At 38.9% G+C, this 57671-nt stretch carries 52 protein-coding genes (2 of these 52 cut by a window edge); 28 read left to right on the top strand and 24 right to left on the bottom strand.

Features of this window, described 5'->3' with window-relative positions; genetic code table 11:
• Positions 1–534, bottom strand: partial view of a molecular chaperone DnaK gene (gene dnaK / locus H5115_RS01535; RefSeq protein ID WP_002959064.1) — the start only. It extends 1383 nt beyond the left edge of the window; 534 of the gene's 1917 nt are visible here — the first part of the coding sequence; its start codon is at positions 532–534; its stop codon lies off the left edge, out of view.
• Between the two features lie 241 nt (positions 535–775).
• Here dnaK and H5115_RS01540 point away from each other — a divergent pair, with 241 nt between their 5' ends.
• Positions 776–1591 (top strand): thioesterase family protein, encoded by an 816-nt coding sequence (locus tag H5115_RS01540; RefSeq protein ID WP_182753267.1) that lies wholly within the window; start codon positions 776–778, stop codon positions 1589–1591.
• Here the strand turns inward: H5115_RS01540 and H5115_RS01545 are convergent.
• Positions 1580–2329, bottom strand: a complete 750-nt coding sequence (locus H5115_RS01545) for an ABC transporter substrate-binding protein (RefSeq protein WP_182753268.1) — start codon at positions 2327–2329, stop codon at positions 1580–1582. The two genes, H5115_RS01540 and H5115_RS01545, sit on opposite strands and share 12 nt — an antisense overlap.
• A 164-nt stretch (positions 2330–2493) precedes the next feature.
• On the opposite strand from H5115_RS01545, the gene H5115_RS01550 reads away from it, so the two are divergent.
• Genes H5115_RS01550 through H5115_RS01560 form a run of 3 tightly spaced genes read left to right on the top strand, consistent with a single transcriptional unit; the run spans position 2494 to position 5920 of the window.
• Positions 2494–3660 carry a paraquat-inducible protein A gene (locus tag H5115_RS01550; RefSeq protein ID WP_259396303.1) on the top strand — a complete coding sequence of 389 codons (1167 nt, stop codon included), beginning with the start codon at positions 2494–2496 and terminating at the stop codon, positions 3658–3660.
• Positions 3657–5312: an intermembrane transport protein PqiB gene (gene pqiB, locus H5115_RS01555; RefSeq protein WP_002959056.1), complete on the top strand. Its 1656-nt coding sequence runs from the start codon at positions 3657–3659 to the stop codon at positions 5310–5312. The genes H5115_RS01550 and pqiB overlap by 4 nt, the downstream gene beginning before the upstream one ends.
• Positions 5312–5920 carry a PqiC family protein gene (locus H5115_RS01560; protein WP_182753270.1) on the top strand — a complete coding sequence of 203 codons (609 nt, stop codon included), beginning with the start codon at positions 5312–5314 and terminating at the stop codon, positions 5918–5920. Before pqiB ends, H5115_RS01560 begins: the two co-directional genes overlap by 1 nt.
• Here the strand turns inward: H5115_RS01560 and H5115_RS01565 are convergent.
• Together H5115_RS01565 and H5115_RS01570 are read right to left on the bottom strand one after the other, a co-directional pair.
• Positions 5917–6258, bottom strand: coding sequence for a GNAT family N-acetyltransferase (locus tag H5115_RS01565; protein WP_310736084.1), 342 nt, complete (start codon positions 6256–6258; stop codon positions 5917–5919). The genes H5115_RS01560 and H5115_RS01565 overlap by 4 nt on opposite strands.
• Positions 6259–6459: 201 nt before the next feature.
• Positions 6460–6687 carry a hypothetical protein gene (locus tag H5115_RS01570; protein WP_370626123.1) on the bottom strand — a complete coding sequence of 76 codons (228 nt, stop codon included), beginning with the start codon at positions 6685–6687 and terminating at the stop codon, positions 6460–6462.
• Between the two features lie 323 nt (positions 6688–7010).
• Here H5115_RS01570 and H5115_RS01575 point away from each other — a divergent pair, with 323 nt between their 5' ends.
• A complete protein-coding gene (locus H5115_RS01575; protein ID WP_182753272.1) occupies positions 7011–8393 on the top strand; it encodes a Na+/H+ antiporter NhaC family protein in 1383 nt (460 codons plus the stop codon).
• Positions 8394–8463: 70 nt separating this feature from the next.
• Here H5115_RS01575 and H5115_RS01580 read toward each other — a convergent pair whose 3' ends face one another.
• Positions 8464–11346 (bottom strand): insulinase family protein, encoded by a 2883-nt coding sequence (locus H5115_RS01580; protein ID WP_182753274.1) that lies wholly within the window; start codon positions 11344–11346, stop codon positions 8464–8466.
• 239 nt (positions 11347–11585) lie between these two features.
• Between H5115_RS01580 and H5115_RS01585 the strand changes: the two genes are divergently transcribed.
• Positions 11586–12002 (top strand): MAPEG family protein, encoded by a 417-nt coding sequence (locus H5115_RS01585; protein WP_182753276.1) that lies wholly within the window; start codon positions 11586–11588, stop codon positions 12000–12002.
• Between the two features lie 67 nt (positions 12003–12069).
• Here H5115_RS01585 and H5115_RS01590 read toward each other — a convergent pair whose 3' ends face one another.
• Positions 12070–12819, bottom strand: coding sequence for a peptidylprolyl isomerase (locus H5115_RS01590; RefSeq protein WP_182753278.1), 750 nt, complete (start codon positions 12817–12819; stop codon positions 12070–12072).
• A gap of 250 nt (positions 12820–13069) precedes the next feature.
• Here H5115_RS01590 and H5115_RS01595 point away from each other — a divergent pair, with 250 nt between their 5' ends.
• Positions 13070–13255, top strand: a complete 186-nt coding sequence (locus H5115_RS01595) for a hypothetical protein (protein WP_024594581.1) — start codon at positions 13070–13072, stop codon at positions 13253–13255.
• An 87-nt stretch (positions 13256–13342) separates the two neighbouring features.
• Positions 13343–14974, top strand: a complete 1632-nt coding sequence (ushA, locus tag H5115_RS01600) for a bifunctional UDP-sugar hydrolase/5'-nucleotidase UshA (RefSeq protein WP_182753280.1) — start codon at positions 13343–13345, stop codon at positions 14972–14974.
• A gap of 29 nt (positions 14975–15003) precedes the next feature.
• On the opposite strand, the gene H5115_RS01605 is transcribed toward ushA, so the two are convergent.
• Both H5115_RS01605 and H5115_RS01610 read right to left on the bottom strand, forming a co-directional pair.
• A complete protein-coding gene (locus H5115_RS01605) occupies positions 15004–15948 on the bottom strand; it encodes a hypothetical protein (RefSeq protein WP_182753282.1) in 945 nt (314 codons plus the stop codon).
• Positions 15941–16807, bottom strand: a complete 867-nt coding sequence (locus tag H5115_RS01610; RefSeq protein WP_182753284.1) for a hypothetical protein — start codon at positions 16805–16807, stop codon at positions 15941–15943. The genes H5115_RS01605 and H5115_RS01610 overlap by 8 nt, the downstream gene beginning before the upstream one ends.
• A gap of 251 nt (positions 16808–17058) precedes the next feature.
• Here H5115_RS01610 and H5115_RS01615 point away from each other — a divergent pair, with 251 nt between their 5' ends.
• The 3 genes from H5115_RS01615 to H5115_RS01625 all read left to right on the top strand — a co-directional run bounded on the left by H5115_RS01615 (position 17059) and on the right by H5115_RS01625 (position 24598).
• Complete coding sequence (locus H5115_RS01615) at positions 17059–17913, top strand: S1/P1 nuclease (protein ID WP_182671135.1); 855 nt, start codon at positions 17059–17061, stop codon at positions 17911–17913.
• A 43-nt stretch (positions 17914–17956) separates the two neighbouring features.
• Complete coding sequence (locus tag H5115_RS01620) at positions 17957–21139, top strand: TonB-dependent receptor (RefSeq protein WP_165742534.1); 3183 nt, start codon at positions 17957–17959, stop codon at positions 21137–21139.
• 336 nt (positions 21140–21475) lie between these two features.
• On the top strand, positions 21476–24598 hold the full coding sequence (locus H5115_RS01625) for a TonB-dependent receptor (RefSeq protein WP_182753286.1): 3123 nt from the start codon (positions 21476–21478) through the stop codon (positions 24596–24598).
• 52 nt (positions 24599–24650) lie between these two features.
• Here the strand turns inward: H5115_RS01625 and H5115_RS01630 are convergent, their stop codons facing one another.
• Positions 24651–25082 (bottom strand): MarR family winged helix-turn-helix transcriptional regulator, encoded by a 432-nt coding sequence (locus H5115_RS01630; RefSeq protein ID WP_182671132.1) that lies wholly within the window; start codon positions 25080–25082, stop codon positions 24651–24653.
• Positions 25083–25232: 150 nt separating this feature from the next.
• On the opposite strand from H5115_RS01630, the gene hmgA reads away from it, so the two are divergent.
• Both hmgA and maiA read left to right on the top strand, forming a co-directional pair.
• On the top strand, positions 25233–26534 hold the full coding sequence (hmgA, locus tag H5115_RS01635; RefSeq protein ID WP_182753288.1) for a homogentisate 1,2-dioxygenase: 1302 nt from the start codon (positions 25233–25235) through the stop codon (positions 26532–26534).
• A gap of 2 nt (positions 26535–26536) precedes the next feature.
• Complete coding sequence (gene maiA, locus H5115_RS01640; protein ID WP_182753290.1) at positions 26537–27166, top strand: maleylacetoacetate isomerase; 630 nt, start codon at positions 26537–26539, stop codon at positions 27164–27166.
• An 11-nt stretch (positions 27167–27177) separates the two neighbouring features.
• Here maiA and H5115_RS01645 read toward each other — a convergent pair whose 3' ends face one another.
• Positions 27178–27411: a TIGR02647 family protein gene (locus H5115_RS01645; RefSeq protein ID WP_007375551.1), complete on the bottom strand. Its 234-nt coding sequence runs from the start codon at positions 27409–27411 to the stop codon at positions 27178–27180.
• A 126-nt stretch (positions 27412–27537) separates the two neighbouring features.
• On the opposite strand from H5115_RS01645, the gene H5115_RS01650 reads away from it, so the two are divergent.
• Both H5115_RS01650 and H5115_RS01655 read left to right on the top strand, forming a co-directional pair.
• Positions 27538–27840, top strand: coding sequence for a DUF1496 domain-containing protein (locus H5115_RS01650; protein WP_002959040.1), 303 nt, complete (start codon positions 27538–27540; stop codon positions 27838–27840).
• Between the two features lie 54 nt (positions 27841–27894).
• Positions 27895–28203 carry a VF530 family DNA-binding protein gene (locus H5115_RS01655; protein WP_024591820.1) on the top strand — a complete coding sequence of 103 codons (309 nt, stop codon included), beginning with the start codon at positions 27895–27897 and terminating at the stop codon, positions 28201–28203.
• A gap of 51 nt (positions 28204–28254) precedes the next feature.
• On the opposite strand, the gene H5115_RS01660 is transcribed toward H5115_RS01655, so the two are convergent.
• The gene (locus H5115_RS01660) at positions 28255–29874 is read right to left on the bottom strand and encodes a diacylglycerol kinase family protein (protein ID WP_182753291.1); all 1620 of its coding nucleotides are present in this window, start codon (positions 29872–29874) and stop codon (positions 28255–28257) included.
• A 348-nt stretch (positions 29875–30222) separates the two neighbouring features.
• Between H5115_RS01660 and H5115_RS01665 the strand changes: the two genes are divergently transcribed.
• From H5115_RS01665 to H5115_RS01690, 6 genes are all read left to right on the top strand, one after another.
• Positions 30223–30747 (top strand): sigma-70 family RNA polymerase sigma factor, encoded by a 525-nt coding sequence (locus H5115_RS01665; RefSeq protein WP_007582398.1) that lies wholly within the window; start codon positions 30223–30225, stop codon positions 30745–30747.
• Positions 30744–31427, top strand: coding sequence for an anti-sigma factor domain-containing protein (locus H5115_RS01670; protein ID WP_182753293.1), 684 nt, complete (start codon positions 30744–30746; stop codon positions 31425–31427). Before H5115_RS01665 ends, H5115_RS01670 begins: the two co-directional genes overlap by 4 nt.
• A gap of 157 nt (positions 31428–31584) precedes the next feature.
• Positions 31585–33177 carry a DUF4331 domain-containing protein gene (locus tag H5115_RS01675; protein WP_182753295.1) on the top strand — a complete coding sequence of 531 codons (1593 nt, stop codon included), beginning with the start codon at positions 31585–31587 and terminating at the stop codon, positions 33175–33177.
• A gap of 11 nt (positions 33178–33188) precedes the next feature.
• Positions 33189–33698 (top strand): Ig-like domain-containing protein, encoded by a 510-nt coding sequence (locus H5115_RS01680; RefSeq protein ID WP_182753297.1) that lies wholly within the window; start codon positions 33189–33191, stop codon positions 33696–33698.
• Between the two features lie 53 nt (positions 33699–33751).
• Positions 33752–34777 carry a hypothetical protein gene (locus tag H5115_RS01685; RefSeq protein WP_182753299.1) on the top strand — a complete coding sequence of 342 codons (1026 nt, stop codon included), beginning with the start codon at positions 33752–33754 and terminating at the stop codon, positions 34775–34777.
• Positions 34774–35886 carry a HupE/UreJ family protein gene (locus H5115_RS01690; RefSeq protein WP_182753300.1) on the top strand — a complete coding sequence of 371 codons (1113 nt, stop codon included), beginning with the start codon at positions 34774–34776 and terminating at the stop codon, positions 35884–35886. The genes H5115_RS01685 and H5115_RS01690 overlap by 4 nt, the downstream gene beginning before the upstream one ends.
• Positions 35887–35951: 65 nt before the next feature.
• Here H5115_RS01690 and H5115_RS01695 read toward each other — a convergent pair whose 3' ends face one another.
• The 7 genes from H5115_RS01695 to H5115_RS01725 form a co-directional block, all read right to left on the bottom strand.
• A complete protein-coding gene (locus H5115_RS01695) occupies positions 35952–36578 on the bottom strand; it encodes a TetR/AcrR family transcriptional regulator (protein ID WP_002959031.1) in 627 nt (208 codons plus the stop codon).
• Positions 36579–36674: 96 nt separating this feature from the next.
• The gene (locus H5115_RS01700) at positions 36675–38093 is read right to left on the bottom strand and encodes an efflux transporter outer membrane subunit (protein ID WP_182753302.1); all 1419 of its coding nucleotides are present in this window, start codon (positions 38091–38093) and stop codon (positions 36675–36677) included.
• Entirely contained in the window at positions 38090–41224 is a 3135-nt protein-coding gene (locus H5115_RS01705; protein ID WP_182753304.1) for an efflux RND transporter permease subunit, read from the bottom strand. The genes H5115_RS01700 and H5115_RS01705 overlap by 4 nt, the downstream gene beginning before the upstream one ends.
• 12 nt (positions 41225–41236) lie before the next feature.
• Complete coding sequence (locus H5115_RS01710; RefSeq protein ID WP_002959028.1) at positions 41237–42406, bottom strand: efflux RND transporter periplasmic adaptor subunit; 1170 nt, start codon at positions 42404–42406, stop codon at positions 41237–41239.
• A gap of 286 nt (positions 42407–42692) precedes the next feature.
• Positions 42693–43994 carry a hemolysin family protein gene (locus tag H5115_RS01715; protein WP_002959027.1) on the bottom strand — a complete coding sequence of 434 codons (1302 nt, stop codon included), beginning with the start codon at positions 43992–43994 and terminating at the stop codon, positions 42693–42695.
• Between the two features lie 147 nt (positions 43995–44141).
• Positions 44142–44831 carry a transporter substrate-binding domain-containing protein gene (locus H5115_RS01720; protein WP_039488472.1) on the bottom strand — a complete coding sequence of 230 codons (690 nt, stop codon included), beginning with the start codon at positions 44829–44831 and terminating at the stop codon, positions 44142–44144.
• 129 nt (positions 44832–44960) lie between these two features.
• A complete protein-coding gene (locus H5115_RS01725) occupies positions 44961–46070 on the bottom strand; it encodes an arginase family protein (RefSeq protein WP_182753306.1) in 1110 nt (369 codons plus the stop codon).
• A 454-nt stretch (positions 46071–46524) separates the two neighbouring features.
• Between H5115_RS01725 and udp the strand changes: the two genes are divergently transcribed.
• Positions 46525–47280 (top strand): uridine phosphorylase, encoded by a 756-nt coding sequence (gene udp / locus H5115_RS01730; protein ID WP_007375563.1) that lies wholly within the window; start codon positions 46525–46527, stop codon positions 47278–47280.
• A 90-nt stretch (positions 47281–47370) separates the two neighbouring features.
• Here udp and cdd read toward each other — a convergent pair whose 3' ends face one another.
• Together cdd and ppc are read right to left on the bottom strand one after the other, a co-directional pair.
• A complete protein-coding gene (gene cdd, locus H5115_RS01735) occupies positions 47371–48297 on the bottom strand; it encodes a cytidine deaminase (protein WP_182753308.1) in 927 nt (308 codons plus the stop codon).
• 136 nt (positions 48298–48433) lie between these two features.
• On the bottom strand, positions 48434–51079 hold the full coding sequence (ppc, locus tag H5115_RS01740; RefSeq protein WP_024594555.1) for a phosphoenolpyruvate carboxylase: 2646 nt from the start codon (positions 51077–51079) through the stop codon (positions 48434–48436).
• Between the two features lie 120 nt (positions 51080–51199).
• On the opposite strand from ppc, the gene H5115_RS01745 reads away from it, so the two are divergent.
• From H5115_RS01745 to H5115_RS01770, 6 genes are all read left to right on the top strand, one after another.
• On the top strand, positions 51200–51598 hold the full coding sequence (locus tag H5115_RS01745) for a thiol-disulfide oxidoreductase DCC family protein (RefSeq protein WP_182671116.1): 399 nt from the start codon (positions 51200–51202) through the stop codon (positions 51596–51598).
• Entirely contained in the window at positions 51595–52317 is a 723-nt protein-coding gene (locus H5115_RS01750; protein WP_149615163.1) for an SDR family NAD(P)-dependent oxidoreductase, read from the top strand. Before H5115_RS01745 ends, H5115_RS01750 begins: the two co-directional genes overlap by 4 nt.
• A 9-nt stretch (positions 52318–52326) precedes the next feature.
• Positions 52327–52935 (top strand): flavin reductase family protein, encoded by a 609-nt coding sequence (locus H5115_RS01755; RefSeq protein ID WP_149593093.1) that lies wholly within the window; start codon positions 52327–52329, stop codon positions 52933–52935.
• A 101-nt stretch (positions 52936–53036) separates the two neighbouring features.
• Positions 53037–54257, top strand: a complete 1221-nt coding sequence (locus H5115_RS01760; RefSeq protein ID WP_033029765.1) for a Xaa-Pro peptidase family protein — start codon at positions 53037–53039, stop codon at positions 54255–54257.
• Between the two features lie 114 nt (positions 54258–54371).
• The gene (locus H5115_RS01765) at positions 54372–55031 is read left to right on the top strand and encodes a DsbA family oxidoreductase (protein ID WP_182753310.1); all 660 of its coding nucleotides are present in this window, start codon (positions 54372–54374) and stop codon (positions 55029–55031) included.
• A 167-nt stretch (positions 55032–55198) separates the two neighbouring features.
• On the top strand, positions 55199–55546 hold the full coding sequence (locus tag H5115_RS01770) for an energy transducer TonB (protein WP_182671113.1): 348 nt from the start codon (positions 55199–55201) through the stop codon (positions 55544–55546).
• Between the two features lie 74 nt (positions 55547–55620).
• Here H5115_RS01770 and H5115_RS01775 read toward each other — a convergent pair whose 3' ends face one another.
• From H5115_RS01775 to H5115_RS01790, 4 genes are all read right to left on the bottom strand, one after another.
• Entirely contained in the window at positions 55621–55899 is a 279-nt protein-coding gene (locus H5115_RS01775) for a peptidylprolyl isomerase (protein ID WP_182753312.1), read from the bottom strand.
• A 102-nt stretch (positions 55900–56001) separates the two neighbouring features.
• A complete protein-coding gene (locus H5115_RS01780; RefSeq protein ID WP_182753314.1) occupies positions 56002–56400 on the bottom strand; it encodes a thiol-disulfide oxidoreductase DCC family protein in 399 nt (132 codons plus the stop codon).
• A gap of 93 nt (positions 56401–56493) precedes the next feature.
• Complete coding sequence (locus tag H5115_RS01785; protein ID WP_182753316.1) at positions 56494–57021, bottom strand: response regulator transcription factor; 528 nt, start codon at positions 57019–57021, stop codon at positions 56494–56496.
• Positions 57018–57671 carry the 3' portion of a sensor histidine kinase gene (locus tag H5115_RS01790; protein ID WP_182753317.1) on the bottom strand. It continues 588 nt past the right edge of the window, so only the last 654 of its 1242 coding nucleotides appear in the window; its start codon lies off the right edge, out of view — the gene reads right to left on this strand; the stop codon is at positions 57018–57020. Before H5115_RS01790 ends, H5115_RS01785 begins: the two co-directional genes overlap by 4 nt.

Below are 57671 nucleotides of genomic sequence, written 5' to 3' on the forward strand. Positions count from 1 at the left end.
AGCAAGTGCCGCAGCAGTTGGCTCATTGATAATACGCTTAACTTCAAGACCCGCAATACGGCCAGCATCTTTCGTTGCTTGACGTTGTGAATCGTTAAAGTATGCAGGTACTGTGATTACAGCTTCAGTTACTTCTTCACCTAAGAAGTCCTCTGCCGTTTTCTTCATTTTTTTCAGTACTTCAGCAGAAATTTGTGGTGCAGCGCGTTTTTCGCCACCCGCTTCTACCCATGCATCGCCGTTATCAGCTTTGATGATTTTAAACGGCATAATGCCGATATCGCGTTGTACTTCTTCGTCTTCAAAACGACGACCAATTAAACGCTTGATTGCAAATAATGTGTTTGTCGGGTTAGTAACCGCTTGACGCTTAGCAGATTGACCTACTAATGTTTCGCCGTCTTGCGTGTAAGCAATAATAGACGGGGTTGTGCGATCGCCTTCCGCGTTTTCAATAACACGTGCTTTGCCACCATCAAGTACTGCAACACAAGAGTTTGTAGTACCTAAATCGATTCCAATAATTTTACCCATGAAACTTCTCCAACTTCAATATTCGTTAATACGTTCGATGACATAGTAAATAGGGATGCGCCAAACTTATTTCAACTGTAAAAATGAAAAAAAATCCATTTTTTGTGATTTATTTACAAAATAACCCTAATAATTGTAAGGAATGGTGATTTTTGCACCGCCAGAGACGTTTTTAATTACTGGTCTGACTAGTTTGGTTGTGTTATAAATTTATTAAATCGCACTATAAAAGGACATCTTCATGCATTTTGAACAATTACTTCTCCAAGCTACAAAAATTGGAAGTTCAGACAATACCGAACAATTAACTAGCACAATGCAATTTCCAGAAAACTGGTGCCAAGGCAGAACTGCTTTTGGTGGGCTCTCAGCCGCACTGTTGTATCAAGCTATCAGAGGAAAAGTATCTAATGATCGTCGCCTACTCTCACTCAGTACAAATTTTGTAGGGCCATTACTAGCTGATACTCCTTTTTCGTTATCGGTAGAAATATTACGACAAGGTAAAAGCAGCACACAGGTACTCGCCAAAGCGATTCAAAATGAACAAGTGTGTGTAATTGTACAAGCGTGTTTTGCTAAAAGTAGAGAGTCGGGTGTAAATGTGCCTGTTTCAAAGTCTTTAGGGTTAAAACCGGTAGACGAGCGCCATACTCTACCTTTTATTAAAGGCCAAATGCCTGAATTTTTTCAACATGTTGATTTATGCCCTCAACAAGGTGCCATGCCATTTAGCAGCGCAGAAACTTCTCACTTAGGGGGCTGGATGCGCTTTAAGCACACCCCAGAGCAAATAACAGAAGCGCATGTAATTGCATTAACAGATGCATGGCCACCTACGTTATTACAAATGTTTAAACAACCCGCTCCAGCTAGCAGCATGTCATGGTATTTAGAGTTTGTACAAGAGCCAAACTTATCACCTGGAGAATGGCTTGGCTTTGAAGCAATCACTCATCATTCAAAAGATGGCTATGGTTTAGAAGATGGCTGTATATGGTCACAATCCGGTGAGCTAATAGCGCTTACACGTCAAACAGTGGCGTTATTTGATTGATGAATGGGTTTGGCCTTCATCAACAATTCTTTTATAAGTACCGTTTTGCTTGATGAGCGCCAAACCAATACCAAACTCAGTAGCTAATAAAGAGAGGTGATTAAAATAAGCAGGTCGCTCTGCTTTTGGAAATAAAGTGTAAATTTGCACAGCTTCGGGTGATTTATGTTGATTGTAGTAATAGTAAAAAATACGCTTATCTAACACAATTATATCCACCCAACCTTTTAACAGCTTATCTACTTGCGCTTTTTGATTAATAACCTCTTGATATGAGCTAAAGTGTTTAACATTACTTTTAAATATAGAAGGCAGATATGCAGTTGCATTTTGAAAAGCAAGAACGTTTTTATTAAACAAGCCTTCTATTTTATCAATATTATATTTATTTCGCTTGAGTGTGATGGCTACATTTTCATAACTAAGTACCGGTTTACTTGAGTAAATACCAGGACTACTTCTTCCTGCATAATTTAAAAGTATATCTACTCCTTTATTATGCAATTGATGCTCAGCGCGTTTATTCGACATATATTGCACATTAATATTGGCAAATCCATTAGCCTTTAACGCGGCTTTGATTAAACCTAGGTGTATACCCGAGTCTGTTTTTGCAAAAACGTAGGGCGGAATTGATGCGCTCGCGGCGATAATTACTTCTCGCTCTTTATTAATAGCCACAGCATTTTGCGAACAAATAAAGAGCCACATTAATATGCAGTACAAATAATATTTCACACGCTTCCTTTATATAACGAGCAGCTTGATGGCAGAACGCGTTGTATTAATGTATTAAATATAGCAAAATTGAAGAAATATTCTTCTTGCTTGGTATTAAATTGCAAACTGTCTGCCCCTGTTGTGATCTGATCATAGATATACCTCGCATAATCGCAAAACAAATGGCGATATGCCCACATTGTCACCATAAACTTTGCGAAGCCAATGTTAATCACGACAGTCGCATAGTTGCACTAAGCTTTAGCGCACTATTAATGCTGCTCAGCAGTATGTTTTACCCTTTTATTTCATTTAGTAGTAGCGGTATAACTCAAACTATTACACTGCCCGACGCGGCTCGAATTTTGTTTAATTATGATAGTGAGCTACTTGGCTTATTTATTGATTTGAGCATTATTGCCCTGCCTATGGGTTTGCTTGTTATTTTAATTCCTTTGCATCTTGGGCTTTTAAAAGCATTACCAGAGAGCATTGCAAGGCGACTACTAAAGTTCACTTTGGCGTTAGAGCCTTGGATTATGTCGGAAATATTTTTAATTGGCGTACTTGTTAGTATGGTTAAAATCATGTCGCTGGCTGATATTAGCTTCGGCACGAGCTTTTGGGCTTATGTGGGGTTTGTTATTTTATACATAGCTGCACTTGTTCACTTAAATCGCCCACGCTTATGGGCTCAAATAAAGCCTGTAAAAGTACTCGAAGGCGCAGAGCATGCTAAACGTGCAATAGATGAAAATATTAAAGCCTGCCATGTGTGCCATCAACTATGTACCGGTAATATTTGCCAGCGTTGCCATACAAAAACACACGTCAGAAACCCTTATAGCGTACAAAAAGCAGCAGCTTGGCTAATTACTTCTGTTGTTTGTTATATTCCAGCAAATGTTTTACCTATTATGCACACCACTAGCCTTGGGGATGAATCCCCTTCAACTTTAATTGGTGGTGTTATTACTCTTTGGAACAGTGGCTCCTACCCTATTGCCGCTATTATATTTTTAGCCAGTGTGGTTGTACCGCTTGCTAAGGCATTTGTATTGAGCTTTTTATGCTTTATGGTTACAAGGCCTGCCAATAAACATACAAAAAGTTACACCCGAATTTATCAACTGACTGAGTTTATTGGTAAATGGTCGATGATAGATGTATTCGTGGTTGCTATTTTAGTGGCCTTAGTTCAACTGGGTAATTTAATGTCAGTAACGCCAGGATTAGGCATTGTATTTTTTACAGTTATGGTAATATGCCAAATGATGGCTGCCCATGCCTTTGACCCACGCTTATTGTGGGATTCCCCTAAAAACAAAAAATCAGAGAACAAAGCATGACCGAAACCGCCGAAATAACAAAAGAACCGAAAATTTCCGCTATCTGGATCATTCCGGCAATTGCGCTGTTAGTGGGCATGTGGATGTTATACCAATATCAAGCTAATAAAGGCCCTACTATTTTTATCGAAATGCCACAAGCAGAAGGTATTATTGCAGGTAAGACTGAAATAAAAGTGCGCAGTGTAAAAATAGGTCAAATTGATCATGTTAGGCTATCCGACACGCAAGACAGCGTAATTGCTCGCGCGCAAATAGATAAAAATTACAACGAGCTACTAACTGACGATGCCAAAATTTGGGTCGTGAAACCACGCATTGATGAAACAGGTATTAGCGGGATGAGTACGTTATTGTCTGGTGTATATTTAGAGTTTTCACCCGGTGAAAGTAAAGAACTAAAAGAGCGTTTTAAGTTACAAGATGAACCTGCCCTCATTGGTAAAGATGTGAAAGGTGGTCGTTTCAAATTAATGAGTTATAACGCTGAAGTGCTTGATGTGAGTACCGGTATATTTTTCAAAAATTACAAAATAGGTCAAATAGAAACCGCCACTTTTGATTGGGAAAACCAGGCAATGAAGTACGGCGTATTTATTAAAGCCCCTTATCAAAATCTGATCACCATGAACTCTATTTTTTGGGTGAACGCAGGAATTGAAATTGACCTATCTGCCGATGGCATCAATATTAATACGGGCTCTTTGAGTAAACTATTAAAAGGCGGTATTTCGGTTGGTTTACCTGAACAACAGGCCCCGGGTGAAATAGCACAAGATGGGCATAGCTTTTCATTAAGCCAAAGCTATAAAGAGGCGTTAGAAGAGCGCTTTTATGATTTTGATTACTACCTAATTGAATTTGAACAATCAGTTCGAGGACTACGCACAGGTGCACCTGTCGAATACAGAGGTATGCGTGTAGGTACTGTTGTTGAAACACCTGCCAATGTAATTATTGACGGTAAACCTGCCCACTTTAGAAACCATAATACGGCGGTTCCAGTGCTTATAAAAGTAGAATACGGACGCTTGTATCATGACAGTGCTTCAGCAAAAGAGTATTGGCAAGGCAGTTTAAAGGGCTGGATTGAAAGTGGTATGCGCGCCTCGTTAAAGCCTGGTAATTTATTAACGGGTGCTGTGTATGTAGATTTTGATATATACCCCGACGCGCCAGAAGCACACCTAGGTAAACTTGTGCAGTATGATGTTTTTCCGAGTATTTCTAGCGGTATAACTGTATTAGCAGATCAAGTTTCTGACGTACTTAATAAGGTAAATAACTTAAAAGTTGAAGATAGCTTGGCACAAATGCAAGCTACATTTACCGATTACCGAGCGCTTGCTAATGAAATGCGAGAGCTGCTAAGCCAAAAAGATACACAAAACTTGCCTGGCGACTTTAACCGTAATTTCGAAAAGATGACAAAAAGCATGGAGCAGTTTGAAGTCACTATGCGCCAATTTGATAAAACCATGGCCAGTTACCAAGCCGGTTCTGAACTTCATCATCAAATACAGCAAACATTAAAAGAGTTTAAACGTTTAAGTGAGGGCCTACAGCCTCTAACTCGCGGATTAAACGAGCAACCTAATATGCTAATTTTTGATAAATCATTACCAGCAGATCCAAAACCAAGGAAGCAATAATGAAATCGTTATTTTTAACCGCAAGTTTATTATTACTATTGGCAGGTTGTAGTTCAGCAATACAAACTGCGACACAGTATTACCAGTTTGAGCAGCCTATAGGTGCATCGTCTCGAAACGTTGCAGATACAGATGCGCAACTAAGAATACAAACTGTTGTACTTAGAGGCGCTTTAAATAATTTGGGCATTGCGATGAAAATAGATAGCAACCAAATTCATGCTGCAAATTATAACCTGTGGGGCGAATCGCCGGATGTAATGCTTACTGCAACAGCCCAGCAAACACTTTTTAATGCTATGCCCAACTGGATGGTAATAAAAGGCTTACCGGTCATTACTGAACTTGATCAACAAACGTTTTATGAGCTTGAATACGAAATTCACCACTTTAATGGCGATATGCAAGGTAACGCTGATATTTCTGGGCTTTGGCGTTTATATTACACACACCCTGAAACAGGCCGACGCCTTATAAGTATTAATAATTTTTCGCAATTGGTCCCTATTGATGATGATGGCTATGACGGTTTAGTTTCAACACTTGAAGCAGCATGGCTAAATATAAACCTAAATGTTGCAAAACAAATAGAACAAGCAAGACTTTAATCGTTAAGTGACAATATAATCACGGCGGTTTTATCATCATTGATAACCGCCTTGCCCTCTATTTTAAAACCCAATTTTAACAACACATTCTGCGATGCCCTATTATCTGGTGATGTTATTGCACACAGTTTTGTAATTCCAAATTCATGCTTATGTTGCAAAAGTGCGCTGGCCGCTTCAAAAACATAACCCTTTTTTTCAAAACCGCTTACAAGTGCAAAACCTAAATCAGGTTGCAGTAACGCGGCGCGTTTATAAAACCCAACAACGCCAACCACTACAGCATTATGCAAAGTAATAATGTAAGGCCCAAAGCCTTGGCGTACATGAGAAGCAATAAATGACTAGGGCCTGTTGACCTTTCAGGATTAAAATCTGTTCAAACTAGGGGCGATTTAATCGCGGCGTGAGGTTTGTAACCTAGTGGGCTAAGTAAAAACCGAGCAACAAAGAGTTAATTGCCCCTAGGTAGAACCCTTCGGGCAGCGCATGTTTGGCATTTATGCTTTGTTATCGCCTATTTATGGGGAATAACCACACTACATTGGCTCTGCCTTGCCTAAATACCAAACATACTGCTGTAAATTTAACCTCGAAAGATAAACAGGCCCTATAATGTACGACTTGGCATCATCAAGGGTATAGATTGCTTTATCACCAATATGCTCTATGAAGCTCGCTTGATTAACTAGCTTAAGTAAAATAGCTGCATCAAGCTCATTTGCATGGCGCAACAACAATCGATTTGTTTTAAATACAGCGTTCAATATAAGCTCCTCTAAAAAACTTTGTTTTGCATGTAACTTTTTGTTGACTGAAATTAAAAAGCAGATTATTTTTGCGCCGATGTTTTTACAGGCACAACAATAGCGGTTTGCACTCCTTGCACCGTCTGGCGCCAAAGCCAACGCGTTTCACTTAAGCCGCTATTTAACATAACTGTTTATGTGTCCCTCCCTCGCGTACAAAAGCAGTGACTTGGAAGATGATTTTACAACAAACTTATCATCTTCTTTGTTTTTGTATAAGCAGTTTAAAAATTAATACTATTTTAATTTTTATACATGCTTTTAATTTTGTGAATACTTAAATGCTTGAACCTTCTGCGTTAAGTTTACTACCACCGTTGGTGGTAGTTGTATTGGCTGTTGTATTACGCCGCCCTATTTTATCTTTACTTATTGGTGCTTTAGTTGGTTTAGTTATCGCCGATCCTGCACAAGTACTTACTAACTTTGCGAGTACATCGCTAAAAGTGATGACAGACGAAACCATCGGCTGGCTAATACTTGTATGTGGTGGCTTTGGTGCTTTAATCGCGCTATTAGTGCGCACAGGTGGCGCATCGGCTTTTGGCAAGTTAGCCCTTAAATACACTAAAGGTAAACGCTCATCTTTGTTTATGACCTTTTGTTTGGGTGTAGTTATTTTTATTGATGACTACTTAAATGCGCTTACCGTGGGTGAAACCATGAAACGCATTACCGATAAATTTAAAGTGAGCCGTGAAATGCTTGCCTATGTTGTAGACTCTACTGCTGCACCAATTTGTGTACTCGTCCCTTTATCTACCTGGGCGGTTTTTTTTGGTGGCTTACTTGTAGATAACGGTATTGCTGAAGAAGGCAAAGGGATTGCGGTTTATATCCAAGCCATACCGTATATGTTTTATGCGTGGTTTGCAGTGCTTGTTGTTTTACTTGTTGTGCTGGGTATTATTCCTGCGTTTGGTCCAATGAAAAAAGCAGAGCAAATGGCACAAATTGAGCAAGCTCAAGTTGATCCAGCCCAATACAATGACGTTCAAACAGCGGATGAATATGCGGTAAAAGCCGTAGAAGAGAACTTTGAAGATGCTGATCCTAAAGGTAAATTACGTAACTTTTTGGTGCCGATTATTTTACTGGTTGCATTTACTGTTTACTTTGAAATAGACGTATACAAAGGCTTATTAGCAACAATGGCGGTCACTCTCCCGTTTTATGCTCTACAAAAATTAATGAGCGTAAGTGAAATGATTGAACGCATGCTTGATGGCTTTAAAAGTATGATCCCCGCTATTGGTACTGTTATAGCGGCGTTTATATTCAAAGATGTATGCGACTTAATTGGTTTGCCTCAGTTTGTTATTGGCAGCTTAAGCCCTTATATGACCGCTGCATACTTACCAGCCGTGGTATTTATTTCAATGGCTATTTTAGCGTTTGCAACTGGGTCTAGCTGGGGTATTTTTGCTGTATCAATTCCCATTGTTATGCCACTGGCTAATGCGGTTGATGCAAACATACCACTGGTCATTGGTGCGCTATTATCGGCTTCCTCTTTTGGTAGCCAAGCGTGTTTTTACTCAGATTCAACGGTGCTCGCAGCGCAAGGCTCTGGTTGTAATTTAATGAGCCATGCCGTTACACAATTGCCATATACACTGATTGCTGCGGCATTAGCTGTTATAGGCTTTTTAATAATGGCTTAAATTAGCTGAATAAATAAAAACCCCAATGTAGTAATACATTGGGGTTTATTTTTAGCTGTATAAATAAAGCTTATTTTTGTAGTTTAATACCATTGTAATAGGCATCAAGCGTTGTGATTTTAGTTTGATTTGGTAAATCGGCAAAGTCACTTTCTATAAACTTAGTCCCGCGTAATTGCACATTTAAACGTGCAGCATTAGGGTTAAGCATTGTTTGCTTATAGTAGTCTTTTATATCTGCAAGCGTTACTTTTTCAACTTCATCAATCAGCTTTTGCTTAGAATCAAAGGTAAAGTTTTCACGGTACCAATCGTTTATAAGTGGGCTCATTTCGTCACTTAAGTTTTTAGGCTGCTCTTTAAGTGATACAAGGGTAGAGTTTTTAAGCTGCTCAAAAGTCTCTTCGCTCATGTTATCAAGTTCAACTGCGTACTCTTTTTTAAATTTATCAAAACGAGCTTGTATTTCTTTTGGTCCTTTAACCGGTGTTTGAATATACAAACCAATTGCTGAGTAATCTTCAATTGGGCGAGCTAACGCACCTACTGCGTATGCAAGTTGCTCCTCAGTACGCATTTTATCAAACGCAACTGTTCTAAAGTGGCTTTGTAATACAGCTGCTTCTGCTTTTTGTTTGTAACCCGCAACAGGGTGAACGGTCATATCGACCACCGCTACATCGGCTACATCTATATCTTTTTGCAATACCAGCGTTTCGCCCGGTTGTGGCAACCACGCTTTGCTTCGCGCAAATTCACTGCGCTTATGATTACTTGGTAATGTTGCACTTAACTCTTGTGCAATCGCGTCAATATCTTGCTGATCGTAGTTACCGTAACTAAATACACGTAAATCGTTTTGCGCAAACGTAGCTGTTTTTAATTGTGCTAAGTCGGCAACACTCAGTGAGTCAGCGGCTTTAATAAGCGCATCTGTATCAAAGCCACCTGTACGTGTTAGTTTTGAATACTCGCCAAATGCTTGTGCATACGGAAACTGCTTTTGTTGGTTTAGTAAATTACGCTTAAAGCGATCTACCGCTTGGCTAAATGCTTGTGCTGTTTCATCGGCTTTTAATCCGGTTAAAGCTTGTTTAAGCAATACATCTTGCTTATCTGTAAAACCACTCATAGATAAAACAAGACCATTACTCGGTGCTAAACTTACGCTCATACCGGCGATTGCTGCTTCGGTACTTAACTGACTTTGTTGAATATTATATAAATCAGCCCAAACAGAATAAAGGACTTCTGCTTTGATATCGTTCAAACCGGGTTGTGTATTTATATATACTTCAACAAGCCCTTTTGGCTGCTCTGCAAATTTTTGACTTGCTTGGCGCCATACTTTCACACCATTTTTATCGTAAGCAAGCTCAGGGTGTTTTTGCTCTTTAAAAGCTTGGGTTTTTATTGCAAAATTTTCAGGCAATAAATTGTTTACTGTTGGTAGTGCTAACTTAAATTCGCTTGGTTTTTTCCAGCTGGCAATTTCATCATCGCTAATATCACTGATGCGGTATTTACCGTCGTAAAAGTGTAATTGTGAGTCTGTCTCTTCTTGCTGCGATACATACCAAATACGAAGGGTATCGGCATTTAACTGCTCAAGTACATTATTTACAGCGTCAGCGTCAAACTTTGCATAATAATATGGTGCATTAATAGCGTGATTTAGCGGATAGTCTTGCATGCTTTGTGTAAGTGAGCTTACATAATTAAACTCATCACCTTTTTCTAGAAACTTAAACTGGTTATTAAGGGAAGTGCGAATTTCGTTAAAGTACTTGCTATCAACTCCTTCTTTTTTAATTAAATCGATGTACTGCATAATAGTCGCAACTATTTCGTCACGATTTTTCATGCCTTCATCGGTAAGCTCTACATTTACATTTAACGAACCGTAGTTGCCATATTGATTTGGTGCAGCTGAAGCTGAAAGCTGAGACACCCATCCTTTATCACGAAGAAGTTGCGCTGGGCTGCCCTGCATTTCATTACTTAGTAAATACGCTACAAATCGGTTTGGTTTAAGTGCAAATTCGCTATTATTATTAGCAATGGTGAAATCAAGTTGCAGCTGTTTTACATCTTCATTTGGTGCATAAAACACGCGTTTTCCGCCAGCGTTATCAAAATCAAGTTTTGCAGTCACTGTTGGTTTTTCAATGTTTTTATTTTTTATATCAGAAAAGTATTTTTGCGCTTTTTGCTCCATTTCAGCAATAGGTAAATTAGAAATAAGCGCAACTTTCATAATATTTGAAGAGTAATATTTATTATAAAAATCAACCGTTTCTTTATGAAGTGAACTGTTTTCTTTATCGCCAAGCGTTTCTAGGTTACCAATTAAAAAGCGATTAGCTGGGTGATCGCCCATCATTTTACGCGCGAGTTTAAATTGTCCAAAAAAGTCCATTTCGCGGCGCATTGACCACTCTGCGTTTACTGCATTTTTTTCTTTGTCTGTGTATTCTGGGTATAACTTAGGCGCTTTGAAAAAGTCAGCAAAACGGTCTAGCCCTTCATCAAACGCGTCGTTATTAATTTTAAACATGTAATTAGTAATATCGAGCCACGTGTAAGCATTGTGCGCGCCACCATTTTTGGTCATAAAATCAGAATACCCTTTTGTGTCTGGGTAGCGATCTGTGCCTAAAAACAGCATGTGCTCTAGATAATGCGCCATACCTTGTTGCGACATTGGATCGTGCAGTAAACCAACACCAACGCTGAGTGCCGCTGCTGATTTTTCAGCACCTGGATCTGACACTAAAATTACTTCAATGTCGTTTGCCAGCTTAAGTGTTTTATATTCACGGTTATCGTTAGGACTAACGACTAACGTATCTGATAATAAAGAGGCCTGAGGCGCCACTGAAACCGAAGCCGTATTTGAACAACCACTTAAAACTGCAAGTGCGATAGCACTAAAACCAATAATCTTTTTCATTTTTGTTTTCCATTAAAAAGTATTGCGCAAAATAGCGTGCGCCAATTCAAAGCAATATAGTTAAGCTAAACTAACATTTTCAATTAATAACTTTCTACAAAATAACGCTATTTTGTGTAACACATTGTGAAAAATGTCTTCATAATCGGCTACTAGTTGGGAGTCTGCCAACCTTGCGAGATTAAAAATCTTTCAATATCAAAAAATACGCAAATTCTAAATAATAATAAGGAAAAACAATGGAAAAAATCATCATACTTGCCATGTTTGCACAAGTTACGCTTTCACTGGTTGTCATGCTGATTATGGGTAAAAGGCGCTTTGCCGCAGCTAAAAACAAACAACTAGATTTAAGTGATTTTAAAACAATGCAATTAGATAAGGCTGGCGACACTATTAGGGTGGCAGATAGAAACTTTTCAAATCAGTTTGAAATACCTGTGCTTTTTTACGCGGGGTGTTTACTTGCACTGCAACTAAATAGCGCCAGTACACTTGTGGCAATACTGGCCTGTTTATTTGTAGCAACACGTATTGTGCACAGTGTTATTCATTTAGGTGAAAATAACGTACGCACACGTTTTAAAGTGTTTTTACTGGGTTGTATTTGTGTGTTTTCAATTTGGCTAGCAATGGTTTGGCGAGTACTATTTTAAACAGCAAAGTTTAATAATAGTAATGTGGACGGCTGGTTTAGGCCATCCACATTACCGTTAATTTTAATTATTTAGCACGTTTTAAACGAGGTACCGCAAGTAAAAAAGCACCTAAAAGCCAAATTAACCCGCCGCCAGAACTGCTACTAGAACCTGTTGATGTGTCAGAATCAATTAACGTATTTTCAGTGACAGTAAGGCCTGCTGCTGAATTAGGATCATCATCCATTACCGCCACATTTTGAATAGTCACTAAGTTAGCACTACTAATTGTTACATCAGTACTTGCACATTGCTCAGCAGTAATATCAACCACGGGTGTTTCACCACAGTGTACCAACGCTGCAATTTTATCTAAAGTTGATTGGCTTGCTGCAGTAATTTGTCCAAACACAGTAAAGCCACCATTTTGCGTATCAAGTGCTGCACTTCCTGCGCTGTTATTAGACATATTAAAAAACCACTGACTTGTTGCGCTATTAGCATCACCCGATAATTTAGCCATCGCAATGGTGCCCTTAACATTAGAAAAAACGGGCTCATTTTCTACAGCAGGCTTTGTAGTAATCGCATCTAGCGAATCAGAAAATGTAAATCCACCACCTTGAATAACAAAGTTACTAACAGAGCGGTGAATTACTGTTTCGTTATATGAATCGTCTTGAACGTAACTTAAAAAATTTGCGACTGTTTTGGGGGTTTGTTGATCAAACAGGTTAATTTCTATGACACCTTGGCTCGTGTTCATTTCAACTATAGTAGCGGTGCTTGTAAAACTTGCTGCAGCAAGTGCTGAGCCAAGTAAAAGTTTTTTCATGTTTTATTCCTGTTGTTATATTTTTTAAATAATTAGTTAATGCGTTAACACATTAATGCCATCGGCGACTAAAATCGATTCTAAAGTGTGAGTTGATACAATTAAGAACGTGTTGATAACAAATTAATTACATATGTCATTATTTATATTCTTTTTTGCTATATAAATCTAACTATTTAAAATTAAATCATCTTAAAAGTGTGGTCACTTATTTGTTACCTTAAAAAAACACAAACAATAGGATCTAACAATGCCACATACTAAACAAACAATTTGCGACTTTGGTTTACACAAAGGTGAACCATACACAAAACTACCGGCGAGCTTTTTAACGTGGATGGTAGGTATAAACCATACTAAGCGAGAATATGCGGATGCAGAGTTAAAGCGTCGCGAAAGTGCCGCCACAAATCGATTAACTGTACCTTCTAAATAAAATGTCAATAAGTACGTTTTTTTAGCATAAAACTAGTTTAAACTACCCGCTTGATAAATTAAGTAGACCTTAATCCATAGGTATTTTATGCGTATAATTATTTTATTTTCGATTATTTTTAGTGTACTTGGATGTACATCTCCTGCTCCTGAATCAACCTCTAACAGTACTCCTACTAAATATTTAACTGTTCTTCATACTAATGATAATCACGGCCGTTTTTGGCAAAACGAAAAAGGCGAATACGGTATGGCCGCTCGCAAAACGTTAATTGACTCTTTACGTAATGATGCCCAAAAGCAAGGTCATGCCGTTTTACTTCTCTCTGGTGGTGACATTAATACCGGTATTCCTGAGTCAGATTTACAAAAAGCAGAACCTGACTTTAAAGGTATGTCGCTGATTGGTTATGATGCAATGGCATTAGGTAATCACGAATTCGATAACCCTATTGATGTATTGAAGCAACAGCAAAAATGGGTGAACTTTCCTTTTCTATCAGCCAATATATTTGAAAAAGAATCAGGCGAACATGCGTTTGATAGCTATAAAATATTCAAAAAAAATGGCTTAACTATTGCTGTTATTGGATTAACAACAACAGACACAGCTAAAATTGGTAATCCTCAGTATATTGGCCACTTAGAGTTTAAAGACCCTGTTGACGTTACCGCAAAACTAGCTAAAGAAATAAAAGCTAAGTACAACCCTGACATTACCATTGCGCTGACTCATATGGGTCATTATGTTGATGCTAGCTTTGGCATTAATGCACCAGGTGATGTAACACTTGCTCGCTCACTTCCTGCAAACACACTTGATATGATCATTGGCGGTCACTCACAAGAACCTGTGTGTATGAGTGATACAAATGTAAATGACGATAACTTTAAACCTGGCCTTGCCTGTAAACCAGACCAGCAAAACGGTACTTACATTATGCAAGCCCATGAATGGGGTAAGTATGTTGGTAAAGCTGAGTTTAAGCTTGAAAACGGAAAATTAACGTTACTAGACTACAAACTCATGCCTGTTAATTTGTATGTAGATAAAGTTCAAGCCGATGGCTCTACTAAAGTAGTATTAGCAAACGAGTACATTAAACCAGACCCTAAACTTGAATCTTATTTAGCGGTATACCAAGCTAAAGGCGCTAAACAAATTGAAGGTACCATTGGTGAAGTAGATGCTCGCTTAGAAGGTGACAGAAACAAAGTTCGTTACCAACAAACAAACCTTGCACGTGTAATTATTCAAGCTCAAATGGATGTAGTAAATGCAGACTTTGGATTAATAAGTGGCGGTGGTATTCGCAGCTCAATAGAGGCTGGTAAAGTAAGCTATAAAGATATTTTAAAAGTACATCCTTTTAAAAACCGCATTACTTACATGGATTGGCAAGGCAGTGATTTATGGGATTACTTAAATACAGTAACGAGCTTCCCACCGGATGCTGGTGCTTATTTGCAATACCATAAAATATCGTTTGAGCGTAAAAATAATCAGTTGGTTAATGTTTTGATCAATGGCGAACCGCTTAATAAAAATAAAACATACAGAATGAGTCTAAATAGCTATAACGCATCAGGCGGTGATGGTTATCCTGCACTTACAAATAAAAAAGGCTTTGTAAGTACAGACGAAACAGATGCTAAAGCACTTCAAGACTTTATATCAAAAAATAGCCCTCTCAAAGCGGCTGAATTTACCCCTAAATAACCTCTAAGAATAAGAGGAAAGTAATCTAGTTACTTTCCTCTTATTTCAATATTACCTTTTTTAATATTTGCCAGCCCATAACTATGCAAACGAGAACGAGAGCCTTCCCCATAGGCTTTAGGTGGGTAATATAACTCTTTTTCTTCAGTACACTCACTAAGTACTTCATCTAACGCCGCACGTATTTCACTCAAGGTTTTTTCTAGGCTATTATTAAAATTAGGCCTTTTTCTAACCGTATGACCAAGTTCGACCAACCTATAAAAATACTTGTTAGCGAGCTCTAGAAGCTCCTCTGGTACATCTTTATTATGACTAAGCGCTACATCATCGTTATTTGTACAATACTCTACAAGTGCTAAATAAAAGCATAATGGCTTATTGGCTAAACCCACTTTTTGCTCTGCATTACAACTACTTGATAGTGTTTTATCGTTAAGATCAACTATAAGCATCAGCGGCGTAGGCTCTGCAATTGATTGATGCTGTGCATTATTAGACTGCTTATTGCTTTGTTTGATAAACGCAAACTTTACCCAAAAACTAATCAACACACTTAATACTAAAAATATAAAATAGTAAATAAGATGGCTCACTGTAAAGTGGGTTTGCTGAACGTTAAATACAACTAATATAGGTCCGTTATTAGTGCTCAAACTACGTGTTATTTGGTGTAAGTTTACAGGTGCTAGTATTTCGCCTTTTGGTGCAATAGCAACAACTTTAAGATCATTCGAATTAATGTAGCTGTTTAAGGTTTTAATGTAGCTATTAACCGCATCTTTATTCCCTGAATGCTTTAGCAGCTCATTTGATAAATCAAGTAATGGTAAGTCGAGTGCTATTTGCCTTTCTATCTGCGTTATTTTTTGTTTAGTCACTTGCTGGCTTTTTTGAATTACAGAAATATAAAACACAGAAGATAAAGTTAAAAATAAGCATAGTAAAACAAGTAGTTGTTTATATTTACTCATCACTAACTTCCTCTTTTAAGTTTACTGAGCTAGTACCGCAACTCCAAAACGATTGTGCATTTTGATAATAATGCAAACTTTGATCTTTAGACATAGCAAGCAAATTTGCCTGTACTGCACATAATAAATCAGTATTGTTTTGCTGCATTTTTAAATACCATCTTGTTCCAGTAATATTATTACTCAAAGGCGTAATATAGTTTTTTGAAAAACGTTTTTCGTCACTCTCTTTCCAAAACGAAGCAATAATATCTACTTTTCCGTCGGCGAGTAAATCGCGTAATTCGTTATGAGAACTAGCATAAGTGATTTTCAAATTAGCTAAATTTATATCCAGTTCTTTAAACATTTGCTTTGGTAAAATATGCCCTGATCGGCTGGTAGGATAATCAAGCAAACCTATACGCTTATCTAAAAAGTACTGTTTTGTCATGCGAGGTTTTTCTTTAGAAGATATAAAAAAAGCCGTGTAGTCAGAAAAACCAACAACGGGCTGGTAGTTATATGTCGACTCTGCTTTAAAGGCTGCCATAATATTGTTTTTAGCCAAAATTAAGTCAGCAATTCCTTTACCCACAAACTCAAAGCTGTCTGCCGTTCTATACCCCCAATACCCTTTTACAGAGCCATATTGCTTAGCTACTACGTTATCAGAGCATAACTTTTGTGTTAATAATTTGGCTATTTTTTTTGATTGTGTAAAAACAATTAATTGGCCTTTGTTACTTGTAGCAGTTGTTTGACACTCTGTTGAGGTTTCGATCATAACCGGAAAATGTAAATCATCATTGTATACACTAACTTGACCGCAAACCCACGTAACGACCAATAATAGAAACAAAAATGTAACAATTAACATTTTGTGCAACACAATATTTTTATAATCCAAAGCAATGCCACCCAAAAATAGACGATATAGTGTATTTGAACAATTTCGCTTACCTATTACAACAAGTAATTTTACCTGTTAAATATAAGAGACTGATTTTAAACGCAATTTAATAAGAAACTATGAATTTTAATAAGTCCTTCCTATCAACATTAAAAATGAGGACAATTGACCGCATTAGCTTATAGCAACCCCATGAAATATTCATTTAGGAAGTTTTAATGCATAACAATATAAAGTACTCGATATCTTCTGCGCTTTTGATTAGTGCGATATTCACAAGCACTAACTCACACGCTTGGGGTCAAAATGGCCACCGTATTGTAGGGCAGATTGCACAATCTCATATAAGCGAAACAACTAAAGCAGCAATTAAACCTTATTTAGATGGTGAGTCACTTGCGCAAATATCAACGTGGCCTGATGAAATGCGCTCTGCTCCTGGCGACTTTTGGCAAAAGCAATCATCTCGTTGGCATTATATTAATGCAGCACCAGGAAAATCTTTCAGCTTCAATCACGATCACACTAAAAACAAAGAATCTGTAAGTAATATCCTAGAAGGCATTCACTATTCAATGCAAACACTCACTGATAAAAATAGCACCTTAGATGCTAAGCAGTTCAGTTTGCGTTTTTTAGTGCATTTAGTAGGCGATAGCCATCAGCCATTTCATGCCGGTCGAGGTGAAGATAGAGGTGGTAACCGTATTAAGGTTTCATTTTTTAACGAAGAAACAAATCTTCACAGCCTTTGGGATACAAAGTTAGTTGAGAACGAGAACTTGTCGTTTACTGAATACGCTCAATTTATTGATACAAATAACAGCGAGTTAATTGCTGAGTATTTACAAAGCTCACCTAAAACTTGGGTTGAAGAATCACACAATTTAGCAACAAAAATTTATAAGTACACCAACGACGAAGTTGGGTACAGCTACATTTATAACAACACTCCAATTGTTAAAACACGCCTACAACAAGCGGGTATTCGACTAGCTGGACTATTGAACGCCTTATTTGACCCTTCTGCAAAAGAGTTAGAAACGGCACTAAAAATGACGACTGACAAATAAACAGTATTAAATTTATATAACCTACACACGGGAAATCAACATTATGACTAAGCTTCGCCTTTCGAAATTAACTGGAGCGGTAATTTTAGCTCTAGGTGTTTCTACAAGCGCAATGGCTGCTGATACTTCATCTGCAATGCGTGGTAAAATTACAACGCCTTCAGGTGGCAGTGCTGCAAACGTTAAAATTAAAGTAGTTCACCAACCAACGGGAACTATTAGCGAGCTAACTACAAACGAAAGTGGTACGTTTATCGCTAATGGCTTACGTGTAGGTGGTCCTTACATGGTTATCATCGATTCTGATAAGTTTAACGATACGACTGTTGAAAATATCTATCTAAATCTGGGTGAAACATACCGCTTAAGTTCGCAGCTTGCTCCGCTAAACATTGAAAAAATTGAAGTGTCTGGTTATAAAATCGTTCAGCAATCTGGTGGCTCAAGCAGCTCATTTGGTTCTGATACTATTGAAAATATGCCAAGCTTTAACCGCGACATTAAAGATATTGCGCGCTTAAACCCACTTGCCAGTATTAATGGTAATGGCGAGCTAACGTTTGCAGGTAGTAACCCGCGTACCAACGGTTTAACTGTTGACGGTATTGGTCAAAATGATGACTTTGGCTTGAACTTTGGTGGCTACCCTACTTCTCAGCCTCCTGTAGCACTTGATGCTATTGAACAAGTTTCTGTTGATGTATCTCCTTTCTCAGCTTCTAAAGGTAACTTTGGTGGCGGTACTATTAATGCAGTAACAAAATCTGGTACAAATGAGTTTAAGTTCTCTGGCTTTTATGAAATCTCTACTCCAGAGATTGCAGGCGATGTCGATAGCATTGTTCAAGAAGATGACCTTGATGAGCTAGGTCATAAAACTTATTCTACAAATAAAGTAGAGCCGATTAAAACTGAAGAAAGATTTGGTTTTAACGTTGGTGGCGCAATTGTTAAAGACGAACTGTTTTATTTCGTTAACTATTCAGAATGGTCAAGCGAATTAGATCTTGATTACGGCTTTGACGGCTCTGGTGCAGCCAACGAATTTAATACTTCAGAAGCTAACTATAACCGTTTCATTTCTATTTTAAATAATGAATATGGCTTGACTGATTCATTAGCAGGTGCGCCAGAAGATACAAATAAAAACCTGTTAGTTAAGCTAAGCTGGAACGCAAGTGATGACCATCGTTTAGATTTTACTTACCAATGGCAAGACGATCAAGATGAGCGTAACACTAGCACCGGTGGCGATAATATTGTACTAACATCGAACACCTACGCCTACGTAACGAAGTTCAATAACTTTTCAACAAAGCTTTACTCTGATTGGACTGAAGATTTTTCTACTGAAATTGGTGTGTCATATAAAGATGTTACCTCTGATAGCGCAACTCGCTCAAACCTAGGTAGTATTTCAGTTGATGAAGATGGTCGAAATGGCCCTTCTTACAACTTTGGTACAGATCAATATCGTCATGCTAACCGCTCTGAAACGCAAAATTTAACTTTCACACTCGATGCTACCTATTTAATGGATGAGCATGAAATAAACTTTGGTGCTCAATATGAGTCACTTCGTTTATATAACTTATTTGCTGAAAACTCTCTTGGCACGTGGAAGTTTGATAGCTTAGAAAATTTTGAAAACCGTGAAATTGGTTCTTATGATTTCTCTTATCAGAATGCTTACACTAATGATTCAGCTGATACAGCATATGATGTAAGACGTAACCAACTAGCACTCTACATTGAAGACACTTTTTATGTAGGTGACGATTTAGAAGTTACAGCAGGTGTTCGTTATGAACGTTTATCATCAGATGATAAACCAACTCTAAATGAAAATTTTGCGAATACGTATGGCTTTACTAACCAAGAAAATCTAGATGGTCTAGACATTATACTTCCTCGCGTTGGCTTTAAATACTACGTAACAGAAGCCCTTACTATTAACGGTGGTATTGGTCGCTTCCAAGGTGGTATTCCAAATGTTTGGTATAACAACTCATTCCAAAGCGATGGTATTACATTAGTATCTGCTCCTAACGATGTAATTAACGACTACTATGCAAATAACACTGCCGATATTACTCAGGTGCCTGATGAAATTAAAAACTCATTAGAACAAGGTGCTGGTAGCGTTGCTTATATCGACCCTGATTTTAAATTGCCTTCAAGCATTCGCACCCAAATTGGTTTTGAATATGAGTTTGATTCTGAACTATTAGGTGATGGCTTTAAATGGCAAGCAGAGATTGCTTATCATAAAAAAGAGAATGAGGCGGTATGGCATAATACATCTATTAACCCAATCGGTATTGCAGCTGATGGTGAACGCGTCATAAATGAAACTATTTATAGTGGCTCTTTAGCTGATAACGCTGACATAGAAATGACGAATTCATCTGATGATGGACGTTCAATTATTATTTCAACAGGTATTGCTAAACAGTGGGATAATGGCCTGTTTGTATCGGCAAGCTATGCTCACCAGGATGTTACCGAGTCATCAGCCGGTTCAGCTTCTCAAGCGGAAGGTAACTACAAGCATAATATTACAGTAAATCGTAATGAAGATATTGCAGCACGTGGTTTTTACGAAGTTGAGCACAGCTTTAAAATCAACTTAGCATATAACACAGAGTTTTTTGAAGGGTATGCGACTAAGTTTAACGTGTATTTTGAACGTCGTTCAGGTCGTCCATTTAGTTATACAATGAACATGTATAAAGACAGTGATTTGGGTGATACGAGTAGTTTCTTCAGTAATGGTGCTTACTTACCATATATACCTACAGGTGCTGATGATCCAAATGTAAACTGGGATGAATCAGGTATGACTTGGGCTGAGTTAGAACCATTACTAGAGCGTGCTGGTATATCTCAGCGTGGTGGTATTTTAGGTAAAAATACAGCAACTCAACCTTGGGTTACTACGATGGACGTTAGCATTAAGCAAGAAATACCAGGCTTTGCTGAAGGTCACACTGGTGAGGTTTATCTAATGATTGATAATTTCGCAAACCTTCTAAACAGCGACTGGGGTGTAGAAAAACGCTTAGGTTACTCTAACCAAACTATTTATGACTTTGGTGGCCTTGATGACCAAGGCAGATATAAAATAGACAACAGCTTTGGCGGTGCAGATGTGCGTAATTACTCACAAATCAATTCATCGTCATCAGCTTGGCAGGCTAAAGTTGGTATTAGCTACAAGTTTTAAGCCTTAATAGGTAAGTAATAACACATTAAGTTAATTGTTAACAAAACCCATTGCAAATTTGTAATGGGTTTTTTGTTTTTCACACCCCAATTTCACATGTTTGTCATAAAGCCCACGTAATATATACCCCGATATAGAGTTATTGCTCAAAAAAACACTCAAATAGACAAAAATAGTACTATTTATTAAAAATATATTGCAGTTGTATTTTATTTGTAACGAATAAATAAGGTACACTAGTAACGGATTTTGAATAAATGAACTTTAACTGTTTATTTTGAAAAATTTTAAAATAAAAATATAAAAATTTAATTAATAACTACACGGGAAAATTAAATGAAAACTCAATTACGCAAAACAGCTCTTTCACTTGCTATTGCAGCATGTGTTGGTGTAAGTGGCGCTGCAATGGCTAACGAAACGACCTCTGCAATTAAAGGTCAAGTAATGGGGCCTAACGGCAACCCAGCAGCCGGCACTAAAGTAACAATTTTACACGTACCTTCTGGATCAGTAAAAACAACTGAAGTAAATGACGCTGGTTATTTTACAGCTAAAGGCCTGCGAGTTGGCGGTCCTTATAAAGTAATTGTTGATTCAGATGTATATGCAGACCAAGAATTCAATAACATTATTCTTAATATTGGTAACGATTATCCAGTAAACGTTTCTCTTGAGTCACAATCAAGCATGGAACAAATTGTAGTTTCTGGCGCGCCAATTAGCGCTATGTCTGGTGGTACTGGTCCGGCGTCTACATTTACGCTAACTGATCTTGAAAATACACCAGCTATTAACCGTGATTTAAAAGACATTATCCGTATCGACCCACGTATCACAATTGATGATAGCCGTGGTTCAATTAACTGTGGTGGTGGTAACCCTCGCTACAATAGCTTAACGCTAGACGGCGTTCGTATGAACGATAACTTCGGCTTAAGCTCAAATGGTTACCCTACTATTCGCGCCCCTTTCTCTTTTGATTCAATTGAACAAGTTTCAGCTGAACTTGCACCGTTTGACGTTCAATACGGTGGTTTTACATCGTGTAACATCAACGCTGTAACCAAATCTGGCGGCAATGATGTTCATGGCGCTGTTTTCTACGATTACACTAGTGACTCTTTCAAGGGTGATAAAATTGAAGGTGATGACGTTGATAACGGTAACTATACTGAAAAACGTTACGGCTTCAACGTAGGTCTTCCACTAATTGAAGATAAACTATTTTTATTCACTTCATATGAAAAACTTGAAGGTGTTCAACAGTTTAACTACGATGGTTTAAGCAGCGGCAGTGTAACTGCTGATGATATCTCGCGTATCACAAGCGTTGCTCAAACTGTATATGGTTACGATGTAGGCGGAATGCCTTCAAGTATGCCTGTTGAAGATGAAAAAATCTTAGTTAAACTAGATTGGAACATCAACGAAGATCACCGTGCAAACTTAATCTATAACTACAACGATGGTAATACTGTTTCACAGTCTGATACTGGGTCTAGCCGTGTATCACTATCTAACCACTTTTATGACCAAAGTGCAGAATTCACTTCAATCATTGCATCTGTTTACTCTGATTGGTCAGATGACTTCTCAACTGAAGTTCGTATTGGTAAGTCTGAGCTAGATGCAACAGTACAATCATTAGATGCAGCAAGCAGCTTTGGTGAAATGCAAATTCGTACCGAAGATGGTGGTACAGTTTATATTGGTCCAGATGATTCACGTCAATCAAATGACTTAGATTACGATACAACTACATTTAAAGTTGCAGGTACTTACTACCTAGATCAGCACACAATTACTGCTGGTTACGAGTTTGAAGAGTTAGATGTATTTAACTTATTCGTTCAGCATACTGAAGGTGAATACCGTTTCAACAATATTGATGATTTTGAAAACGGTATTGCAAGTGCAATTTTCTACAATAATGCAGCTGCTACAAATGATCCAAACGATGCAGCAGCAAGCTTTTCGTACGCTCAGCATACATTTTACGTGCAAGACGAGTATTCATTCACTGATTTAGATGCAAACATCACCTTTGGTCTACGTTACGACAAATATACAAGTGATGATGTACCTAACTTAAATCAAAACTTTACTGACCGCTATGGCTACAGTAACCAAAGTACATTTGATGGTATTGATTTAATTCAACCACGTGTAGGCTTCCAATGGTACGCTACAGATGCACTTGAAGTACGTGCAGGCGTTGGCTTGTTCTCAGGCGGTAACCCTAATGTTTGGTTATCTAACTCTTACTCAAACGACGGCATTACTAATATTAGTGCAAACCAGTTTGGTGCTATCGACTTGTTCGCAACACCTAATGTAAATAATGGTACTCCAGGATTTGAAGTACCTCAGTCTCAATTTGATGCAGTAGCTGACACTGTAATCGGCTCAGGCGATTCAGTTGCAAACGCTGTTGATCCAGACTTTGAAATCCCATCAGAGTGGAAATACTCACTTGGTGCAACGTACACAACTGAAAACGAGTACGTAATCTCTCTTGATTACTTATATTCAAAGAAAAAAGATGCTGCATTAATGCGTGACATCGCACTTCAAGATTCTGGCGAAACTACATTTGATGGTCGTCCTATATACGAATCAATTGAAGGTCGTGAAAACGAATACTTACTAACAAATGTGAGCGGTGATAGCGGTGATTCATCTGTTATCTCATTAGCGGTTAGCAAGATGTTTGATAATGGTGTGAGCGTTAACTTTGGTTATGCATACACAGATTCTGATGATGTTAACCCAATGACAAGCTCTGTTGCTGGTTCAAACTACGGTAATATCGCTCTTACAGATCCAGGTAACCCAGGTGTTGCTTCATCTGATTACGAAATTCCACATCGTTTTACTATGACTCTTGGTTATACTCATGAGTTTGTTGATGGGTTTGCTACTCGCTTTAACCTATTTGGTGAAGCATATAAAGGCTTACCATACAGCTACACATTTGATGGCAGTGACGAAAATGTATGGGGCGATGCAAACTGGAATGGTAACCGCCAACTATTGTATGTTCCACTTGAAAACGATCCTAACGTTGTTTACAACATGAGTGCTGCTGATATCAATGAATTCAATGAATTTATTGCATCAAATGGTTTAGAGCGTGGTCAAATTACTAGCCGTAACGCAGAAAACTCTGATTGGTTTGTTAAGTTTAACTTTAAGTTAACTCAAGAGCTTCCAGGCTTTATGGAAGGTCACAAAGGTGAAGCATTCTTCGTAATTGATAACCTTACTAACCTGTTAAACGACGATTGGGGCGTACTTAAGAAAGGTCCTTTCGTAGGCGCTAGCATGATTTCAACATCACTTGATGATCAGGGTCGTTACGTTTACTCTGACTTTAATGCGAATAATGCAAATACATCAGTGCAATCAGATGCATCTGTCTGGCAAATGCGTGTAGGTGTTCGTTACACTTTCTAATTTAGAACTTTAACCTAAAACATCATTTAAAAGCCCACTTTGGTGGGCTTTTTTATGCCTTTAATTTGTTATTTAACTTTTCAAAAATACCCACTAACACTTCATATTCTTCATTAGTCAAAGTGCTTAGTAATTGTTTTTCCCAATTCAGTGCATCGGGTGCTATTTGCTCATATAAGCTTTGACCTACTTTACTCAGTACAAGTAAGGCCGCGCGTTTGTCTTGTGCATTTAACTCACTTTTCACTAAACCTTTATCTATTAAAACTTTTACCGCACGCGACACTGTCGACTTGTCCATATTTGCTTGCGTGCATAAATCCTTTGCGTTGCTCTGACCATACTGCGCTAAATTAGCAAGTATTCGCCACTGGGGAATATTTAAACCGTACTTAGTTTGATAAACCTCGGCAAAGTCATTACTTACACGTGTTGCTACATTCGTTAATTGATAAGGTAAAAACGTTGCTAAATCAATTTTCATTTTTAGTTATCCCAGCTTTATAAGGCTTACTTTGGTGTTCATTAATATTTACACGGATGCGTAGTTGCACATTTGATATTAGTCTCACTTGAGAGTATCTTAATTGAAATAAAAATAATATTAAACCAACCCCTCTCACAGGAGTCAGTAATGGCAACACAATTAAGTTATATGACCGGCTTTGGTAATGAGTTTGAAACACAAGCGCTACCCGGTGCACTGCCAATAGGACAATTTAGCCCACAAAAAGTTAAATACGATTTATACACAGAGCAATTTAGTTCGACTGCATTTACGGCTCCTCGCGCTTCAAATCGTCGCACTTGGTTTTACCGCCTTCGTCCGTCTGTAGTGCAAGGTGATTACCAAGCAATTGATAACGGCCTAATAAGAACAGCCCCAATCACTGAAGCCATAACACCACCAACAATGCTACGTTGGAATCCTATTGATATGCCTTCCCAGCCTACTGATTTTATTGATGGGTTAGTAACGATGGCAGCTAATGGCAGTGCTAATGGGCAATCTGGTATTGGCATTCATGTATATGTCGCTAATCAGTCAATGCAAGGGCGTTACTTTTGCAATGCCGATGGCGAAATGTTGTTTGTCCCTCAGCAAGGTGAGTTATTAATTCACACCGAGTGCGGTAAGTTAAGCATTAAACCGGGTGAAATTGCTGTAGTTCCCAGAGGAATTAAGTTCTCTGTTGATTTAATTGACGATACAGCCCGTGGTTATATTTGTGAAAATTATGGCCATGCGTTAGAGCTTGCAGAGCGAGGACCTGTTGGCGCCAACGGTTATGCCAACGACAGAGACTTTCAATACCCTGTAGCAGCCTTTGAAGATAAAGAAGGTGACTTTGAGCTTGTTTCTAAATTTAACGGTAATTTATTTAGCTGTGAAATAAAGCACTCTCCTTTTGATGTAGTTGCATGGACGGGTAATAGTGCGCCCTATAAATACGACTTATCGCGTTTTAATGTAATGAATACAGTGAGCTTTGATCACCCCGACCCATCTATATTCACTGTACTAACCTCTCCTTCTGCTACTGAGGGTATGGCAAATGTCGATTTTGTGATATTTCCACCGCGTTGGATGGTAGCCGAAAATACATTTCGCCCGCCGTATTATCACCGCAATATTATGAGTGAATTTATGGGCTTGATTGAAGGTGTGTATGATGCAAAAGAGCATGGTTTTGTACCTGGTGGCGCAAGTTTGCACAATTGTATGTCGCCACATGGACCTGAAGCCGACGTATTTGAAAAAGCCTCAAACGCTGAGCTTACACCACAAAAATATGAAAACACATTGGCCTTTATGTTTGAGTCGCGCTATATAATTTCACCGACAAAATATGCATTAGAAGGTAAAGAGCGCCAACCAAATTACACCGATTGCTGGCGTACTATTAAAAAACAATTTACAGGTTCACAGGATTAATTATGAAATTATACAGCTACTTTCGCTCATCAGCGGCTTATAGAGTGCGTATAGCGCTTAACTTAAAAGCAATCGATCATGAACTTGCTATTGTTAACCTTTTAAAATCGGAGCAGCTTGGGAAAGAATACTTAGCGACTAATCCGCAAGGCTTACTACCGGCACTTGAAACCAATGATGGTGTTTTAGCACAATCGCTTGCAATACTTGAGTGGCTAGATGAAACTTATCCGCAATCGCCATTAATTACAGGGACTGCGTGGCAAAAGTCGCAAATAAGAAACTTAAGCTTTGCCATTGCTTGCGATATTCATCCTGTTAATAATTTACGCGTGCTGAAGTATTTATCAAACGAATTAGGTGTTGATGGCGAGGCTAAAAATAAATGGTATCGACATTGGATAGAAGTGGGTTTTGAAAAAATAGAACTGATGCTAAACGAAAATAATAACTACTGTTTTGGTGACCAACCAACACTTGCTGATATTTGTTTAGTGCCGCAAGTATTTAATGCAATTCGTTTTGACGTAGATATGAGCGCTTATCCAAAAATTGCAGCCATTTACGAACATTGTAATAAATTAGCTGCATTTAATGACGCTGCACCGCAAAATCAACCCGATGCAAATTAAGCTAATTTAGATTAACTTTGTAGCGCGCTATGAATAACCGTAACGTGCTCAATTAAATCTAAGCCCAGATCAGTTAAATATCCGCCATCTGGGCTATCTATAATCCCTTTTTCAAATAAACGTTGCGCTGCGCTAAGTAAGCTTGGCTCTGCGTCTGAATGTAATTTAATACCCTGCATTTTACTGTCGCGAGGAAACTTTGCTAATAGTGTGAATTCTTCGATCATTGTTTGATTAAATTGCATTGTGTGCACCTTTTTATTGTTCTGTGAATAACTAAGTTTATACTTAAAATCACTTTGTGTACTTTACACTAGCACGTTTTTTAGCTTAATGTATTATTTTTAACCCTCCCTATTTAAAGGCCTCTAATGCGTAACTTTTTAATTCTATGTTTTTGTTTTAGCAGCTTATCGTATTCAATACTTAGTGAAGCAACAACGCTAAAAACCCATTCAATTATTGATGCAAACCAGTTTGTAAATGAAGAAGCTAACTGTTGGTACGACAACAAACGCTATAGCGAAGGCGCATTAATACAAGTTCATTCTTTTACACTTTTGTGTGGTGCTAAAACACCCCAACACAGTAACAGCCAACTCATTTGGCTTAAAATAGATAAGCAAGGTAATGCTATTTACCCAACAGCTCCTAAAACAATCACTGTGAATTAGCGCTAAAAGCTGATTTAAGCTACAATGCATGCAGTTTAAATAAGTAGTATGGCTATGAATAATCAACCTAAAAACCCTCTACATGGGGTAACATTAGAACAAATACTTGTTGAGTTAGAACAACGACTTGGCTGGAGAACACTTGGCGAGCAAGTAAAAATTAAATGTTTTACTGATCAACCCAGCATTAAATCGAGTTTAAAGTTTTTGCGTAAAACGCCTTGGGCTCGCGATAAAGTGGAAGCACTTTATATTCACACTATAAATAATAAGCCTATTCGTAGACCAAAAAGTGCACCAAGAGAAACATCTTCTCAAGCGCCGGATACAACAGGGTTTGTTTGGCCATCAATTAAAAAGTGATGTAAAAAAAGGAGCTAATTAAGCTCCTTTTTTGATTATAACTTGCGCGATTTATTGCTCTTTGCAAATCACATTTAATGAAGCCGGCTCAATAGTAATAACCAGTTTTTGAGCGGTTTTAACTTCACCATCTAGTACGTACTTAAGCTCTCCTTCGCCTGTAACCTCTACTCTTTTGGCATTTGTATGGTGAGAGTTTATAGCTAAATGTGTTTGCGTTAAGCTACTAAACATCAGCTCTGCAATACTTAGTACTGTGGTTGAATCTTCATTATTTGGTGTTAACCAATTTATATCGAGTAGCCCGTCACTATGATCAGGTTGCCCGCCACCTTGAGCCAATAACGTTGTAAAAGGCGCAGCATTAGCCACAATAAAACTATTAGTACATATTTCTTCTGGCTCATTATCATCGAGTTTTACTTTAAGTAACTGCGATTTTTGCTCGCCAAACGCTTCAAAAAAACCATTTAAATAGGCAAGTTGCCCCGACTTATTTTTCGACTCTCTATCTGCTTTTTCTATCATTGATTGCTCAAAACCAATACCCGCGAGCAGTAGTACTAATTCATTATTACAATAAGCAGTATCTATTATGCTTGTTTGACCATCTATAATTAAGTCACAAGCCTGTTCAACAGGAATAAATTTAGAGGTAATACCCATCAATACATGCGCAAGGGCGTTTGCAGTCCCCATAGGGATGATGCCTAGTTTACATTGTGTATTTACAAGTACGCTTGCAACTTCGGCCACCGTACCATCTCCCCCGCATGCGATAATAATATCCGGATTTTGCGCAATTTCCTGTTTAGCCAGCTCAATACCGTTAACTTCTTTTGTAGTAGTGAGTACTTTCAGATCGTAATAATCCGATAGCCGCGCAACAATTAAGTGCTCTTTTTCTTCCCATAATCGTGTACCAGATACAGGGTTTGCAATTAAAACGGCTTTGTTTTTAATCAGTAATTCGCCTTTTTTATGTCGCTTAGCTAAATGGCGAAGTTGATGCTTATTTAAATTTGCGGTTTCGCGGGTTTCTTTTATTTGTGCAAGTACTTCATGCACATCTGCATTTTTGTTTTGGCTCAGTAAATAAGCCGCCATGACAAAAACAGAGCGCCCACGCCCTAAAGCACAATGAACGACTACGCGATGGTCTTCTTTAATATGGTGATGAATCCAATTAATAGCCTGATTTAACTGAGAATGGGTAGGAATACTATGATCGAGCACCGGAATGTTTAAATAATTAATATTCTCTTGTGTTGAACTCCACTCGAGCCCGTCGAATTCACACGTAACATCTAAAATCGCCGTAATCCCGTTATCTTTTAATGTGTCTATATCTGAGGGAAATAATCGGCAAGCTAAAAATAGGTTTTCGTTTATTTGTTGAATGGGCGGCACTTTATCGCGCTTACGTGACCAGGCATTATAAATTTGCACACCGAATAAAAATGGCACAAACGCCCACCGTATATAAAATGGGATCACCCCATTTTCACGCTTTCTAAATATTTTTGCTGTATTAAAAATATACGCGGTACTCACTAATAAAAGTGACAGCGCAGTCCAATAAAAAACAATAGCAAAATAAACAGAGTTCACTTCCCAACCAATAAAAATAAGCAGTAGTGCTAATAGTGAATAACTAATTGCAGCCCACATAGTCTCTCCTTTGTGAAAATAATGCCGATTTATAATCTTAATTTAAACGGCTTTAAGTAGTCTTTTGCAAATATCACGCCATATAAATGCCATTTAAAATTCAAACGCGAACAGTAGGGCATTGATATCTATAGTAATTAATAAACTAAAATCTACTACAGACCGCTCTTTGTGCATTTTTTACAAACATGTGAATAAATTATACTTACACGTCTAAATTTCAAACACTGATCGGTTATTGCTTGTACTTACGTATAAAGCAGCTAATCTAAAAGGCAATTAAATTTTTTGCATCCAAATCACACTCTCAACCGTTTACTCAATGATAATAAGAAAAACAGGACCCCTATGGATAACGATGATTTACTCCCTCTTTTGTGCGCAACAGCACAAGGAGACAAAAATGCTTTCTCAAGTTTATATCAACAAACTAGCGGCAAACTTTTTGCTATTAGCTTAAATATGCTCACTAACAGGGCTTATGCAGAAGAGGCACTACAAGACGCTTTTATAAAAATTTGGCATAACGCATCTGAATATAACGCCTCTAAAGGCACCGTTATTAGTTGGATGATAAGTATAGTCAGATACAGAAGTCTTGACTCACTTCGCTATCACAAAGTACGAAAAGAGCAGTCGTTAGGCGATGACGAATATGAAAATGAAAGTGTTGACGTTAATTACGATGAAGAAACGAAACTGGTCAATTGTATCGAACAGCTTGAGCCGCAACAAAAACAAGCTATTCACTTAGCTTATTATAAGGGGCTGAGTCATAGCGAGTTAGTCGATCATATAGAAACGCCTTTAGGTACAGTTAAAAGCTGGATCAGGCGTGGGCTTATGCAGCTACAAAGGTGTTTAACATTATGAATTATAATAAACCCGAACTATTAGACGCGCTTGCTGGGCAGTACGTGCTTGGCACACTTAGAGGGCTTGCCCGAAAGCGTTTTCAGCGTCTGTTACTTAACTCAAATCAAACACGTGAAGCAACAAATATGTGGGAGCAAAACCTAAACAACTTAGCGAGTGCTATTACACCGCAAACGCCACGTGACGATGTATGGGTAAATATACTACAGCGTATTGAGAACAGACCACAAACAAGTAAAACAGTCATACATACCAAGCCTTCAATTTGGCGTACATGGTCTTTTGTGGCAACTGCCGCATGCATTGTTTTAGCCTTTTTGGTTATTCAGCCTAGTACCAATGTTATGCAAACTCAGCAAATTGCTTTGGTTCAAAATCAAGATAAACAATCATTGTGGTTTATTGATGTAAGCGAGCAAGGGCTCTCAATTAAAGCTAGCAGCCAATTGGTTGCTCAAACTAATAAAGATTATGAGCTGTGGATGATTTTAAAAGGTCAAGATGCACCTATTTCATTGGGTTTACTGCCCAAGCAAGGCAGTAAAATATTATTTAAAGATAACCGCTTCAACGCAAGTGATATCGCATTGTTAGCAGTGAGCTTAGAGCCTATTGGTGGCTCACCAAATGGCTCTCCCACTGAAGTGCTTTACACCACAGAGCTGGTACTTTTATAACCCTACTTTCATGACTAAAGTTGGCTGTTTACTTAAAGCAGCCAACCTACTCTCTAACTTTTTTAACAAAAAATAAAATAATTTAACTTTTTTGCATCCAATTTAAATCTCGCCCCGTTATTAGCTATGACTTCAATCAAAACTAAAGGACAAAGTCATGAAAGCTTTAACTCCATCAATACTCGCAGTAGTAATATGTAGTACGTTTGTAAGTGCACCAAGTGAAGCATCTAGCCACAGAGAAGCGCCAAATATAAGCCGTTTCCCGACTTTAGATTCAACCGATTTTTATGTATTTAATAGTTACGAGCAAGGTCGTGATGATTACGTCACATTAATTGCTAATTACATCCCGCTGCAAGATGCCTACGGCGGTCCTAATTACTTTGCAATGGACCCAGATGCTACCTACAGCATTCATATAGATAACGACGGCGATGCTGTTGAAGATATTACATTTGCGTTTAACTTTAAAAGCATGCTTCCTAATGATAACCAAGGTGTGCAATTAACTGTTGGACCTGAAGGTAATCAACGCACCGTGTCTGTACCGCTTAAAAATGTAGGCGGTGTATCTGCCGGTGATAACAGCGCTGTAAATTTTAGCGAATCATACACAGTAAGCATGATAAGCGGTGCGCAGCGTACTGGCGAAACAACGGTATTAAATAACACTGCATCAAGCTCCAGCACATTTTCTAAACCGCTTGATTATGTGGGTAATAAAACATTTGGTTCAATGAGCGATTATCAAACTTATGCTGACCAATTTGTGTATCAGGTTTCAATTCCTAACTGTGAAAGCATGGCACAAGTTTTTGTAGGGCAACGTAAAGACCCATTTGTAGTTAATCTAGGCAAAACATTTGATTTAGTTAACTATGTACCTGTAGAGGGTGATAGCGCCCCAGGTGCTGGTGACGGCGGTGGTTTTCCTGGTGGTATAACACAATCAGCTGATAACGACGACCTTGCAGATAAAAACGTAACATCAATCGCTATCGAAATACCTAAAAGCTGTATTGTTGGTGAAGGTAATGGCGTAATAGGTTCATGGACAACAGCAAGCCTACCTCAAGCTCGCGTATTAAATCCTAATGCTAAATTTGCTAATAATGGTGTTAATGGTGGTGCTTTAACACAAGTTTCACGCTTGGGTAGCCCGCTTGTAAACGAGCTTGTAATTGGCATTAAAGACAAGGACACATTCTCCACTGCTCACCCTAAAGATGATGCACAATTTTTAGATTATGTATCTCACCCAGCACTACCAGAGTTATTAAACATTTTGTTTAAAGATGCTGTTAATACGACCCTTGGCGCAAACTTAGAAACACTGGCACCCACAAACTTCCCGCGTACTGATTTAATCACTGCATTTTTAACAGGTTTTGCAGGCGTTAATCAGCAAGCAACTGTAACACCTTCAGAAATGCTGCGTTTAAATACAGGCATTGCAGCAACAGCGCAAGCTGATCAATCTGCATTTGGTGTAGCGGGTAATGATTTAGCCGGCTTCCCAAATGGTCGTCGCCCGGGTGATGATGTGGTTGATATTGCACTTCGTGTTGTGATGGGTCGTTTATGTCATCCTATCCCTGTAAATGGTGAAGACACTGATTTAGGACTTTGTGCACCAGAGGATGCTAATACAGGCACAGTGCCATTTACAGACGGCGCACCTATTGATGCAACAATGATGGACTCAACATTCCCATACCTTGCAACACCGCTTGCTGGCTCTAAATAAGGAGTAAAATAATGCGTAATTTAAAAACTACCCATATTTGTGTTCTCCTCAGTGCATTAACATTGGGAGCATGTAGTAGCGATGATGATAAAAAACAGCCTACACCGGTTGTAAACACAGCGCCTACCGCAAGTGATGCAATGCTAACTACACAAACTGAGGTAAGCATTACCGATATGCTTAGCGCAACCGACAATGATGGCGATTCGCTTACTTATTCGTTAACAAGTGAGCCAACTATTGGAACTGTTACCGTTAATAGCGACGGTAACTTTACCTATACACCAAATAAAGAAGTGACAGGTTCAGATAGTTTTATGTTTGGTGTAAGTGATGGCGTTAATTCGCAAGTAACTGCAACAGTAAACATTACAATTGACGCACTACAAGTCGACTTTGCTCAATTTGCAACCGATGCATTTAATCAAGCGCCAAATGCAGAGCCGTTAACTGTTAACGGTCGGGTGTTTACAAACACAGATACCGATGTTGATGGATTAATTTCAACAAACGGTAACTAACCAAGTAATTAAGCTGACAGGCCATGGATGGCTTTTTTCAAAGGATATTTATAATGCATTTATCAATTTTTAAGTCCGTCGCATTTATTACTTTATGCCTAACGACCTTTGCATTAAGCGCTGCGCCTTTTACCCCAAAAGATGATGCAGCTATTGCTAACAGTAATTCAACGCTTAGTGCTTCTCTGTCTGTTGAGGAAATAAATACATTAGTCACTAACAGCCAATATGTAGGCCAAACAGAGCGTTTACAGGGGCTACTTAAAACCCGTTTAGCCCAGCTATATAAACAAACACCCTCATCTCAAATTGGTTACTTATATGCTCGTGTTTTACAAAAAGAGCACCTTTTCAACGAAGCTATTGATATTGCTAATAACGTTTTGATTAAAGAGCCACAGCATAGTAATAGCCATTTATTGCTAGCCAATATATTTATGACTCAAGGTAAGTTTGCACAAGCAAAAAAACACTGTGTCGCCTTAATTGGGCACGTAAGCACTATTACTGCTAGCACCTGTGTACTTGATGTACAAAGCCAACATGAAAGCGTTTTAGACAGCTACCAAGCATTAGTAAAAATTATAAATAATAATCAAACTAGCCTAGCTACAAACCATGTTTTAAGTGAAATGAGCTATCGTTTAAATAACTACAAACAAGCATTGTCTCACTTACAAAGTGTAGATTTAGTTCAAGCCCCTGTGAGCCTAATTGTTTTATGGGCCGATATTCAAATTGCTCTAAACCAACCACAACAAGTATTAAATACATTAAGCGTACTGCTTCCTGATAAAGGTAATTTAGAGGACGCTATTTTGCTAAGACTTTCAATCGCAGAAAAAAAACTGAATAAACGCGATAAAAAATGGCAAAATACAATGGCGCAAAGAGTTACGCTACGAGAGCTTCGTAAAGATTCTTTTCATGCAAGTGACTTAGCTAAATATTACCTTGATGTACAACCAAATCGCGAAAAAGCACTTTACTGGGCTCATATTAATTGGCAGCAGGCTAAAATGAGCACCGATGAGCAATTACTTATTCAAGCAAAAGCGATGCAACGAGATACACTATGAAAACGCCTTATCTATTTATACTCACTTTAATGCTGTGCATTTTTTCAACTTACAGCTTTGCCCATCAACTAAGTACAAGTTATATAACCTTAAATAGCGAGAACAATAACGACACCAGCAAAAATCTATACACGGGTACCTGGCAAATAAATATTGCCGACTTAGAGCACGCAGTGCCTCTGGATTTAGATAAAAACGGACAAATTTCGTGGTCAGAAATAAAAGCAAAACGCAGCTCAATTAATAACTTCATTAAAGAAAATTTAAATATCACGCAAAGCGCGCAAATATGCCCTTTAAAAAGTGAAGGTATCTATCAGCTAGATAACCATTTTAACCAACCTTATTTAGTGATTCCGCTGCAGTTTAGCTGTGATGATAATGAAGCAATCACCCTTTCCTATTCCGCTTTTTTCAAAACTGATACTAACCATAAATCCATCGTAAATATTAACGGTGTATCTCGTGTATTTAATATCAATGAGGCACAACAAACGTTCAGCTTTGAGCAAACAAGTTATTTAAGTACCTTTAATCAATACGTTTACCAAGGTGTTTTACATATTTGGATTGGTATTGATCATATTTTATTTTTAATCGCTTTGTTACTTACCTGTGTTTTAAAACGCAGCGATAAAGCATGGCAAGGTATTAGCTCTAAAAAACACATTATTAAACACACAGCATGGATAGTAACCGCGTTTACGCTTGCGCACTCTATTACGCTTACCGCCACCGCTATGAACCTTGTATCACCAAATAGTCGCTGGGTAGAGCTTGGAATTGCTGTATCTGTTTTATTTGCAGCATTAAATAATGTGTGGCCGTTGGTACTTCGTTTAGGTTGGCTTACTTTTGCTTTTGGTTTACTACATGGGATGGGATTTGCGAGCGTACTTGGCGAGCTTGGCCTGTCGAGCGACTATCAACTGCTCAGTATTTTGGCGTTTAATTTAGGCGTCGAAATCGGTCAACTTAGTATATTACTGATAGCCTTACCAATACTCATTTATGTACGACACTACACTTGGTATAAAAAATGGTTAATGCCAATGGGCTCCGTTGCTATCGCAATTGTTGCACTTCAGTGGTCAATCGAGCGTTTTTAAATAGTATAAATAAAAAAGCTAGCCAAAATATTGGCTAGCTTACTTTTGGTTATTTATTTTTAGCGTTACTGCGCTTTATCAAATGGCATCAGTAATGTTTTCATCGCAGGGCGAAGCGCTATGAGTACCGTTTCTTCGGTTAGCTCAGGGTAAAGTAACTTTCTAAGTAATAACCCTGCCATCATCGAAAAAATAACATTAATTCGGCTTTCAAGTTCACGCTCATCAATGTCTTTGAGCGCACTTCGCTCGCTTGTTAAAAGCTGCCTCATGCGCCCTCTTGCTTGAATATCGGTTTCACGCAAAAGAGTAGCGACTTTAATATTACGACCCGCTTCTGCCATCATATCTAAATCGATAACACATGAGCCTGTATCCATGTGTCTTTGCACGCCAATATTTAAGCCATCTAAAAGAGCCGCCAAAACATCACCAGGGTGATCTTCAAACTTTTGAAAGATAGAGAACATTTCTTCCATGTCTTTTTCAATAATGCTTTCTATAATAGCTTCTTTGCTTTCAAAGTAATTATAAATATGGCCTGCACTCATCCCTGCCGTTTTAGATATTTCTGCCATACCTGCACCGTGGTAGCCTTTACGGCGAAAACACTCTGCAGCAGCTGTTAAAATTTGCTCACGCCTAGCAAGTGCTATCGCGGGATCTGTTTGCCTTTTTGCTTTAGGCTTCATGTTCAACTCCACTACTAAGTCATAAACTCAGTAAAGCAAGAGCTATAAATAGTCTCGCCATATAAATATGTAATGCGGCTTTAAAAGCCGCAAATATTATTTCTCTACCTGAGTTGTTTCACTGGCTACATTCCATCCGCCACCAAGCGCTTTGTACAAGTTAATTTGACTCGCAAGATACGCTTGCTGACCCGCAATTAACTGCTGCTGCGCGCCGTACCACGTACGCTGAGCATCAAGTACTTGCAAGTAGCTATCTGCGCCTTTTTCGTAACGCATTTTTGATAAATCAAACGTGATTTGTCGGCTACTTATAAGCATATCAAGGGCACTTAATTGCTCTTGGTAACCTTCTCTATCAGCAAGTGCATCGGCAACTTCGCGAAACGCATTTTGAATTTTTTGCTGATACGTTGCCACTGCAATTTCTTGATCTGCTTTTGCTACATCAAGATTTGCTTGGTTACGTCCCATATTAAAAATAGGTAAGCTAATTGTCGGCACAAAACTCCATGTACCCGAGCCTGAATCAAACAAGCCACTTAAGTCACTTGAAGCAGACCCCGCATTGGCTGTTAAGCTTATGCTTGGATAAAACGCCGCTCGAGCAATACCAATATTGGCATTAGCAGCAAGCATTAAATGCTCAGCGGCTTTAATATCAGGGCGCTGTGATAGCAGATCAGACGGTAAACCAACGGGTACTTCTGGCATACTGATCAAGTTAGTCAGGTCTTTATTAGGCAGTAAATCAGCTGAAACAGATTTACCTACTAATAAATCTAAGGCACTTTTATCACGCTTTAACAAACGTTTGTACGTTGCTATGTCTACTTTTGCCGTAGCAACTGTGCTTTTAAGCTGCTCAAGGGTAATTGAAGACGTCGCACCTAAATCAAAGCTTTTTTGCGTAAGCGATAATGACTCCTGCTGAGAGGTAAGCGTTTCTTTTGCAAGCTCTAGCAGTTGCAAATCAGTTGCATAATTTAGCCACGCATTTGCCAACTCTGAAATTAAAGACACCTGCGTGCTGTATTGACTAAGCTCTGTAGAGTATAAGTTTTGCAGTGCTTGCGCTGATTGGTTACTTACCTTGCCCCAAATATCTAACTCGTAAGAGGTAATACCCACTGTTGCACTGTATTGCGAGCTAATAGCTGCATCGCCAGTACCTGATAAGTCAGCCGGTAAACGCTGGCGCGTACCTGAGGCATTTAAATCAAGGGATGGATACAAAGCAGAGTCTTCAATTTGATATAAACCACGCACACGCTGCACATTAAGCACTGCAATTTGCATGTCTTTGTTATGCTCAAGGCTTTGACTAATTAACGTTTGTAGTTTTTCGTCATTAAAAAACTGCTGCCAATTTAATTGCTGCGCAGCGCTTTGCTCAGTACCTGATGCATAAGCATCAGATACTGGTAGAGCAAGATCTTTTTGCTCTGGCGCTAATTGGCAACCACTTAGCACCAATAAAGCAATTGCACTTAGGCTGAATGTTTTAATGCTCATTCTGCGCTCTCCTTCGTTATCTCTTTAGCTTTGCCAGGAAATACACGGCGTACTAACACAAAGAATAACGGAACAAAAACAACAACTAATATTGATGATGCAAGTGTGCCGCCAATAATCGAAATACCTAACGCATTTTGCGCACCAGAACCCGCGCTTGAGGCAATAGCAAGCGGTAAAACACCACAAATAAAGGCCATCGAAGTCATAAGTATTGGACGCAAACGTAGGCGAACAGCTGCAATAGCCGCATCAACTAAGCCAAGCCCTTCTTCCATTTTATGAATCGCAAACTCTACAATCAGTATCGCATTTTTAGATGCTAAACCAATGGTGGTCAACAAACCTACCTGCAAGTAAATATCGTTAGATAAGCCACCGCCAAGCGCTGCCATAATCGCACCAAATATACCCAGTGGCACAATCATCATTACCGCAAACGGTACTGACCAACTTTCATAAAGCGCGGCTAAACATAAAAATACAAACAACAGCGATAAGCCATATAATAAAGGTGCTTGACCGCTACTAGAGCGCTCTTGGAATGAAATACCGGTCCACTCAGACGAAATACCATTTGGTAATTGTTTAACTAAACGCTCCATTTCATCCATTGCTTGGCCTGTACTGTAACCTGCCGCTGCACTACCTTGAATTTCCATTGCTGAAAAACCATTGTAACGCTCTAAACGCGGCGAACCATACGTCCAGTAGGCACTAGCAAACGCTGAAAACGGCACCATATCGCCATTATCATTGCGTACATACCACTTATTTAGATCCTCAGGCACCATGCGAGATTGTGCATCACCTTGCATATACACTTTTTTCACTCGACCACGGTCAATAAAGTCATTCACATAACTACTACCCCATGCTGTCGAAAGTGTACTGTTAATATCGTTTTGCGACACACCAAGCGCTTCGGCTTTTGCCAAATCTGTATCAAGTTGTAGCTCTGGCATATCTTCTTGTCCATTTGGACGCACGCCCGCTAAAATTGGACTTTGGCTTGCTAAACCTAATAACTGATTTCGTGCAGCTAAAAGTGCGTCATGGCCAAGGCCTACACGGTCTTGTAAGAAAATATTGAAGCCATTAGCGGTTCCCAGTTCAACAATTGCAGGTGGCGGAAAGGCAAAAACAAATGCTTCTTTTATCGTTGAAAAGTAGCCCATCGCTTTACCTGCAACACCTTGAACAGATAACTCGTCACGCTGACGCTCATCCCAATGTTTAAGATTTACAAAGGCAATTGCTGAGTTTTGGCCAGAACCTGCAAAACTAAAACCAGTCACGGTAAAAATACCGTTTACTGCTTCAGATTGATCGTTTAAAAAGTGGTTTTCTACCTTTTTAACAACCTCAAGCGTTTGTTGTGTTGTAGAACCCGCTGGTAATGACACTTGGTTAAACAAAATACCTTGGTCTTCGTCAGGCAAAAATGCCGTTGGCAAGCTTGAGAATACATAAACCATACCGCCCACAATCACGCCATAAATAAGTAAGTAGCGTTTAGAGTGAGTAAGCATGCGCCCTACAAAGCTTTGTGCACCTGAATTTGTTTTATCAAAACCACGGTTAAAGCCTGTAAAAAACCGGCCAAACAACGTGTCATTGTTATGTACATGGCTTGGTTTTAAAAGCGTTGCACATAATGCTGGCGTTAAAATAAGAGCCACTAAAACAGATAACCCCATCGCCGATACGAGTGTTATAGAAAACTGACGATAAATTATACCGGTAGAGCCACTAAAGAATGCCATTGGAATAAATACCGCAGAAAGCACCATGGCAATACCTACCAGCGCGCCTTTAATTTCATCCATAGATTTACGTGTAGCTTCAAGTGCCGAGAGTTTTTCCTCGGTCATTAAACGCTCAACATTTTCTACAACAACAATTGCATCATCTACCAATAAGCCTATGGCAAGTACCATCGCAAACATCGTTAGCGTATTTATTGAATAACCAAAGGTGTATAAAATACCAAATGTACCTAGTAAAACCACAGGTACGGCAATTGTTGGAATAAGCGTTGCCCTAAAGTTTTGTAGGAACAAATACATAACTACAAAAACAAGTACAACAGCTTCAATTAATGTATGAATAACTTTTTCGATAGATAACGATACGAACGGTGTTGTATCGTAAGGTATTACGGCATCTAACCCCTCAGGGAAAAACGGTTTTAGCTCTTCAATTGCTTTTTTAACGCCCTCTGCGGTATCAAGTGCGTTAGCGCCACTGGCTAATTTAATACCTAAACCTGATGCAGGTTGCCCATCGTAACGAGCAACAACGCGGTAGCTTTCACCGCCAAGCTCTACTTTAGCAACGTCCTCTAGACGTACAAAAGAGCCATCTGGATTGGTTTTAACTAATATTTGTTTAAATTGCTCTGGCGTTTGTAATCGGCTTTGCGCCGTTACTGTTGCATTAAGTTGCTGACCATCAACGGCAGGCATACCGCCAAGTTGACCGGCAGATACTTGCGCATTTTGCGCACTAATTGATGCACTAATATCAGCAGGTGTAAGCTTATAATTTTGTAACTTTGCAGGGTCTAACCAAATACGCATCGCGTACTGAGAACCAAACAGTTGTACTTCACCTACGCCTTCAACACGCGAGACAATGTCTTGCACGTTTGATGAAACATAATCGCCAATATCAATATTGGTCATGCTGCCATCTTTAGACACAAAAGCATAAACCATTAAAAAGTTACGTGCTGATTTTGCAACTACCACACCTTGCCTTTGTACGGCTTCTGGTAATAGTGGAGTCGCTGTAGCTAGTTTATTTTGCACTTGAACTTGTGCAATATCAGGGTCAGTTTCAGCACTAAACGAAAGTGTAAGCGTAGCAGAACCACTCGACTCAGACGTAGATGACATATAAAGCAAGCCATCAAGCCCTTTCATTTTTTGCTCAATAACTTGCGTTACCGTATCTTCAAGTGTTCGTGCAGATGCACCAGGGTACGTTGCAGTAATACTCACTGCAGGTGGTGCAATTGAAGGATACTGCGAAATAGGTAAACTCCTAATCGCCAAAATACCTGCAAGCATCACTACAATAGCGAGTACCCAAGCAAATATCGGTCTATCGATAAAAAATCGTGACATTAAAACTCTCCGTTATTGAGCTTGATCGGCTTTAGCAGACGATTGAATTTCAGATGGGTTCACAGGTGCACCAGGGCGGATTTTTTGTAAACCTTCAACTATTAACTTATCGCCATCACTTAGGCCATCAGTAACAAGCCAATCAGAACCAAAAGTTCTATCTACTTTTAATACGCGGCTTTCTACTGTGTTGTCTTTACTGACAACCATTGCTGTTGGTTCGCCTTTTGAATTACGGCTAACGCCACGTTGCGGAGCTAAAATAGCACCCGCCTTAACACCTTCCACAATAGAAGCTCGGGCATACATGCCAGGCAGTAATAATTTTTCTGGGTTTGAAAATTTAGCACGCAATGTTACTGAGCCAGTACTTGGATCAACGGTCACTTCAGAAAACTGCAATGTGCCTTTATGAGGATAAATAGAACCATCTTCCATAATAAGTTCAACGTCAGTTTGACTAGCCGAATCGACAGTTAGAGCACCTGATGATATTGCTTTTTTAAGTTGGGTAAGCTCATTACTTGATTGTGTTAAATCGATATAAATTGGATCTAACTGAGTTACTGTAGCAAGTGCTGTACTTTGATTGGCGCTTACAAGTGCACCCACTGTTACGCTTGATTTACTAATTTGACCACTAATAGGAGAAGAGACGTGGCTGTAATCGAGATTAATTTGCGCTGATTTTAACTGCGCTTTAGCCGTTAATAATTCAGCATTAGCTTGCTTATATGCAGCATCTGCTTCATCAAAATCTTGTTGGCTCACGGCTTTAATTTTTAAAAGCTCTTTATAACGCGATGCTTTTGATTTAGAGCTGGCAATGCTTGCCTCTGCGCGCGCTACGCTTGCTTCACTTGCTGCTAAGTCTGCTTCAAATGTAGCAGGGTCTATTTGATACAGTGCTTGGCCTTGTTTAACCTCATTACCTTCAACAAATAAACGAGATTGCACAATACCACTTACTTGTGGACGAATTTCAGCAATTTGAAATGCACTAATGCGACCAGGAAGTTCTTTTTTGAGAGTAAGCGCTTGGCTTTTTACTGTAATTACACCCACTGGGACAGCTTTAGGAGCTGAAGCTTGTGACTGCTCAGCAGCCTGATCACAACCAGTTAAAGCAACAGAACCGACGAGGGCTGACAATACAAATAAAGCGATGCGGGAACGCTGCATGTTAAATACCTTTTAGTTTAGAGTGAACGATCATTCTAAATTAAAATGCGCTGATAATGAATCTTAATAAGGAGAAATTTACACAAACTTACACTATTGAATATAATATACGCTTTAGGTAGCATTTAATGTTAATTTGATGAAAATAGAATCAAAGCTGTTTGAAAATAAAGCAATTAAACAGATTGAAATAACCACTCATTTTAAGCACAGAACTTTTAAATAGACACAAAAAAGCCAAGCAAAAAACTGCTTGGCTAGTTATATAAACGACTATCTTACTTTTTTAAAGGGGGTTGTCGTTCTGTGGATTAATAACTCTTGAAACTAACAACTGCTCTACCCTAATGCCCTCTACATCAACAACTTCAAACTTAAAGCCTGAAAAAGTTAAATGCTCTGCACGTTTAGGGATTCGCTTCATACTGTAAATTAAAAATCCAGCGACAGTTTCATAGTGCATCTGATCAGGAAATTCTTCTATATCAAGTACCTTTGCTAAATCGGTAATTGGAGTTAACCCATCTACAAGCCATGAATTTTTATCGCGCTCTATAATTAATTCATCACCTTGATGAGTAATTAAATCACCCATAAACCCTTTCATTAAATCTTTTACCGTTACAATACCTACCGAAAGCGCGTATTCATTTACGACAACAGCAAATGGCTTTGCTGCGCTTTTAAACGCATTTAAAGCTTCTGATAGGCTTAATGTTTCCGGTAAGTAAAAAACATCTTTATCAATCAGCTCATCGTTTATATTGGCGGCTTCGCCTTTTAGTACTTGTCGTAAAATATCTTTAGATTCAACAGAGCCATGCAATTTATCTAAATTTCCTGACACTACTAAAAAGTGATTATGAGGGTGATCAATAATTTTGGTCGCAATATCATGGCTAGATTCGTTTAAATCAAAATAGACAATTTGATCGCGTGGCGTCATTACGCTTGATAAAAACCGCGCTTCTAAGTCAAACACATTGCCAATTAATTCATACTCTTGCTTTTGCAAACTACCATATGCAGCACCCGCTTCCATCATGGCAACAATGTCCTCAGTTGTAACGTTGTCTTCTCGCTCAGCAGGCACTTTAAATAAGCGCAGCACAAAGTTCGTTACCCCATTAAAAAACATTACTAGCGGAGTTAAGGCAAAGGTTACCCAGCGCATTATTGTAACGACTCTAACAGCGACAGCTTCTGGCATGATCATCGCTAAACGTTTTGGCATTAAATCGGCGAACAAGATAAACAGAGATGTAATAGTAAAAAATGAGAATAAAAAGCTAATTTTTTCTAAGTGTGCACCTTGATAAAAAAGCACTAAAACACTTTCAACATAAGGCGATAAAGCCTGCTCGCCCACAATACCACCCAAAATCGCAATCGCGTTGAGTGCAATTTGGATCATGGCAAAAAAAGCCCCTGGATTTTCTTGTAGCTTTAATACCGCTGCTGCTTTTATATTTCCTTCATCTGCCATTACCCGCAGTTTTATTTTACGCGACGCTGCAATTGCTATTTCTGACATAGCAAACAACGCACTGATCAAGATCAATAAGCTAATCCCGATTAAATCACCCATTTAACGCTCCAATAAGTTAGCGCTTTTTTAAACAAAAAGCAGCTGGATTATAATCGGTTTTTTAAACGCAGCAATTTATATTTACGAAATATATTTAAGCTATTAATTTTCAATTATTTAAGAGGTAAAACAGTGAGTTTAAAGTGCTTAAATTTTATTAAAGGCAACTTTTAATTGAGAAACTAAAGCCGGATCCATATTTATATTACAGGCAAAAAATAACGGAGACTGAGTTGTATTTAAATCAAGTAATGGTTCTAGTAACTCAAGCTTAGGCTCTGTTTTAACTCGATAGTTAAATTGCTTTTTGTTGAGGATAACAAAATCAAGTATATGGTGACGAGTGCTTATGAGTTTATCTATTTTATCTAGGCTATCGATGAGTAATAAATGCTTGCTTTCACTAAAGCCCCTTTCAAGCAAATAATGATGACTAAAGTTATCACGCAGTACTGCTATTTTGTATTTTTTAGCATCATTGAGAGTGTTTAACTTTATACCTCTGGATTTTAGACCATAAATGGCAGAGTCAAAGCTTTCCAGTTCACCTACCCAGTTAAACTTACTTTCTCTATTAGGTAATCGAACAATCGAAAATATACAGGTGTTTTTATCGCGTAGCGCTGCATTGTAGGATATAGCCCAACTATGCGCCAACATAGTGTAGTTTATACCTGTACCTTCTAGCGCTTTATGAACTTTATCGACAGAGCGGCCGACGAGTTTGTTATCTTCATTAATATACTGAAAGTCCGGAAATACTTCCGTTACTATTGTAATTTCAGCTGCATCAACTTTAATACAGCTAATGAACAATAAAAAGATCAACAATTTCATCTAGCGAGGCCTCAACTAACTCATTATATGTATTTAATAAATATAGCTGAGGCTTTATGAACTGCTAGTTTTTAGTCATGTAATGCACACTTATACGCTGATAGTGCTAGTATTTATAGCTTCTACAGCTTACTTGTTCATTGCACTAATTAAAAAGGCTGAAATTTTAGCGCCTTCTCTAAGTGTAGTTTCTGAGCTTGATTGACCAACTAAAGAGCTGTCGGTGAATGGCGCTATCTCCATCATATCTGCACCCGTAATCGGGAACTCATCCGCAATGGCTGATAAAATATCAAGCGCATGCTGAGGCGTTAAACCGTGATGCTCTGGCGTACCTGTGGCGGATGCAAATTCAGCATCAAGTGCATCAATATCAAAGCTTACGTATATTTCATCAACGTTATCGGCTTTTAACTGTGCAATAGCGTCGGCAGCAACCGCTGCTGCGCCGCGTTCAATGATTTCATGTGCCCAGTGCTGTTTAACACCAAAAGTATTTTCCCAATGCGCTTTAGGCTTGCCACTTGAGCGAATACCAAATTGTATTAAATGATGCGGCGCCGGTAAAAACTCTAGTATATGTGTACACCACGAGCCAAAACATAAATCAATACCTAAGCGCTCCACAAGTAAATCGGTATGCGCGTCAAAGTGAATAATAGCCGTGCGCTTACCTTGCTCACGTTTTGCTTTTAAGTACGCTTTAGTAAGTGGGTAACTAATTGAGTGATCGCCACCAATACCAAATATACCTTTATCTTTAAACGTTGCGTAAAAACTGTCGCACACATCTTCAGTGATTGATAATGGGCTTACGTAATAGTCGTTATCTTCATCACCATATAAGGCTTTTTGGCAATTAGAAATGGTTGCATCATTTAGGTATTTGTCATGAAGTAAATGTGGGATTACACGTACATCACCTAAATCAAACGAATGACACTGAGGTTGCTGATCAATTAAAGCTGAGCGCACAAACAACGGCCCCCAGTTTGCGCCGCGTAAAATACCACCGCCACAGTCTGAACTAATACCTAACATAACGGCTTTATGTGGTGAGTTTGGTAATTCGTTTAAAGACTCGCGCCACAAGTTATCAACGTTTTCAGTTTGTCCGTAAAGTTTATTACGCAGTGCGGCTTTGCGCTCTTTTGCAGTATTTACTGTGTATACGCCATCGCCCGGTGCGCACAAACAGTGCTCAACTTTGTTTTTAAATGCTTCAAATTGTGTGCTCATAATAAACTCCTTCGGTTTTTATTCTGTACGTAGCTAATTACTTTTGAGTAGTTATGCAAAATCACTAAAAATGCCTAAACTTCAAATAAATGCCACTTCGCTAAATAAGTCAGTGCTTAATATAAGTAAACACGTTAGTTTTTACGTGTTCACTACAAATTTAAGTAATTGAATTTATTTGATATTAATGAAAATCTGTAATCATTCATTTAATCGTAGTTACGCGCTTGAGTGATACTTATTATGTCTGCTTGAACATGTCAACAGCGCAACAAGGCTACGTATATAAGTACTTGAGTGAATATTCATAGTTGGTGAATAAATCAAATTAGCCCTTAAAATTATTAAGGCTTTATTGGAAGAGTTAAGATAAAACGGACAATCGTCCTGTACTTGATAAACGTTTCTAGCAATCATGCTAGATTGACAACAAATTATTATAAAAGGCTTAGCTATGGAAAAGGTATTTCACTTAGGACTATGTATTGACGATCTTAAAGGTGCAAAACTTGCGATTGTACCGGGCGATCCAGATCGTGCAGCACGTATTTCACAATTCCTAGACAACCCAACCTGCCTTGCTCAAACTCGCGAGTTTCATGTTTATTTAGGTCAATTAAACGGCCACTCTGTGGTTATATGTTCTACAGGTATTGGTGGTCCATCTACGTCGATTGCAGTAGAAGAATTAGCACAACTTGGCGTGCGTAAATTTTTACGTATTGGTACAACCGGTGCAATTCAGCCACACATTAACGAAGGCGAAATTTTAATTAGCCAAGCGTCTGTACGTTTAGATGGAGCTAGCCAACATTTTGCACCACTTAGCTACCCTGCTGTATCTGACTTTTATGCGACACAAGCTATGGTACAAGCATGTAAAAACCTAAATATCGATTTTCATATTGGTATTACTGCATCAAGCGATACATTCTACCCAGGGCAAGAGCGTTACGATACGCACTCTGGTTACGTTCCTAAATCACTACAAGGTAGCTGCGAAGAGTGGCAAAAATTGGGCGTGATGAACTACGAAATGGAATCGGCAACATTATTTACTATGTGTGCAGCCCTTGGATTACAAGCAGCATGTGTAGCAGGCGTACTTGTTAACCGTACTCGCCAAGAAATACCAAATGTAGACCACGGTGAAATTGAGCGTAAATCTGTAGCAGTAGTATTAGAAGCAGCTAAAGTATTACTTGATTAATACAGGTTATAGCAGTCAGTGAGTTAATTCGATAGAATGACTCGCTTTAATAAAGCACAGCTCTGGCTGTGCTTTATTGTATGCAAGCCACTATTTAAGTGGTGCGCTAATTACTTTAAGTGCAGGTAAATGCGTAAAACTGGCAAGTACAGCTTTTGCCACTTGCGACTGGTTTTCACGACCCGCTGTTTCGAGCAATGTAATTCCCTTCACCGAACTTTCGTTAAAGCTAAGCCCAGCCAAAAAGAACTGGCTTAGTGCACTTTGTAGTGGCGATAAACTTGGACTGTAAGCTGCATTTTCGGCGTAACTTCCGTAAAAATCACCATCACTAAATGTACTTATTTTTACGGCGCTAAAGTTGTGGCTGTAAGGCACATACGCATTAAGTGCAAAACGCGCAAGGGTTTCATCAAGGCCATCAAAGCTAAAATTACCTTGCTGTGGTTTTGGGTTAAATAAGCTAAATTCGTTACCTAAATCGGTAGGTCCAAATGAATGCGGCAGTAATTCAGCAAGTTTAAATTGCTGATCAGGAAGTAAAATATCAAACTCTTTCGCATCAGCTAGTTCGTTCATAAACTGGCGACAATACCCACAAGGCGCATCGCTAATAGCAATTTTAACTATTTTTTTAGCGCCGTTTAACCATGCGTTATTTATAGCCGATTGCTCTGCATGAACCACTAAACTCAATGCTTGATGATCAAACTCTACATTTGCACCAAAGTAAAAGTTTACCTCACCCTTTTCATCAAGCGCTTTAACAATTGCGCCTACATGAAAATCTGACACTGGCGCAACGGCATACTCAGAAGCTAAAGGCACTAAACCTTGTAGTAATACATCATCAGACACATTGAGTTGCGCGCATAACGCTTTAATATTATTAGAATTTAATATGCCACGTTGTGATTTTAATTGACTACGTAATGACGCTGTTTGCGCTACGCTTAATATGAAGTGCGAATTTGTAAGTGCTGTATCTTGCTGTACAGTAAAAGTTGCTGAAGCCATAATATTTTTTAATTATTCAATGGCTAAGTAGTTTAAAAGGTTAGGGTGTTAAATACCAGCCTATTTAACGCAAAAAAAGGGAGCACATCGCGTGCTCCCTTTTAATACCAATAGGTATACCTAACAAAATAAAGTGTTAGCCGGTATTACGCATACCTGCAGCTATACCTGTCATAGTGATCATTAACGCATTATCAATGTCACCTTCGTTTCGTTTTTCCTCTGAGCGAGCACGGCGTAAGAGCTCAACCTGTAGTAGGTTAAGTGGATCAGTGTACGGATTACGTAAACTAATCGACTCCTTAATCCAAGGTTGTTCGGCGAGTAGGCTTTTTTGTGGGCTAAGTGATTGCACCAAGCTAATCGCTTCTTGAAGCTCTTTACGAAGTGTTACACCCAATGGTTTGTACATATCTTCCACCAGCGCATTATCGTAATGCTCACTCAACCAGCAATCGGCTTTACTAAATACCATTTCTAGCATTTCTAGGCGCGATCTAAAGAATGGCCACTGTAGGCTCATTTCGTTTAGGGTTTCTGCGCCGTACTTATTAAGCGCAGCTTTTAAGCCAGTTAACGCACCTAACCATGCAGGAAGCATTAAACGGTTTTGGCTCCACGCAAAAATCCATGGAATAGCACGCAGGCTTTCAACGCCACCATTAGGATTACGTTTTGCTGGACGCGAGCCAAGCGGCAACTTAGACAGCTCAAGCTCAGGCGTTGCCATTCTGAAGTAAGGTACAAAGTTTTCATCGTGGCGAACTACATTACGGTAATGTTCACACGACTCCTCACTTATTAGCTTCATTACTTCGCGCCACTGCGGTTTTGGTTCCGGCGGCGGTAATAAGTTACTTTGTAGTACTGCACCTGCGTAAATATTTAAGCTTTGCAGTGCTACATCAGGTAAACCAAATTTAAAGCGGATCATCTCGCCTTGCTCGGTTACACGCAAACCACCTTTTAACGAACCTGGCGGTTGTGAATGCAGCGCTTGTGCAGCAGGTGCGCCACCACGCCCTACTGTGCCACCACGTCCGTGGAATAAAATAAGTTCAATACCACGCTCATCAGCAAGCTGCACTAGTTTATCCATAGCTTCGTACTGCGCCCAACCTGCTGCCATCATGCCGGCATCTTTAGCAGAATCAGAGTAACCAATCATTACATTTTGGGTGTTTTTAATGTGCCCGCGATACCACACATTATCAAGTAATGTAGTAATTACATCACTGCCTGCGTTTAAATCGTCGAGTGTTTCAAATAACGGTGCTACTGGTAAATCAAAGCTACAGCCGCTTTCTTTTAGCAATAATTGTACTGCTAAAATGTCTGATGCTGTTCGCGCCATCGAAATAATATACAAGCCAAATGTTTGTTCGTCTTGCTTAGCAATAACATCAAAGGTGTCTAGCACTTCTTGAACATCAGGGCTTGGTTGCCAATGTTTTGGAATAAGCGGTCTGCGAGAGTTAAGTTCAGTAAGTAAAAAAGCTTGTTTATCTTGCTCTTGCCATTGGTTGTAGTCGCCTAAACCTAAATAACGAGTCAGCTCAGAAAAAACATCGCTGTGACGAGACGAATCTTGGCGCACATCGAGTTTAGCCAAACGCAAGCCAAAGCTATTAATACGGTACAGTAAATCAAGCAATAATCCATCAGCAACTACTTTCATATTACACTTTAATAACGAGCGGTAGCACACCTCAACCGGATGCTTAAGCTGATTAATATCGGTAATTAAATCTTGTGAATCGCTACGCTTATTTTTAATTTTAGCGCCCAGGTGAGCCACTGTCTCTGCAACTTGGTTTTTAAGCTTTTTGATCACCGCTCTGTATGGTTCAAAGTCTTGACCTGCCAACTCAATAAGCTCATCACTGGCGTCTGACATAGAGAGTTCAGCGCATAACGTTTTTAAATCTTGAATATATAAGTTAAGCGCCATCCAACGACCGTGGTCAAGCACCTCTGCTGTAACCTGCGATGTTACGAATGGATTTCCATCACGGTCCCCACCCATCCAAGATGTGAACTCAATAGGGCTGTAATCTTTTGGTAGCTCTAAACTTAATTGATCTTTAACATTGGCTGAAAATTCACGTAAAAAGCGCGGAACAGCGTGCCAAAGACTGTTTTCGATTACCGCATAACCCCATTTAGCTTCATCAACTGGCGTTGGGCGAGAGCGACGAATGTCGTCGGTATGCCAAGCCTGGCTAATAAGCTGTTCAATACGATTTAAAATAGCATCTCGCTCTAGCGGTAAGTTATCTTTTCGCTCTAATGACGCTAAGCAATCACTTAGTTCAACATGTTTGTTAATAATAGTACGGCGCGTCACCTCGGTTGGGTGGGCGGTTAATACTAAGTTTATGTGGAGTTTTGAGAGTGTTTCGGCCAAATGATTACTATCTAGCTGGCCTTGTTCTGCTTTTGTAACTAACGTTTTTAATGTTTGAGTGAGAGGGTTTTGTTGACCAAGGCCAACGTCATTAAAACGCGAAACGGTATGAAATTGTTCTGCTACATTAGCAAGGTTTAAAAAATGATTAAATGAACGGGCAACCGGCAAAAGCTCTTCATCACTAAGCGCATGTAAAACATCTATTAGCGCTTGTCTGTCGTCTTCATTACCACTGCGAGATGATTTAGATAAAGCCCGAATTTCTTCTACTTTATCTAAAATAGCTTGGCCTTGAGCATCCTTAATAGTTTGTCCTAGTAATTGCCCAAGTAAATTTACATTACCTCGCAAGGCGGCATATTGTTCACTCATTTCTCATTCTCCTTTGTTTCGTAGGACACTATTAATATCATCATGAAGAGATATTTAATAGATCCATTTGCAATGTCTTGTCGTAAAAAAGTATATATAAAATAATCACAAAGCAATTACATGATCATTTTTTACGACGGAAACTGCCCACTTTGTAGCACCGAAATGCAGCAACTAAAACACGCAGACTCTAAAAATCTAATTACGCTTGAAGATCTTAACGCGAGCGACTTTAGTGAACGCTACCCGTATATTGATAAAGACAAAGCAATGAACTACCTGCAAGCCCAAAAGCAATCAGGTGAAATGATTTACGGGCTTGATGTAACGTACGAAGCATGGAAAATAGTGGATAAACACAGCTGGTTGAAAATTTTTCGCTTGCCAATAATTCGCTTTTTCGCTGACTGCGGATACCTGTTATTTGCTAAATATAGGCACCCCATCAGTCGCTTTTTAATGCCAAATACTCAGTGCAGTAACGGCCAATGTGGACTAAAAGCAAAAGGTGATAAATGAAAACTATTGTTTTATTCGGCGCAAGCAGTGCCATAGCAAATGCATATATAGAACATCTACAAATAAACACGCCTACTCATCAAATTGTTTGTATTAGTTCAAAAAGTATTGAATCTGGTTCAAGTGTTGTCCACCTGCATACTGACTACACAAAACAAAGTTTAGCGCGTGTTACTAATTACCTGAAAGAGCAAAATGCCGATATACAACAAGTTATTATATTCAATGGTACACTGCACAACGAAACCCATATGCCTGAAAAAAAGCTAGAGGATTTAGACGCTGAGTATTTTAGCCAACTTCTAAATTCAAACACCCTAACTCCCCTACTTTGTTTGCAGAGTATTTTGCCTCTTTTAACACACAAAACGCAGTGCACTATTACAGCACTCAGTGCGCGTGTGGGCAGCATCAACGACAATAAATTAGGAGGTTGGTATACGTATCGCGCCTCTAAGGCTGCGCTTAACATGCTATTTAAAACCGCAGCGATTGAACTTGCACGCAGAGCTAAAAATACCAAGCTCGTTTTATTTCACCCAGGGACTACTGATACTGCGCTTTCAAAGCCATTTCAAAAAAACGTACCTGCTGGAAAACTCTTTACAGCTGAATTTGTAGCCAAGCAGCTTTTTACACTTACTTTTAATAACCCTCATTTAGAACTCAATGGTGAGCCTGCCTACTTAGATTGGCAAGGCGAAACCATACCGTGGTAAGGACCTTTAATGCATTTTACTAAAGAACGCATAAACGCACTTGAAAAACATACCCGTACTCATTTAATTAATTCGCTTTCGGGTTTTAAAAGCGCCAACTTAATTGGCACGCAAGACAAACAAGGCAATACTAATCTCGCCATTGTTAGCTCAGTTATTCATTTAGGTGCTCACCCGCCGCTAGTTGGGATGATAATGCGCCCAAATAGCGTGCCTCGCCATACGTTCGAAAACATAATCGAAACTGGTAGTTACACCATTAACCAGGTTAATAAGGCTATTTATAAGCAAGCTCATCAAACATCAGCCCGCTACAATAAAGGCGAGTCGGAATTTACAGCGACAGGTTTAACGACCGAATATTTAAATGACTTTGCAGCGCCTTTTGTTAAAGAAAGCCGCTTAAAGTACTCGGTTAAATTTGTAGAAAACCAACATTTAGCCATCAATGGCACAGAGCTTGTAATAGGTGAAATCACTGATGTGTATTTAGATGAAGTAGCACTTCAAAGTGATGGCTTTTTAGATTTACAGGCTATTGAAACGGTGGCAGTAACCGGGCTTGATAGCTACCACACAAGTAATAAACTCACGCGTTTACCTTACGCTAAAAAATAATATGCCATTTTAAGAGGCTATAAACTAATAGCCTCTTATCGCATAACATTGAATTTTACCTTGGTATTAATCACACTAGCTAAAAATCCAAGGAGAAAAATATGACCACCATCGGTATTGGTACACAATCAAGCGAGCAAGCACTGGCAAGCCTAAGTAACATGACGCAAACGCTGACCCCTATCGCAGCTGACGAACATTTAGAGCGCATAGCCAAGGCTCAAGCGTATATGCTAGCAAACAACATAGATGCAATTTATTTAAACGCTGGCACCAACCTTACCTACTTTACAGGCATGAAATGGTACGCGAGCGAACGTATGGTTGGCGCGATATTACCCGCCCTTGGTGAAGTACAGTACATTGCGCCTTATTTCGAAATTGGTTCACTAAACGGGTTTAAAGTAATAGATGGGCCTATTCATGGGTGGCAAGAGCACGAAAATCCTTATGCACTTTTTGTCGAAGTATTAAAAAAGTTAAATATTAATGAAAACGCAACTATTGGCATTGATGAAAGCGCACAATTTTTTATATTCGACGGCATTAATAAAGCACAAATGGGTTTAACCCTCATAAATGCACAACCTGTAACGGCGCATTGCCGTATGCATAAATCAGTTCATGAACTTAGCTTAATGCAACGCGCGATGGACATGACCTTAGCCGTACATCAAGCCACAGCAAGCATGCTTTATGAGGGGATAACCACCACCGAAGTAGAAGCTTTTATTAAGCAAGCACACCAAAAAGTAGGTGCACCAGGTAACTATTTTTGTATTGTTTTATTTGGTGTTGCAACGTCTTTCCCGCACGGTGTTAAAGATGCCCAAATACTTAAAAAAGGCGATATGGTGCTAATTGATACTGGCTGTAAAGTACACGATTACTTATCAGATATAACCCGTACCTATGTATTTGGCGAACCAACAATGCGCCAACGGATGTTTTGGGATCATGAAAAAGCAGCGCAAATGGCCGCGTTTAATGCAGCTAAAATTGGTGCTACGTGCGAAGACGTTGACGCGGGCGCACGTAACTATTTAGCAGCGCAAGGGCTAGGCCCGCAGTACCAAACACCGGGTTGCCCGCATCGAACGGGGCACGGCATTGGGCTAGATATTCACGAATGGCCATACTTAGTTGGCGGTGATAAAACCCCACTTGCCCCAGGCATGTGCTTTAGTAACGAGCCAATGTTAGTTATACCCGATGAATTTGGCGTGCGTTTAGAAGATCATTTTTACATGACCGACAACGGCCCTCATTGGTTTACACAACCAAGTTATAGTATTGACGACCCATTTGGCCTTAACGCTTAAAACTGAATACCTTCAAGAGCAGCTGCTTAGCTGCTCTTTTTAGTTTGGCATTGATAAAGTGCAGTTCATCCCAATATCCCCTGTTATACCAAAGCAATCCTCAAAAGGATAAATATGAAAAACTTTAAAATTGATATAGTTTCAGACGTAATGTGCCCTTGGTGTGTAGTGGGTTATAAAAACCTAGAAACTGCACTAGAGCAACTCAAAGACGGAATGAGCGCAGATATTACGTGGCATCCTTTTGAACTAAACCCAGATATGCCAATTGAAGGTCAAGACTTAAACGAACACTTAATGCAAAAGTACAACCTAACAGAAGAGCAAGGCGACGAAAATCGTAAAAACATGTTCGAAGCTGGTCAACGTGCTGGGTTTACCTTTAATTTTGATGGCAAACGCATCATGATCAACAGCTTTGATTTGCATCGTTTATTAATGTGGGCACGTGAAGAAGGTAAGCAAACGAAGCTAAAACTCGCCTTTTTTGAAGCACATTTCACCGATTTAAAATACTTAAATCAGGAAGACGCTCTGCTTGATGTAGTAGCAAGTGTTGGCCTTGATAAAGAAGAGGCACGTAGTATTTTACACTCAGACAAATACGTACAAGACGTACGCCAAGAGCAAGACAACTTTAAACAAATGGGCATTACGTCAGTACCTACGTTTATCATAAACGATAAGTATGCACTTACTGGCGGACAACCAAGCGACTCATTCATTCAAGCACTAAAACAGATTAGTGAAGAAGAAGCCAAGGAAGACGCTTAATACACAAATAAAGTTTAAAATTAAGAAAGGCTGCGCAATGCAGCCTTTCTTGTTTATTCATCAGTTCAAAAACAATACAAATTTATTATTTACCTTGAATCTCTTTTGGTGTCATTATAGAAACGACCTCTAACAAATCGATAATAATACCTATAAAGGGATTTATAATGAAATATATAATTACAACATTGACGTCACTGTTTCTTTTAACCGCTTGTTCGACAACACATCTACCTGATAGCCCTAACGCTACACTGATAATGCCCAGTCCTCCGGAGTATCCAATTAAAAGTGTCCGTGAAAAAATTGAAGGTAGTGTGACAATGTCTTTTGATGTAGATACATCTGGTAAGCCAGTTAATATTAAAGTGATTAAAGCTGAGCCTGTGAAAATTTTTGATAAAGCAGCGATTCGCTCTCTTTCTAAATGGCGTTATGCACCTAAAGTAGTTAATGGTATTGCGGTAGTTGATGAAGACTTAGAAATGACTATAGATTTTAATTTAGCAAAATAATAACTAACTAAAAAAAGCTGCACATTGCAGCCTTTTTCTATACAGCGAAGGTTACTTCTTTACTTAAAAGTAAACTAAGTACGATAAAGTACTTTAATTACATGCCAGCCAAATTTTGTTTTAACTAGGTGGGGTTCTAAAATTGCGCCTTTAAATGCAATTTTATCAAACTGTGGAACCATTTGGCCGCGTCTAAATTCACCTAAGTCACCGCCTTTTTTGCCCGATGGGCATGACGAATACTTTTTAGCTAAGATCTGAAACTTCGCACCTTTACCTAATTGCTTAATAATATCTTCTGCAATTTCTTTGTGCTTAACCAAAATGTGAAGTGCATGTGCTGTGTTTGCCATGAAAAAAGCCTTTTATACCGTTAGCTAAAATTAAACGCGGCGATTTTAACACAACCCTATAAACCTAGCATCTACTTATACTGCAGTGTATTAACCACTAATTTATAAATAATGTTTGGCATCATCTGGGTTGGGAATTCTGCAATACTGATATTTACCAAATAAAGTATAGCGGTTTAAAGCAATCTTATCGTATAGCCAATTATTAAACCTATTTGGCAAAATACTAAATACGTTTGCTAGCTTGTATGGGTAACCTAGCTGCTTAACAACATTAAAAAAAGCATGGCTTTGTGTAAATACTTTACCGTTTTCTAGGTAAACCATTGAGGCATATTCAATTGTTGAAAAACCAAAATACGTTAACAACAGCTCCCCTTTTGGAGATTGCACGCTGCATAATTTAAAAATGGTATTAGTGTCGTGAGCAATAATAAAGTTACACCACGCGCTGCATAACTTACATTGCGCATCAAACAATATAATTTTTTGATTTTGCATTATTGTCACTGCATTATTGTCACTGCATTATTGTCACTGCATTATTGTCACTGCATCATTGCTCACAACACTTTCCTTAAATTAAGTATTAAATTACTGCTGCACCGGCTTTTTTTGTAACTTGCGCTGCAAAGTACGTCTGTGCATATTAAGTTGCCTTGCGGTAACCGACACATTGCCATTATTACTGTGTAATACTTGTTGAATATGCTCCCACTCTAAACGCTCTGGCGACATAACCGCATCATCAATAACACTCGATGCCGATGCCACAGGCTCAGTGTTGAGCGCTTTTAATAAAGTTGCCATATCAACCGGCTTGGTAAGGTAATCGTTTGCACCTAACCGCATTGCCTCTACTGCGGTTGCAATACTTGCAAACCCAGTTAGTAAAACAATATGAGTTTGGGGGAGCAAACTACGCAGCGGCTTTATTAGTGTCAGTCCGTTATCGTCGCCTAGTTTCATGTCTAATAAAACAAAGTCGGGTAATAATTTACGCGCAGCAAGTAACGCATCACTTTGGTTATGCGCCACCTCACAGGTAAAGCTTTGTTTAGTTAAGCGCCTTGCCAGTGTGCTGGCTAAATTTATGTCGTCTTCAATTATAAGTAACTTCATGAGGCGTTATTCTCAGTGTTTACAATAGCAAGTTTAACTTTGGCGACAGCGCCGCCATCTGCATGGTTAAACAAGGTAAGTGAGCCATTTAAACGCTCAAAAGTAACGTTTGATAAAAGCACAGCAAGCCCCATTCCTTGGTCGCTTGGCATAAGTTGACCACCCAGCTCTGCTAATTGCGATGACGAAAAGCCACGGCCAAAATCACGAATTAACAAGTAAACGCATTCACTATGTAAGTTATCTTGCTGCCAACTCAGCTCTAATTGAGTTTTACCTTGTTTTTGATTAGCGAGCGCGGCGTTTTGCAATAAATTTAAAATAGCAGGCAATAACATCGCATCACTCAATAGCGTTGCCGCAATAGGTGGCGTAATCCATTTAATGTGCTGATCAGGGTATTGCAGTAAAAGCGTATCTGTAATTTGCGTTTGCAGTTGCTTTACGGTGGTATGCTCTTGTGAATTTTTAAGACGTAATTGCTCTGAGAGTTTTCTAAAGTCGTTAAGTTGCGTACTACACTGAGTAAGCGGCGCTTGCATGTGCTTTACAATAGGGTTGTTTGGTTGCTCTTCTAATAACTCTTCAAACAATAGCTGTAAATTTGCAATTGGGGTCGCTAGTTGATGGGTGATTTGTGCAGCGGCCCC

The organism is Pseudoalteromonas sp. SR44-2, from assembly GCF_014163745.1.
GTDB classification, from domain to species: Bacteria; Pseudomonadota; Gammaproteobacteria; order Enterobacterales; family Alteromonadaceae; genus Pseudoalteromonas; species Pseudoalteromonas distincta.

Coding starts and splice junctions, on each gene's coding strand:
- H5115_RS01590 (WP_182753278.1), bottom strand. CDS start 12,819: ATGAAAAAACTTTTACTTGGCTCAGCACTTGCTGCAGCAAGTTTTACA.
- H5115_RS01745 (WP_182671116.1), top strand. CDS start 51,200: ATGATCATTTTTTACGACGGAAACTGCCCACTTTGTAGCACCGAAATG.
- H5115_RS01785 (WP_182753316.1), bottom strand. CDS start 57,021: ATGAAGTTACTTATAATTGAAGACGACATAAATTTAGCCAGCACACTG.
- H5115_RS01645 (WP_007375551.1), bottom strand. CDS start 27,411: ATGCAATTTAATCAAACAATGATCGAAGAATTCACACTATTAGCAAAG.
- H5115_RS01580 (WP_182753274.1), bottom strand. CDS start 11,346: ATGAAAAAGATTATTGGTTTTAGTGCTATCGCACTTGCAGTTTTAAGT.
- udp (WP_007375563.1), top strand. CDS start 46,525: ATGGAAAAGGTATTTCACTTAGGACTATGTATTGACGATCTTAAAGGT.
- H5115_RS01575 (WP_182753272.1), top strand. CDS start 7,011: ATGCTTGAACCTTCTGCGTTAAGTTTACTACCACCGTTGGTGGTAGTT.
- H5115_RS01750 (WP_149615163.1), top strand. CDS start 51,595: ATGAAAACTATTGTTTTATTCGGCGCAAGCAGTGCCATAGCAAATGCA.
- H5115_RS01620 (WP_165742534.1), top strand. CDS start 17,957: ATGACTAAGCTTCGCCTTTCGAAATTAACTGGAGCGGTAATTTTAGCT.
- H5115_RS01695 (WP_002959031.1), bottom strand. CDS start 36,578: ATGAAGCCTAAAGCAAAAAGGCAAACAGATCCCGCGATAGCACTTGCT.
- H5115_RS01610 (WP_182753284.1), bottom strand. CDS start 16,807: ATGTTAATTGTTACATTTTTGTTTCTATTATTGGTCGTTACGTGGGTT.
- H5115_RS01700 (WP_182753302.1), bottom strand. CDS start 38,093: ATGAGCATTAAAACATTCAGCCTAAGTGCAATTGCTTTATTGGTGCTA.
- H5115_RS01560 (WP_182753270.1), top strand. CDS start 5,312: ATGAAATCGTTATTTTTAACCGCAAGTTTATTATTACTATTGGCAGGT.
- H5115_RS01780 (WP_182753314.1), bottom strand. CDS start 56,400: ATGCAAAATCAAAAAATTATATTGTTTGATGCGCAATGTAAGTTATGC.
- H5115_RS01615 (WP_182671135.1), top strand. CDS start 17,059: ATGCATAACAATATAAAGTACTCGATATCTTCTGCGCTTTTGATTAGT.
- H5115_RS01725 (WP_182753306.1), bottom strand. CDS start 46,070: ATGAGCACACAATTTGAAGCATTTAAAAACAAAGTTGAGCACTGTTTG.
- H5115_RS01690 (WP_182753300.1), top strand. CDS start 34,774: ATGAAAACGCCTTATCTATTTATACTCACTTTAATGCTGTGCATTTTT.
- maiA (WP_182753290.1), top strand. CDS start 26,537: ATGAAATTATACAGCTACTTTCGCTCATCAGCGGCTTATAGAGTGCGT.
- H5115_RS01605 (WP_182753282.1), bottom strand. CDS start 15,948: ATGAGTAAATATAAACAACTACTTGTTTTACTATGCTTATTTTTAACT.
- H5115_RS01720 (WP_039488472.1), bottom strand. CDS start 44,831: ATGAAATTGTTGATCTTTTTATTGTTCATTAGCTGTATTAAAGTTGAT.
- H5115_RS01665 (WP_007582398.1), top strand. CDS start 30,223: ATGGATAACGATGATTTACTCCCTCTTTTGTGCGCAACAGCACAAGGA.
- H5115_RS01650 (WP_002959040.1), top strand. CDS start 27,538: ATGCGTAACTTTTTAATTCTATGTTTTTGTTTTAGCAGCTTATCGTAT.
- H5115_RS01660 (WP_182753291.1), bottom strand. CDS start 29,874: ATGTGGGCTGCAATTAGTTATTCACTATTAGCACTACTGCTTATTTTT.
- H5115_RS01655 (WP_024591820.1), top strand. CDS start 27,895: ATGAATAATCAACCTAAAAACCCTCTACATGGGGTAACATTAGAACAA.
- ushA (WP_182753280.1), top strand. CDS start 13,343: ATGCGTATAATTATTTTATTTTCGATTATTTTTAGTGTACTTGGATGT.
- H5115_RS01670 (WP_182753293.1), top strand. CDS start 30,744: ATGAATTATAATAAACCCGAACTATTAGACGCGCTTGCTGGGCAGTAC.
- H5115_RS01550 (WP_259396303.1), top strand. CDS start 2,494: ATGGCGATATGCCCACATTGTCACCATAAACTTTGCGAAGCCAATGTT.
- H5115_RS01680 (WP_182753297.1), top strand. CDS start 33,189: ATGCGTAATTTAAAAACTACCCATATTTGTGTTCTCCTCAGTGCATTA.
- pqiB (WP_002959056.1), top strand. CDS start 3,657: ATGACCGAAACCGCCGAAATAACAAAAGAACCGAAAATTTCCGCTATC.
- cdd (WP_182753308.1), bottom strand. CDS start 48,297: ATGGCTTCAGCAACTTTTACTGTACAGCAAGATACAGCACTTACAAAT.
- H5115_RS01770 (WP_182671113.1), top strand. CDS start 55,199: ATGAAATATATAATTACAACATTGACGTCACTGTTTCTTTTAACCGCT.
- H5115_RS01685 (WP_182753299.1), top strand. CDS start 33,752: ATGCATTTATCAATTTTTAAGTCCGTCGCATTTATTACTTTATGCCTA.
- H5115_RS01715 (WP_002959027.1), bottom strand. CDS start 43,994: ATGGGTGATTTAATCGGGATTAGCTTATTGATCTTGATCAGTGCGTTG.
- H5115_RS01585 (WP_182753276.1), top strand. CDS start 11,586: ATGGAAAAAATCATCATACTTGCCATGTTTGCACAAGTTACGCTTTCA.
- H5115_RS01755 (WP_149593093.1), top strand. CDS start 52,327: ATGCATTTTACTAAAGAACGCATAAACGCACTTGAAAAACATACCCGT.
- ppc (WP_024594555.1), bottom strand. CDS start 51,079: ATGAGTGAACAATATGCCGCCTTGCGAGGTAATGTAAATTTACTTGGG.
- H5115_RS01765 (WP_182753310.1), top strand. CDS start 54,372: ATGAAAAACTTTAAAATTGATATAGTTTCAGACGTAATGTGCCCTTGG.
- H5115_RS01630 (WP_182671132.1), bottom strand. CDS start 25,082: ATGAAAATTGATTTAGCAACGTTTTTACCTTATCAATTAACGAATGTA.
- hmgA (WP_182753288.1), top strand. CDS start 25,233: ATGGCAACACAATTAAGTTATATGACCGGCTTTGGTAATGAGTTTGAA.
- H5115_RS01595 (WP_024594581.1), top strand. CDS start 13,070: ATGCCACATACTAAACAAACAATTTGCGACTTTGGTTTACACAAAGGT.
- H5115_RS01675 (WP_182753295.1), top strand. CDS start 31,585: ATGAAAGCTTTAACTCCATCAATACTCGCAGTAGTAATATGTAGTACG.
- H5115_RS01705 (WP_182753304.1), bottom strand. CDS start 41,224: ATGTCACGATTTTTTATCGATAGACCGATATTTGCTTGGGTACTCGCT.
- H5115_RS01775 (WP_182753312.1), bottom strand. CDS start 55,899: ATGGCAAACACAGCACATGCACTTCACATTTTGGTTAAGCACAAAGAA.
- H5115_RS01710 (WP_002959028.1), bottom strand. CDS start 42,406: ATGCAGCGTTCCCGCATCGCTTTATTTGTATTGTCAGCCCTCGTCGGT.
- H5115_RS01625 (WP_182753286.1), top strand. CDS start 21,476: ATGAAAACTCAATTACGCAAAACAGCTCTTTCACTTGCTATTGCAGCA.
- H5115_RS01760 (WP_033029765.1), top strand. CDS start 53,037: ATGACCACCATCGGTATTGGTACACAATCAAGCGAGCAAGCACTGGCA.
- H5115_RS01540 (WP_182753267.1), top strand. CDS start 776: ATGCATTTTGAACAATTACTTCTCCAAGCTACAAAAATTGGAAGTTCA.